This window comes from Geomonas diazotrophica (assembly GCF_018919385.1).
Lineage (GTDB): Bacteria > Desulfobacterota > Desulfuromonadia > Geobacterales > Geobacteraceae > Geomonas > Geomonas diazotrophica.
Map to the genome: position 1 here is coordinate 57,672 of NZ_JAHLMF010000007.1, position 55,833 is coordinate 113,504.

52 protein-coding genes (1 of these 52 cut by a window edge) are annotated in these 55,833 nt (G+C 62.8%); 17 read left to right on the forward strand and 35 right to left on the reverse strand.

What is annotated here, in order from left to right:
* A protein-coding gene (locus KOM00_RS09115; RefSeq protein ID WP_216498613.1) for a lysophospholipid acyltransferase family protein crosses the window boundary here: on the reverse strand, positions 1 to 773 show its 5' portion. Its footprint begins 142 nt before the window's first position; the window shows 773 of its 915 coding nt (coding positions 1-773); it begins with the start codon at positions 771 to 773; its stop codon lies off the left edge, out of view.
* A 47-nt stretch (positions 774 to 820) separates the two neighbouring features.
* Positions 821 to 973, reverse strand: a complete 153-nt coding sequence (locus KOM00_RS09120; protein WP_216498614.1) for a hypothetical protein — start codon at positions 971 to 973, stop codon at positions 821 to 823.
* A 356-nt stretch (positions 974 to 1,329) separates the two neighbouring features.
* Here KOM00_RS09120 and KOM00_RS09125 point away from each other — a divergent pair, with 356 nt between their 5' ends.
* The gene (locus KOM00_RS09125) at positions 1,330 to 1,530 is read left to right on the forward strand and encodes a cold-shock protein (RefSeq protein WP_199397015.1); all 201 of its coding nucleotides are present in this window, start codon (positions 1,330 to 1,332) and stop codon (positions 1,528 to 1,530) included.
* 310 nt (positions 1,531 to 1,840) lie between these two features.
* Positions 1,841 to 2,158, forward strand: a complete 318-nt coding sequence (locus KOM00_RS09130; RefSeq protein WP_216498615.1) for a DUF3553 domain-containing protein — start codon at positions 1,841 to 1,843, stop codon at positions 2,156 to 2,158.
* Positions 2,159 to 2,275: 117 nt separating this feature from the next.
* Here the strand turns inward: KOM00_RS09130 and metE are convergent, their stop codons facing one another.
* Positions 2,276 to 4,582, reverse strand: a complete 2,307-nt coding sequence (metE, locus tag KOM00_RS09135; protein ID WP_216498616.1) for a 5-methyltetrahydropteroyltriglutamate--homocysteine S-methyltransferase — start codon at positions 4,580 to 4,582, stop codon at positions 2,276 to 2,278.
* 290 nt (positions 4,583 to 4,872) lie between these two features.
* Here metE and KOM00_RS09140 point away from each other — a divergent pair, with 290 nt between their 5' ends.
* Positions 4,873 to 6,267, forward strand: coding sequence for a tetrathionate reductase family octaheme c-type cytochrome (locus tag KOM00_RS09140; RefSeq protein ID WP_216498617.1), 1,395 nt, complete (start codon positions 4,873 to 4,875; stop codon positions 6,265 to 6,267).
* 87 nt (positions 6,268 to 6,354) lie between these two features.
* On the opposite strand, the gene KOM00_RS09145 is transcribed toward KOM00_RS09140, so the two are convergent.
* The gene (locus KOM00_RS09145; protein WP_216498618.1) at positions 6,355 to 7,035 is read right to left on the reverse strand and encodes a YkgJ family cysteine cluster protein; all 681 of its coding nucleotides are present in this window, start codon (positions 7,033 to 7,035) and stop codon (positions 6,355 to 6,357) included.
* 240 nt (positions 7,036 to 7,275) lie between these two features.
* Here KOM00_RS09145 and KOM00_RS09150 point away from each other — a divergent pair, with 240 nt between their 5' ends.
* Entirely contained in the window at positions 7,276 to 8,700 is a 1,425-nt protein-coding gene (locus KOM00_RS09150) for an SPOR domain-containing protein (RefSeq protein WP_216498619.1), read from the forward strand.
* Between the two features lie 137 nt (positions 8,701 to 8,837).
* Here KOM00_RS09150 and KOM00_RS09155 read toward each other — a convergent pair whose 3' ends face one another.
* Entirely contained in the window at positions 8,838 to 9,248 is a 411-nt protein-coding gene (locus tag KOM00_RS09155) for an SseB family protein (protein WP_216498620.1), read from the reverse strand.
* Positions 9,249 to 9,351: 103 nt separating this feature from the next.
* Positions 9,352 to 9,720 carry a DnaJ family domain-containing protein gene (locus KOM00_RS09160; protein ID WP_216498621.1) on the reverse strand — a complete coding sequence of 123 codons (369 nt, stop codon included), beginning with the start codon at positions 9,718 to 9,720 and terminating at the stop codon, positions 9,352 to 9,354.
* A 247-nt stretch (positions 9,721 to 9,967) separates the two neighbouring features.
* Here KOM00_RS09160 and KOM00_RS09165 point away from each other — a divergent pair, with 247 nt between their 5' ends.
* The gene (locus KOM00_RS09165) at positions 9,968 to 10,411 is read left to right on the forward strand and encodes a YbaN family protein (RefSeq protein ID WP_216498622.1); all 444 of its coding nucleotides are present in this window, start codon (positions 9,968 to 9,970) and stop codon (positions 10,409 to 10,411) included.
* Between the two features lie 21 nt (positions 10,412 to 10,432).
* Here KOM00_RS09165 and KOM00_RS09170 read toward each other — a convergent pair whose 3' ends face one another.
* The 5 genes from KOM00_RS09170 to KOM00_RS09190 all read right to left on the reverse strand — a co-directional run bounded on the left by KOM00_RS09170 (position 10,433) and on the right by KOM00_RS09190 (position 17,385).
* On the reverse strand, positions 10,433 to 12,067 hold the full coding sequence (locus tag KOM00_RS09170; protein ID WP_236026851.1) for a methyl-accepting chemotaxis protein: 1,635 nt from the start codon (positions 12,065 to 12,067) through the stop codon (positions 10,433 to 10,435).
* A 159-nt stretch (positions 12,068 to 12,226) separates the two neighbouring features.
* The gene (locus tag KOM00_RS09175; protein WP_216498623.1) at positions 12,227 to 12,703 is read right to left on the reverse strand and encodes an SH3 domain-containing protein; all 477 of its coding nucleotides are present in this window, start codon (positions 12,701 to 12,703) and stop codon (positions 12,227 to 12,229) included.
* Positions 12,704 to 12,849: 146 nt separating this feature from the next.
* Positions 12,850 to 13,167, reverse strand: coding sequence for a hypothetical protein (locus KOM00_RS09180; protein WP_216498624.1), 318 nt, complete (start codon positions 13,165 to 13,167; stop codon positions 12,850 to 12,852).
* A 188-nt stretch (positions 13,168 to 13,355) separates the two neighbouring features.
* Complete coding sequence (locus tag KOM00_RS09185; protein ID WP_216498625.1) at positions 13,356 to 16,649, reverse strand: cache domain-containing protein; 3,294 nt, start codon at positions 16,647 to 16,649, stop codon at positions 13,356 to 13,358.
* A gap of 253 nt (positions 16,650 to 16,902) precedes the next feature.
* Complete coding sequence (locus KOM00_RS09190) at positions 16,903 to 17,385, reverse strand: PaaI family thioesterase (protein ID WP_216498626.1); 483 nt, start codon at positions 17,383 to 17,385, stop codon at positions 16,903 to 16,905.
* 242 nt (positions 17,386 to 17,627) lie between these two features.
* Between KOM00_RS09190 and KOM00_RS09195 the strand changes: the two genes are divergently transcribed.
* The 6 genes from KOM00_RS09195 (at position 17,628) to rtcA (ending at position 25,223) form a co-directional block, all read left to right on the forward strand.
* Positions 17,628 to 19,214: a PAS domain S-box protein gene (locus tag KOM00_RS09195; RefSeq protein ID WP_216498627.1), complete on the forward strand. Its 1,587-nt coding sequence runs from the start codon at positions 17,628 to 17,630 to the stop codon at positions 19,212 to 19,214.
* Between the two features lie 25 nt (positions 19,215 to 19,239).
* Positions 19,240 to 20,409 (forward strand): M24 family metallopeptidase, encoded by a 1,170-nt coding sequence (locus KOM00_RS09200; RefSeq protein ID WP_216498628.1) that lies wholly within the window; start codon positions 19,240 to 19,242, stop codon positions 20,407 to 20,409.
* Positions 20,410 to 20,516: 107 nt separating this feature from the next.
* Positions 20,517 to 21,287: a DUF2889 domain-containing protein gene (locus tag KOM00_RS20650; protein WP_236026852.1), complete on the forward strand. Its 771-nt coding sequence runs from the start codon at positions 20,517 to 20,519 to the stop codon at positions 21,285 to 21,287.
* A 48-nt stretch (positions 21,288 to 21,335) separates the two neighbouring features.
* Positions 21,336 to 22,913: a putative bifunctional diguanylate cyclase/phosphodiesterase gene (locus tag KOM00_RS09215; RefSeq protein WP_216498629.1), complete on the forward strand. Its 1,578-nt coding sequence runs from the start codon at positions 21,336 to 21,338 to the stop codon at positions 22,911 to 22,913.
* 83 nt (positions 22,914 to 22,996) lie between these two features.
* The gene (locus KOM00_RS09220) at positions 22,997 to 24,169 is read left to right on the forward strand and encodes a 6-phosphofructokinase (RefSeq protein ID WP_216498630.1); all 1,173 of its coding nucleotides are present in this window, start codon (positions 22,997 to 22,999) and stop codon (positions 24,167 to 24,169) included.
* Positions 24,170 to 24,182: 13 nt separating this feature from the next.
* A complete protein-coding gene (gene rtcA / locus KOM00_RS09225; RefSeq protein ID WP_216498631.1) occupies positions 24,183 to 25,223 on the forward strand; it encodes an RNA 3'-terminal phosphate cyclase in 1,041 nt (346 codons plus the stop codon).
* A 55-nt stretch (positions 25,224 to 25,278) separates the two neighbouring features.
* Here the strand turns inward: rtcA and KOM00_RS09230 are convergent, their stop codons facing one another.
* From KOM00_RS09230 to KOM00_RS09270, 9 genes are all read right to left on the reverse strand, one after another.
* Positions 25,279 to 27,456: a methyl-accepting chemotaxis protein gene (locus KOM00_RS09230; protein WP_216498632.1), complete on the reverse strand. Its 2,178-nt coding sequence runs from the start codon at positions 27,454 to 27,456 to the stop codon at positions 25,279 to 25,281.
* 303 nt (positions 27,457 to 27,759) lie between these two features.
* Positions 27,760 to 28,227 (reverse strand): NUDIX domain-containing protein, encoded by a 468-nt coding sequence (locus KOM00_RS09235; protein ID WP_216498633.1) that lies wholly within the window; start codon positions 28,225 to 28,227, stop codon positions 27,760 to 27,762.
* A 4-nt stretch (positions 28,228 to 28,231) separates the two neighbouring features.
* On the reverse strand, positions 28,232 to 28,849 hold the full coding sequence (locus KOM00_RS09240; RefSeq protein WP_216498634.1) for a trimeric intracellular cation channel family protein: 618 nt from the start codon (positions 28,847 to 28,849) through the stop codon (positions 28,232 to 28,234).
* 42 nt (positions 28,850 to 28,891) lie between these two features.
* The gene (gene hflX / locus KOM00_RS09245) at positions 28,892 to 30,565 is read right to left on the reverse strand and encodes a GTPase HflX (RefSeq protein WP_216498764.1); all 1,674 of its coding nucleotides are present in this window, start codon (positions 30,563 to 30,565) and stop codon (positions 28,892 to 28,894) included.
* Between the two features lie 42 nt (positions 30,566 to 30,607).
* Positions 30,608 to 31,378: an enoyl-ACP reductase FabI gene (locus tag KOM00_RS09250; RefSeq protein WP_216498635.1), complete on the reverse strand. Its 771-nt coding sequence runs from the start codon at positions 31,376 to 31,378 to the stop codon at positions 30,608 to 30,610.
* 196 nt (positions 31,379 to 31,574) lie between these two features.
* Positions 31,575 to 31,796 (reverse strand): hypothetical protein, encoded by a 222-nt coding sequence (locus KOM00_RS09255; protein ID WP_216498636.1) that lies wholly within the window; start codon positions 31,794 to 31,796, stop codon positions 31,575 to 31,577.
* Between the two features lie 11 nt (positions 31,797 to 31,807).
* Positions 31,808 to 32,065, reverse strand: coding sequence for a TIGR03905 family TSCPD domain-containing protein (locus KOM00_RS09260; protein WP_216498637.1), 258 nt, complete (start codon positions 32,063 to 32,065; stop codon positions 31,808 to 31,810).
* A gap of 133 nt (positions 32,066 to 32,198) precedes the next feature.
* Entirely contained in the window at positions 32,199 to 32,708 is a 510-nt protein-coding gene (locus KOM00_RS09265; RefSeq protein ID WP_216498638.1) for a YkgJ family cysteine cluster protein, read from the reverse strand.
* Positions 32,705 to 33,121: a response regulator gene (locus KOM00_RS09270; RefSeq protein WP_216498639.1), complete on the reverse strand. Its 417-nt coding sequence runs from the start codon at positions 33,119 to 33,121 to the stop codon at positions 32,705 to 32,707. The genes KOM00_RS09265 and KOM00_RS09270 overlap by 4 nt, the downstream gene beginning before the upstream one ends.
* A gap of 127 nt (positions 33,122 to 33,248) precedes the next feature.
* Between KOM00_RS09270 and ybaK the strand changes: the two genes are divergently transcribed.
* The 6 genes from ybaK to KOM00_RS09300 all read left to right on the forward strand — a co-directional run bounded on the left by ybaK (position 33,249) and on the right by KOM00_RS09300 (position 39,156).
* Positions 33,249 to 33,731, forward strand: a complete 483-nt coding sequence (ybaK, locus tag KOM00_RS09275) for a Cys-tRNA(Pro) deacylase (protein WP_216498640.1) — start codon at positions 33,249 to 33,251, stop codon at positions 33,729 to 33,731.
* Between the two features lie 2 nt (positions 33,732 to 33,733).
* The gene (locus KOM00_RS09280) at positions 33,734 to 34,573 is read left to right on the forward strand and encodes an SIR2 family NAD-dependent protein deacylase (protein WP_239027620.1); all 840 of its coding nucleotides are present in this window, start codon (positions 33,734 to 33,736) and stop codon (positions 34,571 to 34,573) included.
* Between the two features lie 240 nt (positions 34,574 to 34,813).
* Positions 34,814 to 35,779, forward strand: a complete 966-nt coding sequence (gene dusB / locus KOM00_RS09285; protein ID WP_216498641.1) for a tRNA dihydrouridine synthase DusB — start codon at positions 34,814 to 34,816, stop codon at positions 35,777 to 35,779.
* Complete coding sequence (locus KOM00_RS09290; protein ID WP_216498642.1) at positions 35,772 to 36,857, forward strand: two-component system sensor histidine kinase NtrB; 1,086 nt, start codon at positions 35,772 to 35,774, stop codon at positions 36,855 to 36,857. Before dusB ends, KOM00_RS09290 begins: the two co-directional genes overlap by 8 nt.
* A 199-nt stretch (positions 36,858 to 37,056) precedes the next feature.
* Positions 37,057 to 38,493 (forward strand): sigma-54-dependent transcriptional regulator, encoded by a 1,437-nt coding sequence (locus tag KOM00_RS09295; protein ID WP_216498643.1) that lies wholly within the window; start codon positions 37,057 to 37,059, stop codon positions 38,491 to 38,493.
* Between the two features lie 96 nt (positions 38,494 to 38,589).
* Positions 38,590 to 39,156 (forward strand): hydrolase, encoded by a 567-nt coding sequence (locus tag KOM00_RS09300; RefSeq protein WP_216498644.1) that lies wholly within the window; start codon positions 38,590 to 38,592, stop codon positions 39,154 to 39,156.
* Here KOM00_RS09300 and KOM00_RS09305 read toward each other — a convergent pair.
* The 15 genes from KOM00_RS09305 to KOM00_RS09375 form a co-directional block, all read right to left on the reverse strand.
* The gene (locus KOM00_RS09305) at positions 39,140 to 39,850 is read right to left on the reverse strand and encodes a response regulator (RefSeq protein ID WP_216498645.1); all 711 of its coding nucleotides are present in this window, start codon (positions 39,848 to 39,850) and stop codon (positions 39,140 to 39,142) included. The genes KOM00_RS09300 and KOM00_RS09305 overlap by 17 nt on opposite strands.
* Positions 39,851 to 40,019: 169 nt before the next feature.
* The gene (locus KOM00_RS09310; protein WP_216498646.1) at positions 40,020 to 41,303 is read right to left on the reverse strand and encodes an enoyl ACP reductase FabMG family protein; all 1,284 of its coding nucleotides are present in this window, start codon (positions 41,301 to 41,303) and stop codon (positions 40,020 to 40,022) included.
* A 114-nt stretch (positions 41,304 to 41,417) separates the two neighbouring features.
* The gene (gene dnaB / locus KOM00_RS09315; RefSeq protein ID WP_216498647.1) at positions 41,418 to 42,767 is read right to left on the reverse strand and encodes a replicative DNA helicase; all 1,350 of its coding nucleotides are present in this window, start codon (positions 42,765 to 42,767) and stop codon (positions 41,418 to 41,420) included.
* A gap of 162 nt (positions 42,768 to 42,929) precedes the next feature.
* Positions 42,930 to 43,568, reverse strand: coding sequence for a DNA repair protein RecO (gene recO, locus KOM00_RS09320; protein WP_216498648.1), 639 nt, complete (start codon positions 43,566 to 43,568; stop codon positions 42,930 to 42,932).
* A gap of 191 nt (positions 43,569 to 43,759) precedes the next feature.
* The gene (locus KOM00_RS09325; RefSeq protein WP_216498649.1) at positions 43,760 to 44,683 is read right to left on the reverse strand and encodes a dihydrofolate reductase; all 924 of its coding nucleotides are present in this window, start codon (positions 44,681 to 44,683) and stop codon (positions 43,760 to 43,762) included.
* A gap of 33 nt (positions 44,684 to 44,716) precedes the next feature.
* On the reverse strand, positions 44,717 to 47,062 hold the full coding sequence (locus KOM00_RS09330) for an endonuclease MutS2 (RefSeq protein WP_216498650.1): 2,346 nt from the start codon (positions 47,060 to 47,062) through the stop codon (positions 44,717 to 44,719).
* Between the two features lie 99 nt (positions 47,063 to 47,161).
* The gene (locus KOM00_RS09335) at positions 47,162 to 48,349 is read right to left on the reverse strand and encodes a phospholipase D-like domain-containing protein (RefSeq protein ID WP_216498651.1); all 1,188 of its coding nucleotides are present in this window, start codon (positions 48,347 to 48,349) and stop codon (positions 47,162 to 47,164) included.
* Positions 48,350 to 48,435: 86 nt separating this feature from the next.
* A complete protein-coding gene (locus KOM00_RS09340) occupies positions 48,436 to 48,657 on the reverse strand; it encodes a NifU family protein (RefSeq protein WP_216498652.1) in 222 nt (73 codons plus the stop codon).
* A gap of 105 nt (positions 48,658 to 48,762) precedes the next feature.
* A complete protein-coding gene (locus KOM00_RS09345; RefSeq protein ID WP_216498653.1) occupies positions 48,763 to 50,163 on the reverse strand; it encodes an aspartate ammonia-lyase in 1,401 nt (466 codons plus the stop codon).
* A gap of 60 nt (positions 50,164 to 50,223) precedes the next feature.
* On the reverse strand, positions 50,224 to 50,856 hold the full coding sequence (locus KOM00_RS09350) for an HAD family hydrolase (RefSeq protein ID WP_239027621.1): 633 nt from the start codon (positions 50,854 to 50,856) through the stop codon (positions 50,224 to 50,226).
* The gene (locus KOM00_RS09355; protein WP_216498655.1) at positions 50,853 to 52,013 is read right to left on the reverse strand and encodes a class I SAM-dependent methyltransferase; all 1,161 of its coding nucleotides are present in this window, start codon (positions 52,011 to 52,013) and stop codon (positions 50,853 to 50,855) included. Before KOM00_RS09355 ends, KOM00_RS09350 begins: the two co-directional genes overlap by 4 nt.
* A 179-nt stretch (positions 52,014 to 52,192) precedes the next feature.
* Complete coding sequence (locus KOM00_RS09360; RefSeq protein ID WP_216498656.1) at positions 52,193 to 52,486, reverse strand: addiction module antidote protein; 294 nt, start codon at positions 52,484 to 52,486, stop codon at positions 52,193 to 52,195.
* A 9-nt stretch (positions 52,487 to 52,495) separates the two neighbouring features.
* Positions 52,496 to 52,786 (reverse strand): type II toxin-antitoxin system RelE/ParE family toxin, encoded by a 291-nt coding sequence (locus KOM00_RS09365; protein WP_216498657.1) that lies wholly within the window; start codon positions 52,784 to 52,786, stop codon positions 52,496 to 52,498.
* 103 nt (positions 52,787 to 52,889) lie between these two features.
* On the reverse strand, positions 52,890 to 53,894 hold the full coding sequence (locus tag KOM00_RS09370; protein ID WP_216498658.1) for a helix-turn-helix transcriptional regulator: 1,005 nt from the start codon (positions 53,892 to 53,894) through the stop codon (positions 52,890 to 52,892).
* Positions 53,891 to 55,321, reverse strand: coding sequence for a DEAD/DEAH box helicase (locus KOM00_RS09375; protein ID WP_216498659.1), 1,431 nt, complete (start codon positions 55,319 to 55,321; stop codon positions 53,891 to 53,893). Before KOM00_RS09375 ends, KOM00_RS09370 begins: the two co-directional genes overlap by 4 nt.
* Between the last annotated feature and the right edge of the window lie 512 nt (positions 55,322 to 55,833).

The following is a 55,833-nucleotide window of genomic DNA, read 5'->3' on the forward strand; positions in this document are numbered from 1 at the left end:
AAATGGTGCTCGGGGTAAAAGGTGATGACGTGGCGTTCTCCCTCGCGGTGGATGAACACGGGGAGAAGCGGCGCACCGCTTTTACGGGCGATGAGAACAGGCGCCTTGGTCGCCCAGGCTTTGCGCCCCATCATGGTCACCAGTACTCCATCTTCCGGCCCGGCGGCCTGGTCTGCCAGGATGCCGACCAGTTCGCCCGATCTCAGCGCCGAGAGTATCCCTCTGAATGCCCCCTTCTTGTAGATCACGCGGCTTCGATAGCTCATGCGCATCCGCTCCACCATCTGGTTGAAGAACGGGTTGTTCTGGCGCCTGGCCACCACGACTCCGTCACCGAACAGACGGCTGAAGGCGAGCGCCATGAGCTCCCAGTTGCCGCAGTGCCCGCTGAAACAGATGATCCCCTTCCCCTTCGCGCGGGCCGTCTCGTAGTGCTCCAGGCCGCGCAGCTCGATCCCGGCGATGAGGTGGTCGCCGCGGCCGTGGTAAAGCTGGCAGATTTCGATGAGGGACTTGCCGAGGTTGGCGTAGTTCTCGGAAGCGATCGACGTCGCTTGGCTGCCGGGGGGGCACCAGAGCGGGTGTTCGTTCAGGTAGGGGAGGGCGTGCTTCAGGTTGTCCATGACGATGGCGCGGCGCCGCGGGAGAAGGCTCCAAAGGACGTATCCCACCATGCCCCCCAGGCGTTGCAATGCTGCGGCGGGGATAAGGGCCCCTGCCAGGGTGAGGCTGTAGAAAAGCGCAGCCTGCAACCTCCAGAATGTTTGTTGCATTAAATACCTATGTACTTTCTCGCTGTGACCCTGCTCTCCCGATCCCGCTACAGAGCGGCATCGGCAATCTCTTCCGGCAGGACGCCGGCCTCGTCTTCGGGGTCACTTTTCTCTTGTTTGCGCAGCGCTTTCTCCTGCTGCTTCTTTTTCCGGTCCAGTTCTTTCTGCCGCTTTTGAAATTTGAAATTGGTATTTGCCATTGGGCCTCCCTATAAAAACGTCTGCGCAACGACATGAAGCGTGTCTTTTTTCGCCTTTTGGTTGCTTAAAAAGACGAAACCATACTGGATTACCACCATTTAAATAGCAACAATATTATGTATTTTGTGGGATTTATAATATTTGTAGGGGGTAAACCACCGAATACGCTCGCTATATTTATATTTAGTTGCACTGCTCACGTCTGATTCAAGGCTCCCGAAAATAGCAAAATTCCCGTCTTGTAAGCAAAGATCACGTATTTAAATAGCTTGCTTTGTGAATACAAACCTGTTACGGTGCCAGAGGATTCGGAATCATCCGGACATATTCGCAACACACTTGGAGAAAGAATCACATGGCAAACGGTACTGTAAAATGGTTTAACGACAGCAAGGGGTTTGGTTTTCTGGAGCAGGAGAACGGTGAGGATGTATTCTGCCACTTCTCCGCTATCAGCGGCGACGGGTTCAAATCCCTGGCTGAAGGCGATAGCGTGACCTTCGACGTGGTCAAGGGCCCCAAAGGGCTCCAGGCTGCCAACGTCAAAAGGGTTTAGTAAACACACCCCCGGCGGGGCGACTGGTTCTGCCTGATCCGCCCCGTACGGCTCCTTTCACGGACGTGGCCCCTTGGTTCAATCTTGGGGCCACATCCTTGTTTGCCCTTCCTGCCGATCTCGGCCACCCGCGCCACCGCCATAGCCACGTACAGCGCAATCCGGCCGCTTCTTCTGCCTCGGCGTCACACCTTCTTCGGCCCACCTGCCCGTACACGGCTATCCAGACACTGTCCCGCAGCCAACCTCGTATCCGGGTGTCAACCCGGAGTGCTATCTTTTTTATGCCGTCAACAGTAAGGGGAGAGGTATGTCCATCAAACGTGGGGACGTAGTAAGCCACTGTGGAGCGAGCCAGTGGGGGGTCGGCAAGGTCGTCGAGGTCTTCCCGACACGGGTGACCATCCACTTCAACGATGGGGTGGTCAGAAAGATCGTCAGCTCGCACCTTGGAAACCTGCAACCGGCAGAGCCGGGTTCGTTCCAGCCGGTACGCGCTGAGGAGCAGAAGGCACCGCAAAAGGCTGCTTTGCCCAGGGTCAAGAAGAGCACGGCTTTGCCCAAGGAGAAGAAGATCGCCTCATTGCCTAAAGAGAAAAAGAGCACGCGCAAAGGCGCGTTAAGCTGAATTTCGATTGCGGTCCCGCTGTGGCGGGTGCCGCGGGTGCGGAAAGGAACGAGGGATGAGCCGATGCGGCTGATCCCTCGTTTGCGTTGGTACTCTGCTGTTTGGTGACGCTTCCCGTTAGCCGGGGGTGAGCCGCAGGCGGATCTGCCGCGCCGCCTGCACCATGTTGGCGAGCGACGCCTCGATCTCGGGCCATCCGCGGGTCTTAAGGCCGCAGTCGGGATTAACCCAGAGCCGCTCCGCCGGCAGGACTTCCGCCGCCAGACCCAGAAGCGTCGTCATCTCCTCGACGGTGGGAACGCGCGGCGAGTGGATGTCGTAGATGCCCGGGCCGACGTCGTTGGGATAGCCGTACTGCCGGAAGTGGGACAGCAGCTCCATCCGGGAGCGCGAGGACTCGATGGAAAGGACGTCGGCGTCCATGGCGACGATGGAGGGGAGTATGTCGCCGAATTCCGAGTAGCACATATGGGTGTGGATCTGGGTCTCGTCGCTCACCCCGGCGGTGGAGAGACTGAAGGCCGCCACCGCCCATTCCAGGTACTCGGGCCAGTCGCGCCGGCGCAGCGGCAGCCCCTCCCGTATGGCGGGCTCGTCCATCTGGATCATGGAGATCCCCGCCTGCTCCAGGTCGGCCACCTCGTCCCGCAAGGCAAGCGCGATCTCCCTGCAGGTCTCGGAGCGGGGCTGGTCGTTGCGGACAAATGACCACTGCAGGATGGTGACCGGTCCGGTGAGCATCCCCTTCACCGGGCGCTTGCTGAGCGACTGCGCGAAACTGCTCCATTCCACCGTCATGGGACGGGGGCGGGCCACGTTGCCGTAGAGGACCGGCGGCTTGACGCAGCGCGACCCGTAGCTCTGCACCCAGCCGTTCTGGGTGAAGGCGAAGCCATCCAGTTGCTCCCCGAAGTACTCAACCATGTCGGTGCGCTCGAATTCGCCGTGCACCAGCACGTCCAGCCCGAGCTTCTCCTGTTTCTCGATGCAGCGCCTGATCTCTGCGCGCAGGAAATCCTGATACCCTTCGCTGTCGAGCGCTCCGCTGCGCCACTTGGAGCGCGCCTCGCGCACCTCCCTCGACTGGGGGAAGGAGCCGATGGTGGTGGTCGGAAGCAGTGGCAGGTCGAAGCGACGCTTCTGCCTGGCGCTCCTCTCCGCGAAGGGGGTGCCGCGCCTGGTCATGGCTTCAGTCACCTGTTCCGCCCGATGCCGGACCGCCGGGTTGTCGGCGGCTGCGGCAGCCCGACGGCGGGCAAGCGCGGCGCCGGCCTGTACGAAGGCTGCATCCTGCGGCTCTTCCTGTTGGGCGGCATCGGCCAGCAGGCGCACCTCGGCTACCTTCTGCGCCGCAAACGCCATCCAGCTCTTCAGCTCCGCGTCGAGCCTGGTCTCCGCGTCGAGGTCGACGGGCACGTGCAGCAGCGAGCAGGAGCTGGCGACCATGACCCTTTCGCTCCCAAGGGCGTCGACGGCCCGTCGGACGGTGCGGTGGGCCTGCTCCAGGTCCGCGCGCCAGACGTTGCGTCCGTCGACGACCCCGAGTGACAGCTTCATCCCGGCCGGCAGCGCCGCAAGCACGCCGTCGAGCTCTTCCGGGGCGCGCACCAGGTCGAGATGCAGCGCCTCGCATCCCGAATCGGTGACCAGCCCAAGGTTTTCGCCGATGGAGCCGAAATAGGTGGCCACCAGCAGACCGGGACGTTTGGCTCCCCCGGCCAGTCGCGTCAGGGCGGTACGGTACGCCTGCTGGCTGGCAGGGTCCAGCTCGAAGCAGAGGCAGGGCTCGTCGAGTTGGACCCAGGTAACGCCGTGGCCGGCGAGAAGCGCCAGCAGCTCCTCGTAGGCCGGGAGCAGGCGCGGCAACAGCTCCAGGGTGTCCAGGCCGGCTGCGACGTCGTCGGCGTACTTGGACAGCTTCAGGAAGGTTACCGGGCCCGGGAGCACCGGACGAGGCGTTATGCCGAGGGCCTGTGCCTCGGCGAGTTCCGCAGAGATCTTGGTGGGGTTCAGGACGAAGCTCTGGTCCGCGTCCAGTTCTGGGACGATGTAGTGGTAATTGGTGTCGAACCACTTGGTCATTTCCAGCGGGGAGAGGTCTATCCCGGCACCGCGGTCCTGGACGCCACGGGCCAGCGCGAAGTAGCGGTTCAAGGGATCTGCTATCTTTTGAAACCGGTCCGGTATGGCTCCGACGGTAACGGCCATGTCCAGCATGTGGTCATAGAGGGAGAAGTCGTTGCAGGGAACCTGGTCCAGCCCCGCCTCCTTCATGATGGACCAGTGCCGGGTACGGATCTCCTGCGCGGTCGCCAGAAGCGACTCCGCCGGAGTCGCGCCGCTCCAGTAAGCCTCGAGTGCCTTCTTCAACTCTCTCGCGATACCGATTCGTGGGTGGCCTAATACAGTGGCAAGAACTGGCATAGTACCTCTCCTCCGCATGCTGTGGACCGAATGGACGACAAGTTGACAATTGTAGCAGCTTCGTTGCGATGTGCAGCTCACCTGTACCGCTTGGCAGCGGCTCTCCGGGGGCAGGAGCCGGCCCAGTCCGGGTGCCGTAACTGCTGAAAGCAATTTGTCATTGACTAGACCAACCATCAAATATAATGTGTTCGCCCGTAAAAAAGGGGTAGAGCCATCACGGCTGATCCTGCCGACCCTGCTCTTGCCCGGAACATCTGCCCAAACATCCAGATCGCGAGGTCTCTTACATGAGGAAATACCTGCTGTTATTTCTCGCTTTGGCCTGTGCTTCCACCTCGGATGCCGCCCTGCAGGGCACCCACCGTTTTTTCACCGGACCGTTGCAGAACGGGCCGGAGGTGACCAAGGCGTGTACCGGGTGCCATGAGAAGCTGACCAACCAGATCACCCATACCGTGCACTGGAACTGGAGTAAAAATCAGACCCTGAACGGCAAGACCGTTGACTACGGCAAGAAAAACGCGCTGGGTAACTCCTTCTGCCTCGCCGTCCCCTCCAATCTCCCCGGCTGCACCAGTTGTCATGCCGGCTACGGCTGGCAGGACGGTACCTTCGACTTCACCAAGACTGAGAACATCGATTGCCTGGTATGCCACGACACGAGCGGCACCTATAAGAAGTTCGCCCTCGGGGCCGGGCATCCGGTGTACCCCGGCGAGCACAAGGAATATCCTGCCGGCAAGGTATGGGAACCGGTGGATCTGGTCCTCTCGGCGCGGTCCATCTCGCGGCCGAGCCGCGCCGCCTGCGGCAATTGCCATTTCTATAGCGGCGGCGGGGAAAACTACAAGCACGGCGACCTCGATGCCAACCTGGATAACCCGACCCCGGAGTTTGACGTGCACATGGGAGCGAAAGGGCTCACCTGCGAATCCTGCCACCAGGCGGCGAACCACGACGTCAAGGGGGAGGCGATCTCCGTCTCCCCCGGTTCCGGCCCGCGCGCCATGGGGTGCGCCGACTGCCACAAGGGCGACCTGCACAAGATCGCCATTCTCAACAAGCACATGAAAAGGGTTGCCTGCCAGACCTGCCACATCCCGACCTACGCCAAAGGCAGCCCCACCGTGCTCTCCTGGGACTGGTCCACGGCGGGCAAGGACCAAAAGGCCGGCGGCGACGCCCTCAACATTTACGACAAGGCGAGGGGAGACCTGGTGCTGGGTAAGGACCTGACCCCGACCTTGATGTGGTACAACGGTACCGTGGAGCGGGTCTTCATGGGGGATAAGATCGATCCCACGAAGGTGGTCCGGCTCTCGACGCCGCGCGGGAACCGCAGCGATCCCGACTCGAGGATATTCCCCTTCAAGGTGATGCGGGCCAAGCAGCCCTATGACCTGGAAAACAATATCGTCGCCGTCCCCAACATCATCGGTTCCGCCGAAAGCGACAGCGCCTATTCGGTAAGGTTCGACTGGAACAAGGCCATCGTCGCAGGCATGACCGCAGCCGGTCTGCCCTACAGCGGTAAGTACGGCTGGATCGAGACCACCACGGTCTGGTCGCTGAACCACATGGTGGTGCCCAAGGACAAGGCTTTAAGGTGCCAGAACTGCCATGGTGAGAATGGGCGTATCGACTGGAAGGGGCTCGGGTACGACAAGGATCCCCGAGGCTAGTCGGACTCAGGCGCAGCAGGTCAAGCAGAAGAAGGGATCAGCCGTTAAGGCTGGTCCCTTCTTGTTTGGGGGCTCTCTCTCGGGGAATTATTGCCAAAGCGCCTGCGGTAGCTTGGCGCCGGCAAGGAACCGTTCCGTTAATTCGGGGTGCTCGAGAAAGGCGAGTACTCCGGTGCCGAGCTCGATGCTGCGGTCATCCAGGCCGACCAGGCGCAGTCCCGAGGCGAGGGCGGTGAAGGCCGTGTCGAAGACCGCCTTCCTGAACAGGTCGGCGGGAACCAGGCGGTCCTCGTCGGTCACCACAGGGAAGAAGGCCTCACTGCAACTCTGGCTGTCCAGCGAGGTTATGGCACGGCAGGCGAGAGGGCGCACGGGGTGGACGCTGCAGCCGCCGTGAGCGTCAAGCAGCGGGCAGGACATCCGCTTCAGGATGCGTTCTTCGTCGTCCATCCAACGTGCCCAGGAGCGGTGTGTGGCAAGGCGCTTCTGCAGCTCGGCCAGTTCCGCGCCCGGAAGCTTTTGGCGCAGCCATAGCGCTATGGTCATCGCCTCCGGGAGTAATACGGCAACGTTGAGGACGCAACAGTGCGGGCAGCCGGCAGCGCAGGCGAATGGGCGATCGACACAGAAACCTTCTGCGGCATCGGCGCAGTCGGCTACCGCTCGCGCTACCGTTGCGGCGTCGGGCCCTTTGCCTAAGGCCTCAACTACCCCGGAAGTCATCTCTGACTGAAATTGCTCTTCATGCCATGACTCGATGCTTTTCATATCGCAAGATTGTACTCAAAGATGTGCAACTGTCACGTTGGGATTTTACCAAAACAGTGGTGGGGCCATACCGACAGTCACGGAGTGGTCCTGATAGCCTTCTTCTGTCAGATGTTCCTTAAATTATTCTTTGACATTGACCTTCATGTACACTAATCTTGCCAGAATTTTAATTTGCCCCTAGCTTCTGTCTAAACCATACCTAGACTGTAGACTCTATTGAAACATGTGAGGCTTTGAATGAGTACCATGCGCATGCTGTTAGTGGCAGTCTTACTGGCCTGTCTGATTGTTCCTTCCGCATCTTTCGCCGACTCCGACGAAGCGTCGATGTTTACCCAGGCCAGGAACCACTACAAGGAGAACAGTTACTATTTTGCCTCCACCTGGCTTGAGAGGATCCTAAAGAAATATCCCAGCACTTCCCAACGGGAGGAAGTGCTTTTGATGCTTGCGAAGTGTTATGCGTCGACCTCGAGGGAAGAGAAGGCGGTACGCACTCTAAAGACGCTGCTGAAGGATTTTCCGAAGGCGTCAGATAAGTTGGAACCCGGCCTGCTCAAGATGGTGCAGGACCAGAGTCAGCCGCCGCCGCAACTGGCAGAGCCTGAACCAGTTCCACCGGCTGCCGAGAAGGCCGCTGCCGAGAAGGTTGCTGCCGAGAAGGTTGCTGCCGAGAAGGTTGCTGCCGAGAAGGTTGCTGCCGAGAAGTCGATGGCTGAAAAATTGTCCGCTGACAGGGTGGCGGCTCAAAGAGTGGCTGCTGAACAGGCCGTTGCTGGGCAAACGGCAGACGGCCAGGTAGGGGGCGCAAAAATCCCAGTTGCCAGACCGACTACCATCGAGGAAGCGGTAGCCGAGAGAACGGCGGCCATAAAGGCTGCAGTTGAAAAAGCCGCGATAGAAAAAGCAGCTACTGAGAAGGCTGCTGCCGAGAAGGCTGCTGCCGAGAACGCTGCTGCTGAGAAAGCTGCTGCCGACAAAGCTGCTGCCGACAAAGCTGCCGTACAGAAAGCTGCCGTCCAGAAAGCTGCATCTAAGAAGGCTCCTGCCAAGAAAACGGCGGCTGCCAAAAGCAAGAAACTGGCTGACAAGAAACCTGCAGTGGACAAAGCTGTGACGCAAGCTCCTGCGCCTCCTTCACCTGCAGTTTCGACGCCGTCCCAGCCGCAGGTGGCATCGGCAGGCGCTGCTTCCGCCACAGGTGCGTACACCCTCGATTTCGGCACTTTTGTACTGAAGTCCGAGATGTTTGGGATCAAGAAAAAGATTAAAAGTGCCGGGATGAAACCGGTAGTGGCGCCCGGTCCCAAGAAGAAAGAGCAGATGAGCCGAATCCATGCCGGCGAGTACACCGAACACCAAGCCGCCGAGAAGATGATGGAAAAACTGCGCAAGGCTAAGGCCGATAATTTCATGCTTCAGGATAAGAGCGGCAAGTTCAACGTTTATGCGGGGTCATACTTCGATAAGGTCGGTGCGGTAGACGAGCAGCTTCGACTGGCCGGCTTTGGCATCACCACCGAACTCAGGCCGACAGCGGTCGAGGTTTCCACCTTCAGCCTGACGGCTGGCTCTTTCAAAAGCGAGAAGGATGCAGCCCGGAAGGGGGCCGAACTGGAGAAGCTGGGCGTGAAACCGACCGTGGTGCAACGTCCGAAATAAGAACGGGGATGGAAAAGAGTAAGAAAGGGAAAGGGGCAACCGCGTGGCTGCCCCTTTCTTATTGGCAAACGGCAACCAGGGTGGCTGCCCTTTGCTGATCTATCTTCAACGGGCGGAGACCCCGCCCGGGAAGCTCATCAAGCCTGTTGGCCGCCCGCCGCCTCGGCGTTACAGCGCTCGACCGACTCCCTGAGCCAGGCGATCTCTTCCGGGTGGAACTGCTTCGAATAGTCGGTGCCGGCGTTGAGCGCCCAGTTGAGCGGCTCCACAGTCCTGAGTGCAAGCAGGTAACCGGGGGCCTCCAAGTAGCGGACCGTGGCGTCCCAGGCATGGAGGCGCTCCAGCGTGCTGAAGAGCATCAGGTAGTCTTTGCCGTCAGCCTCGGTGATCAGCGGCATGACGCCGCCCGATTCTTCCTGTTGCTCACTTTCGCTGAGAATGGGCACGAAAAAGGAGGAGTTGAGAAAGAGGTCGTAGAACTCGCACTGCTTCTTGCCGTCGCTCATGTTCTGGCGCAGGTTTACCAGCGCCTCGTCTAGTTTTTCCATCTAGGGTTTCCTTTGGTGTTGTTATAGTGCGGGAACGGGTGGCCACCACTGGCACCATACCGAACGGGGGGGATCATTTCAAGGATAAAGATAAAGCGATGCGTTACCCCTGCAGCTTGTCGAGGAGTTTGCCCTGGTATTCGGAGAGCAGGTCGAGCGAGAGGGGGCGCTTGCGGGTCATCTCCAGCTTCATCAGCTTGAAATTGAGTTCGCGCACCTTCTTCATCCGCTCCTCGCTCTCCTCCATCTCCAGGATCAGCCGCCGCAGCGAGGCCACCTCGTTGGTCAACTCCACCTCCGGAGGCACGCATCCGGCGTTTTTGAGGACCTTGTAGGCCATGCGCAACTCTTCAGGGACGGCCGAGAGGTCCTCCTGCACCAGCGGCTTTCCGCGCCCGGCGAGGTTGTCGAACTCTCCGCGCTCGATTGCTTCCTGGATCCTTCTCTCTGCTATGATCGCGAAAATTTCCATTCGGCGATTGTGGCAGAACCACCCGCAGATAGTCAACTTTCCTGTCGCCCGGCAAGAGCGTCAGGCGCACGATCACTCGGCCTTGTGCTAAACTCCTTGCCTTGTGTCCACCCCGGGAGCCGGCTTCACAATTCTCATATTAAAACCGGGCCGGCTCGCTTACAATTAAGCAGGTAATTTCACTTCGTTCCCCGGCGTGTTACAACCTGCGGCTCACCGCCGCAGCGCAGTCGTCTTTGAGGATACGATGCAGCATCGGCACCTGAAGGTCAGGCTGGTGAAAAGCGAATGGCTGCGCTACCTGCTGATCGGGACGGGGGTGCTCTCGCTTGCCGCCGGGGGGGTGGGCCTGTTCCTCCCCCTGGTTCCGACGATCCCCTTCCTGCTGGTCGCCGTGATCTGCTTCTCCCGCAGTTCCGAGCGTTTCCATACCTGGCTGGTTGAACACAGGCACTTCGGACCGATGTTGAAGGAGTACCTTGCCCACGGCTCGATCCCGCTCCGCGTCAAGTGCCTGGTGATCGGTGCCATCTGGGTTTCCTTCCCGGTGACCGCTTTCGTCTTTGTGGCAGCGGCGTGGCTGCGGATCCTGCTCCTCTTCATAGCGGCTTGCATCACCGTCTATCTCCTTATGCTGCCGACCGCGCCTCGTCGGGCAAAGGACCCCGAGTCGGGGGAGGGCGAGCCGTGAACTGGGCAGGTTATCGCGTTTTCAGTCGATCCTGAACTGCCGCACCCTTGCCTGGAGCTGTTCCGCGTTCTGGCTCAATAACGCAGCCGCGTCCGCAGAGTCGTGGGCGGCCCGGTTTGTCTGCTGCACCACGAAAGTGATCTGCTGCATGTTCCCGGAGATCTCGTGGGTGGTCGCGGTCTGCTGTTCGGCTGCGGTGGCCACCTGGTTGATCTGCATGGTCACCTCTGCGATGCACTCCATTATCTCGCGTAGCGCCTGCTGCGATTTCCCCGCCTCGACGGTTCCCTTCTCCACCTCGTCCACACCGGCCTCCATGGCATCGACGGCGCTTCGGGTCTCCTGCTGGATCAGCCTGATCATGCCGTCGATCTCCTTGGTCGCCCTCGTGGTACGCTCGGCGAGAGCCCGCACCTCGTCGGCCACCACGGCGAAGCCGCGCCCCTGCTCGCCGGCCCGGGCGGCCTCTATGGCGGCGTTCAGCGCCAGCAGGTTGGTCTGGTCGGCTATGTCCTCGATGGTCCCGAGGATGGCGCCGATCTGTTCGGAGCGTGTCCCCAGCCCACCCACGGTCTGTGCCGACTCCCGGACCCGTGCGGCGATCGAGTGCATGGCGCCGATGGCACCGTCGACGACAGCGGCACCGGCCGACGCGGTGGAGTTGGCATGGCGGGCCAGGTCGGCGGCGCCGGCGCAGTTGAGGGCGATGTCGGACGAGGTGGCAGCCATCTCTTCGCCGGCGGTGGCCACGGATCCCACTTGGCCTGAGACCTGGTCCGCGCCGGCCGCCATCTGCAGTGCCGTTTCGCTGAAACGACCCGACGCCTGGGAGACCTCCTCGGCCGAGTTCCTCACCTGCGCCACCACGTCCTTCAGGTGTTCCGCCATCCTGTTCATGTCCGAAGCCAGCAGCCCCAGTTCGTCGCTCCCCTCGTGTTCGATACGGGTCTTCAGCTCACCCTGAGCGATCAGGTTCACGCCGCGCGCCAGTTGTCCGATGGTCCGCTGTACCGACCTCACCAGTACCAGCATCACCCCTCCTCCCACCACGAAAACGAGCAGTGCAATCAGCAGGCAGTTCACCAGCAGGCCGCGCAGCACACCGTCGATATGACTCATGGAGATGTCGGCGCCGATCACGTAAAGCGTGCCGTCAGCAGAGCGCACCGGCAAAAAGATGGAGCGGAAGGTCCCCCACTTGTCGGAATACTGGTCGTAGTGCAGCTTGTGATCCTGAAATGCGTCCTTGAGCCCCTGGCTGGCGTCCTCGTAAGGATCGAAGAGCTTGCTCTGTTTCCCTGTCTCCTTTTCCTCTTTGGTGTAGCTGGAAGAAGAGAAGACGATCTTTCCGTCCTTTTGCACCATGGTGTAGATGTAGTTGAACCCCGATGCCTTGGCCCAGGCGGTGAGACGGTCGCTAAGGGCATCGAATTCGGCCCGGTTCGGGGGGGCAGTCGCCGCTTTGGCGTGGTAGGGATCAGCGGCAAGACGCACCCCCTCGGCGCAGGTGCGCAGCTCGCGGTCTACGTCGCCCAGGATCTCTTTCTTCTCGCTGTAATAGGTGTGGAGTGTGAAGGCCGCGGTGGTGAAGAGGTTGAGGACCAGCATGGCCCCGAAGAACCTGGTGGACAGTTTTGCCGTTGTGAAGCCTTTCATCGTCTGCTCCTATGTTGCCGGGTATGCTGCGTCTGCACCTTATCGGTGCTGGAACGGCAATCTTTAGAAGCGCGACAGCGGGGAAGGGCAGGAAACGGTGAGACGAGAGGGGGAGCGGGGGGGGGGCGGAATGGGGACCGTTTCCGGTCCCCATCGGACTTATTTCTTGTGCTTCATCGCAACCTTGATCTTCTTGATGTCCTTGCGCATCAAGTCCACGTCGCGCTCGACGTTGAGTACCTTGAGGCGCAGGTCGGTGATCTGCATGGCGAGCTTCTCGTTGCTGGGCACTTCTTTGGCGGCTTCAGCCGCCGGTGCGGGGCTCGCGGGGAGGGGGACCGGCTCGGTCGAGGCAACCATGACCGGTGCGGCCGAGGAGAGCGCCCATCCGCCCACGTAACCTGCGAGCTTGCCGTCATCAGAGGCGACCTTGACCCACCCGCCGGAGCAGCTCTGCGCCGTCACCTTGGCGTCCTTCTTGAGGACTGCTATCACCTTCGCCTTCTTGCTGGCGGTCTTGCGAAGACGGATCTCCGGGGCGGTCACCGTACAGTTGGTGCTCTCGGCTAATGCCGGAACCGCGAATGCTGCTACAGCCGCTGTTGCGAGGATGATGTTGCGGATCATTTTGCTCATGGTGTCTCCTTTTTATGAGTAATGCGACCAAGTGGTCGAGGTTGAGGCGTTAGAGAGAGGCGACGCGAGGCAGTCCCTCATAGTCTTTCAGACTCGGCGTAAAAAATAATACCGGTCAAATTAAAAATAATCAATAATTTTTTGATTCAATTTTTGGCGAGCGTTCTGACTGGCAGGAACCTGTCGTTGTGCGCGGTCATGCCCCGCGCCTCCTTGAGCCTGATCACATGGACTGTTTGCATGACCCTGTTGTACTGAGACAGGGTCACCCGTTCTCCTGACAGTTCGTCGAGCGCCATGTCTGCGATCTCGGGGTACCGTTCCATCGCGGCATGAAGCTGTGAGTACTGGTAGATGGAGATTTCACAACCGCCCTGTTGACTTGCCTTGCGGATACCGGGGTTCAATGCGAAAAGAGCTGTTATGGCGAGAAACAGCAGCACTACGAAGGGTGTCTTTTCCATGAATGACTGACTGCCCGTGGCATCGGGCTTCCTTATAGTTTTCGGTCAACAGTTTTTGTTATCGGCATCGGGTATTTTTACTGAAGAGAAAAATCACCCCAAAAGGAAGAGGCAGCACCTCTCGGTGCTGCCTCTATGCCTTTTCTATGCCGAGGGAAGTCGGCAGCTGCCTGTCATGTCACGTACGATCAGAACCTCTCGAAATCGGAATCGTCCTGATGCATCTCCAATGTCAGTCCGCCCGCAGCGGCCTTCTGCTTCAGGGGCGGCTGAGAGAGGGGAACCGACTGGGTCAGGGTTTTCTTGCGTGCCTGCTTGCCCTTCGGCTGGATGACCTCCTGGACCGGGCGCGCGGGTGGGAGTCGCCTGGCGCCGCGCTCAGTGTCCTCCACCTTGAAATAGGAGATGGAATCCTGCAGCTGCTCTGCCTGGCTGGAGAGCTCCTCGGCGGTGGAGGACATCTCCTCGGCGGCCGAGGCGTTTTGCTGGATGACCTGGTCCAGTTGCTGGATCGCCTTGTTGATCTGCTCGGCGCCGGTGTCCTGCTCGCGGCAGGCCGCCGAGATTTCCATGACCAGTTCCGCCGTCTTCTGGATGTCGGGAACCATCCGGGTCAGCATCTCGCCGGCTCGCTCGGCGATCTCGACGCTGCTGGAGGAGAGCTGCGAGATCTCGGCAGCCGCCTTCTGGCTCCGTTCGGCCAGTTTCCTCACTTCGCTCGCCACCACTGCGAATCCCTTGCCGTGCTCGCCGGCGCGTGCCGCCTCGATGGCGGCATTGAGGGCCAGCAGGTTGGTCTGGCGCGCGATCTCCTCGATGATGGAGATCTTGCCGGCGATTTCCTTCATGGCACCTACGGTGTGCATGACCGCCTCGCCCCCCTCCTTGGCATCCTTGGCGGATTTTGCCGCTATCTTCTCGGTCTGCAGCGCGTTGTCGGCGTTCTGCCTGATGTTGGAGGTCATCTCCTCCATTGAGGAGGAGACCTCTTCCGCGGAGGCGGCCTGTTCGCTCGCACCCTGGGACATCTGTTCCGAGCTCGAGGAGAGTTCCTGGCTCCCCGAGGCCACGTTGTCGGCAGCGCCCTTCACGTCGGTCACCACCTCGTTCAACTTCTCCATCATGGCCCTCAGGGCGATCAATAACTCGTCTTCGGGAGAACGTTCCTGCAGCTTCAGGGTCAGATCCCCTGCTGCGATCTGCTTGGCGACCTCGGCGATGTTGCGGTTGGCCTTGGCCGTGCTGTTGACCGCCTCGGCGATAGTGTCGAAGGTGTGCTTCACCTCGGCAGTGTCGCTGTCGGCCGCCTCCGTCCGCAGCGCAATCGTTACGTCCCCCAGGGCGAGCCTCCCAAGCCCTTCCACCAGTTTCCTGGTCTCGCGGTCCTGGTAGTCCGCGATCTTCTTCGCCTGGCGGGCCGCCGTCTTCACGGAGGTAAGGTCGGTGACCACCTCGAAGGCGCCGATCACCTTGCCATCCTTGTCCTTGATGGGGACGCCGGTGTAGCTGATGTCAAGGTCGAGCCCGGCCGAAGGATGGGCGTCGGTCTCCCGGGTCGCTTCCAGTCCGGTGCCGATGGCCTGGGCGCAGGCGCAGTTGGCGGTCTTGCAGTCGCTGGTCTTGAAGTGGTCGTAACACTTGGATCCGATCACCTGGGCCTGGCTTTTGCCCCCCACCTTCGCCCCCAGCTGGTTCATGTACAGCACGTTGTAATCGTTGTCGATGATCATCGCAGGGGCGGGCATGTTGTCCATGAACCCCACCATGGTGGCCAGGGTGTCGTTGACCCCCTGGACTATGTTGCGGTAGGCACCCTGATGCTTGCGAGTGTCGGCGCGCGCGGTGAGCCTTCCCTCCGTTGCAGCCTGGGCCAGACTGGCGGCGTCGGCATCCAGGGTCTTGATCACCTCGACGCAGCCGTTCACCGCGGCGGCGAGGGAATCGAAGATCTCCTTGGCCGCACCGGTGTCGGCGTCCCCCTCGGCCGTGCTGATGGAGAAGTCCACTTCCCCCTTGGCCAACTTGTCCAGGCCGTGCACCAGCTTCCTGGTTTCCTGCTCCTGATAGTCGCCGATCTTCCTGGCCAGGCGGGCGGCCTGCTTGACCGCGGTCTGGTCGGTCACCACCTCGAAGGCGCCGATGACCTTTCCCGACTCGTCACGTATGGGGAGCCCGGTGTAGGCGATGTCCAGATCAAGTCCAACAGCCGGGTGCGCATCGGTCTCGGAGCTTGCGCTCGCACCGGTTTGCATCGCCCTGCCGCAGGCGCAGTTGGTGCTCCCGCAGTCGCTGGTCTTGAAGTGGTCGAAGCACTTGGTGCCGACCACCTGTGCCTGGGTCTTGCCGCCCACCTTGGCACCGATCTCGTTCATGTACAAGACGCTGAAGTCGCGGTCGATGATCATGGCCGGTGCCGGCATGGTGTCCAAAAGCCCCACCAGGCGTGCCATGGTGGCGTTCACCCCTTCGATGATCCTGCGGTATTCTCCCTGGTGCCGGCTGGCGTCGGCGCGCTCGGTGAGTCTCCCCTCCATGGCGGCCCTTGCCAGCATGTTGGCGTCGGCGGCCATGGCCTGTACCGCGGCGATGGTGACGTTGAGGTTCACGGCCAGTACGTCCTTCTCCGACTTTGGCTGCAACTGGACCGACAGGTCTCCCGTCGCCACTTTCTGGGCAGCCCGGGCGGCTTCGGCGATGTTGTCGACCATCTTGCCGAAGGCTTCAGCCAGGTTGCCGGCCTCGTCCTGCGAGTCGCTCTCGATGACCACATCCACGTTCCCCAGCGCCAACTCGTCGGCCACCTTGATCAGCTTGTTGATGTTCCTGCTGATCCGGGACGCGACCATGTAGCCAAGAAGAAGAACGGCCACCGCAATCGCCAGCGTGAGGGCGGCTATCTTCCAGCGCATCTCTGATATCACCTGGCGCAGGTCGTCCATGTAGAGACCGGTACTGACGACCCACCCCCAAGGCTTGTACAGTTTGACGTAGGAAAGCTTTTCGACGGGGACTGTCGAGCCGGGCTTGGGCCAGCGGTACTGCACGATGCCTCCCCCGTTGTTCCTGGCAACGTTAGCCATCTCGGAAAAGAGCAGCTTCCCGGTCGGGTCCTTGGCGGCACTCTGGTCCTTGCCGTCCAGCTCGGGTTTGATAGGGTGCATGAGCATGACCGCGTTCAGGTCGATGATCCAGAAGTATTCGTTGCCCGCGTAGCGCATTTGCTTGATCCGCTCCCTGGCGCGCTTCTTCGCCTCGTCCAGGGAAAATTCCCCCTTCTGGGCCCTCTGGTCGTATTCCGCGATCAACTCGACCGGCAGGTCGACCACCGCCTTAAGCGTATCCTCTCTTTCCTCGAGGATCTTCGTTTCCAGGGCGGGGAGCAGGTAGAAGAAGTTGACCGCCGCTATGATTACGACGGTGGCCAGTGAGATGCTCAGTACTTTTGCCGAGATGCTCCAGTCTTTGAACCTTTTGATGCTCATTCCATTCTCCCTTTACAGCCTGTTGCCTGTGGTTGGCGCGCTGCAGATTCAGATGAGGCCCACTGGTGAGCCACGAGGTTGTCAGGGAGATTTATCGGTAACCTGTGCGGGAAAATAAATGGGAAATTGGAGCGTGCATTCTGCGAAAAAGAAGGGGCGGCGCTGGCGCAGCAAGATCCCGGTGCGGGAAATGCGACCGGGGGGGAGAGGGGGAGCCGCGGCGGCTATGCCGCCGCGGAGTCCTGAAGCTGGTCTACCTGCCGGGAATGGTTATGCAGAGGCACTGCGCTTCGGCGAAGGTGGTATCGCCGCGGAAGATGCGGCCATGGACCATGATCTTCCTCCCTTCCACGGAGACGACCCGGCTTTCCACGGTCACCACCTTCTTGAGCGGCAGCATGTTGCGGAAACTCACGTTGAGGTTGCCGACCACGATCGGGTAACCGGCCGCCCATGCTGCGAGCCCCAGTGCCTCGTCCATGATGGCCGCCACGGCACCGCCGTGGGCGTGCCCCGGAGGTCCCTCCGCCTCGGGGCCGAGCCAGAAGCGGGCATGCAGATGCTTTTCCGCGTCGCGGTAGTAGCGGGCCCGGAAACGGTCGCCCCTGGAGTCGCCGGAGACGAATCGAAGCGAGTCTCCCACCAGGGCCGGTGCGTCGAACGGCACCCAGTCCGCTGCGCCGCTCAGGTCTATCTCGGTCTGCTCACAAGCTTTCAGTACGGTTGAATTGGGCACTCTGTTTCTCCTTGCTGGGTTTACGTGCACGTAAAGCAGGAGCTACCTTAGCAGACTTTTTTCCGGAAATAAAGAGCGGGGTTGATCCTGTATACAAAAAAACCGACCAGGGACAACACCGTTGTTGAATCGCCAGGTTGCCTTCCCGATACCGGTCATTTTGCAAACTGAAATCAGTTGACAGTTAGCTCCACAAAGCGTAAACAACTCACACCAACGTTACGTCCAGTGCCGGAGTTGCTATGAACGACGAAGTGACAACCGGAGGTCTCCAGGCCGAGGTAGCCAGGCTGCAGGCCGAAAACGCCGCTTTGCGCCGGATACTGAAGGAGCATCAGGAGGCCCTGGAGGAGCAGGACCAAGGCGGGCGCTGCTTCCATTGCCTTTACAACGACACGCCCGTGATGCTGCATTCCATCGACCGCAACGGCCTGCTGCTCGGGGTGAGCAACTACTGGACGGAGGTGCTCGGTTATTCCCGCGAGGAGGTGCTCGGGCGCCGCTCCAGCGACTTCCTGACGCCGGAGTCGCGGCGCTACGCCATGGAGACGGTGTTGCCGGAGTTTTTCCGCACCGGCTTTTGCCGCAACATCGACTACCAGTTGGTCAAGAAAAACGGCGAGGTCATCGACGTCCTGTTGAGCGCCGCCGCCGAACGGGACGCAGAGGGGGACATCGTCCGGTCTTTGGCCGTCATGGTCGATGTCACCGAGTGGAAGGCGGCCGAGAAGGCGCTCAAGGAGAGCGAGGCCCGCTACCGGATGATCGTGGAGACCTCGCAGGAGTCCATCGTCGCCGCCGACCGCACCGGCCGCCTCGTCTACCTGAACCGGCAGTTCGCCGAGATGCTGGGATGCGAGGTGCCCGAGCTGCTGGGGCACCCCTTCCTTGAGTTCGTGGACGACGCGCTGCACGACGAGACCGCCGCCCGGCAGCGCAGCCGCGAGAACGGCGTCTCCGAGCACTACGAAACCATCCTGGTGCGCAAGGACGGCACCAGGGTCTGGGTCAGCGTGTCAGCCAAGCCCATCCGCGACGAAAGCGGCGCCTTCGCGGGCTCCTTCGCCATGATCTCCGACGTCACCCGCAGGAAGCTGGCCGCGGAGGAGATCGAGGTGCTCCATACCCATCTCTCCGCGCGGGCGCTCGAACTGGAGACCGCCAACGAGGAGCTCGAGGCTTTCAACTACACCGTCTCCCACGACTTGCGGCGACCCCTTACCGCCATCTACGGCTTCGCCCAGGTGATCCTCGAGCTTTACGGGCCGAACCTCGTGCCGCCGTGCCGTGATTACGTGCAGGAAATCATCAACGGCAGCATCAAGATGAACCACCTCATCGACACCCTGCTCAACTTCTCGCGCCGCTACAGCGTTCCCCTGAACCGCGAGCAGGTGGACGTGAGCGAACTGGCCGGGGAGATCCTTGCCGAGTTGAGGCTCTCCGACCCTCAGCGCCGCGCGGAGTGCGTGGTCCAGCCGGGGGTGCAGGCCGATGCCGACCCCCAACTGCTGCGGGTGGTGCTGGACAACCTCCTGGGCAACGCCTGGAAGTACTCGGCCAAGAAGGAGGAGACCCGGTTGGAGTTCGGCACGGTGCCGCACCAGGGGAAGGAGGCCTTCTTCGTGCGGGACAACGGCGCCGGGTTCGACATGGGCCGCGCCTCGGTCCTGTTCAAGCCGTTCCAGCGCCTGCACGACTCGGACGATTTCAAGGGGACCGGCATCGGCCTGGCGAGCGTGCAGCGCATCATCCAGCGCCACGGCGGCCATATCTGGGCCGAGGCCGAGCCCGGCAGAGGCGCCACTTTTTTCTTCACACTCGGCTAGCCGCCGGCAAACCCAGGGAGGAAGGATGCTGACCAGGCAGGAATCGCAACAGAGGATCTCGAGGCTGCAAGAGGCGCTGCGGGGAAAAGGTATCGACGGCGCCCTGTTCATCCACCCGATCGACGTCTACTATTTTTCCGGCACCCGGCAGAACTCGACCCTCTGGGTTCCCGCCGAGGGTGAGCCGCGCCTTTGGGTGCGCAAGAGCTTCGCCAGGGGGATACAGGAAAGCTGCATCGAAGACACCCGTCCCTTCCCCTCCAGCAAGGAGTTTCCGGCGCAGTTCGAGGAGGGGGTGCGCAGCGTCGGCTTCACCTTCGACGTGGCGCCGGTGCAGCAGTACAACTATTACCTGAAGCTCCTTCCCGGCCGCGACTTCGTCGACGTCTCCGCCATCAACCGGGAGATCAGGTCGGTGAAGTCGCCGTGGGAACTAGAGCAGATCCGCCACTGCGGCGGGCAGTTGGCCGGCGTGTTCCGCGAGGTGCCCGGGTTTTTGAAGCCCGGGATGCGGGAGGTTGACCTCGCGGCCGAGTTCGAGTACCGGCTGAGAAAGGCCGGGGGAGAGGGGTACGTGCGCATGCGCGCCTTCAACCAGGAGCTCTTCCAGGGGCTGGCAGTCTCCTCGGCCAGCGCCGGCGCCACCGGCTTCTTCGACGGTGCGGTCACCGGGCAGGGGATGTCCAGCGCCTCGCCGCACGGGGCCTCCGCCGCCCTCATCCCGGTCAACGCCCCGATCCTCATCGACTACACCGGCGTCTTCAACGGCTACATCATCGACATGACCAGGTTCTTCGTGATCGGCAAGCTCGCGCCCGAACTCGAGCATGCCTTCCGGACGGCGCTGGCCATCCAGGGGTACCTGGCGGAGCATCTCAAACCGGGGGCGATCTGCGAGGAGCTCTTCCTCAAGGCCGCCGAGATGGCCCAGGCGGCGGGGCTTGCCGAGCATTTCATGGGTGCTCCCGGCGAGAACGCGCGTTTCGTCGGCCACGGCGTGGGACTCGAGCTGGACGAGTTCCCCGTTCTGGCACAGGGGTTCAACGTGGCGCTGCAGGCAGGTCAGACCTTGGCCATCGAGCCCAAGTTCGTCTTCCCGGGCAAGGGAGTCATCGGCATAGAAAACACCTTCGCGGTAACCGACGAGGGGGGTGTCAGGCTGAGCGACCTCCCCGACGACCTCGTCTACCTCTAAGGACGGGGACACCCTTCCTCGCCGGGGGAGTGCCCCCAAATTCTCCACAGTGCCGCAGCGAGCGTTTCGCTTCGGTCCGAACAACCCATCGCGGAAAGGTAGTACCGATGCAACTGAACACCATGGAAGATTTCCAGCGGGACATCTCGTACCGCCTGCTGAAGCAACCCGACGGCACGGCGCTGCTCACCGCAACCATGAAGGACCGTTTCCACGACGTGCTCCTCGAGGTGCGGGTCGAGGTCGCCACCATGAAGATCATCTCGGCTGAGGCCGATTTCCGCATGTCGCCCACCCCCGACTGCCGCAACGTCTCCGCGAAGATGGCGGGGCTGAACGGCTTCGTCATCGGCCGCGGCCTGCAGCGCAAGGTTTCCGAGGTGCTCGGCGGCTCCGCCGGGTGCGGCAACATGCGCAACCTGCTCCTGGGCCTCCTCCCGCTGGCCCTGAACCTGGGCGCCGCCGCCGGGATCACCGACGAGGCGGAGATGCTGGACGCGATCCACGAGAAACTGGTCGGCTCCTGCGCCGGCTATGTAGCGCCGCCGCGCAAAAATTGGCAAGCGATGGGAGAGAGCATGAACATGCAATGGCACCACCTTCTCCTGGGCCCCGGCGATATCTCGGCCGGAAAGGCTACCGCGATCCAGGACGCCTTCACCGCGCTCTTCCGCTCGGCCGGCGGTCCCCGTACCATGGCCCTGTTCCGTAAAGACGCGCAGGACGGCGGGCTCGACCTCTACTTCACCCCCGAATCGACCCTGCACGCCTGGCGCCTCATCGAGGAGTGCAAAGCCACCCCCTGCGCGCCTCCCTCCCTGGCCGGGCTGGAACTCCTGGTCGGGCACAACGAGATCACCTACTACCTCACCACCTGAAAGGCGCTATACTGAGACGGTGATTTCACCGACTTACCAGGAGCGACCATGGACGGCGGCACGCTGGGCAAACTGCGCAACTGGGTCGGGCGCCTCTCGCCGGCGACCGTAGCCTGCATCTACATCCTGGCCAGCATCAGCTGGCTTTTGCTGGCCCACCTCATCTTCGGCCTGCTGCTCGCGGGCCATCCCCTACTCAAATACCTCGCCTCCGGCGGCCTCGAACTGCTGGGGGTCTTCACCATGGCGGCCATCATCTACCTCTTGACCGCGAAGATAGAGGCGCGGCACCGGGCGACCGAGCTCAGCATCAGGGAACAGGCGGTACGCGACGGGCTCACCGGTTTGTACAACCGCCAGGCGTTCGATGACTTCCTGGCGCAGTCCATCGTCTTCGCCAAGAGGCGGAGCGAAAGCGTGGCGCTCCTCTTCCTCGACCTGGACCGCTTCAAGCTGATCAACGACCGGCGCGGCCACTTCGTCGGCGACGCCCTGCTCGCCGAGACCGGGCGCCGCCTGACGCGCTGCGCCATGCGCGGGGAGGACATCGTGGCGCGGGTGGGAGGGGACGAGTTCGCCATGCTGCTGCACCATCCCGAGATGCCCGAGGGACCCGCGGTGATGGCCCGGCGCGTGCTGGACGCGCTCTCGGAGCCGGTGCAGGTGGAGGGGGAGACCCTGAGGACCAGCGCCAGCATCGGCATCGCCCTCTTTCCCTCCGACGCGGACGATCCCATGCAGCTTTTCAAGATGGCGGATTTGGCCCTCGGGCAGGCCAAGCAGCAGGGGCGTTCCACCTTCTGCCTGTACGGCGGCGAGTGGCGCGAGGAGCACGACCACAGGATCCAGCTCGAGCACGGTCTTCTGCGCGCCATCAACCGCGACGAGCTGTTCCTGGTCTACCAGCCCAAGCTCGATACCGCCACCATGCGCGTGGTCGGGGTCGAGGCGCTGGTGCGCTGGCGCCACCCTCACCTGGGGGAGCTGGGGCCGGGGAGTTTCGTGCCGCTGGCCGAGAAGGGGGGGCTCATCTGGCCCCTCACCGAGTGGGTGCTCAGGGAGGCGTGCCGGCAGGCGGCGCTCTGGTACCGCGACGAGGCGCTGGACCTGAACGTGGCGGTAAACATGTCCCCGACGGTCTTCGCGCACGAGGGACTGGAGCAGGCCATCGAGGCGGCGCTGCACGACAGCGGCCTCCCCCCGGACCGGCTCACCCTGGAGATCACCGAGCAGTCGCTGATGATCTACGAAAGCGAGGCGGTAGGGGTCCTGGAGCGGCTGCAGCGCATGGGCGTCAACGTCCAGATCGACGATTTCGGTACCGGCTACTCCTCGCTCTCCTCGCTCAAGCACTACCATTTCCAGGCACTGAAGATCGACAAGTCCTTCGTGAACGACGTGGTCACCTCCTCCGAGGACGCCGCCATCGCCACCACCATCATGTTCATGTCCAAGTGCCTGGACATGGAGGCGATCGCCGAAGGCGTCGAGAACGAGGCGCAGAAGGATTTCCTCACCTCGATCGACTGCCGTCTCATGCAGGGCTTCTACTTCGCCCGTCCCATGCTCCCCTCCGAGATGTCCCGCTTCATCTCCAGGCTCACGCCCGCCAAGCGCGAGCAGTAGAGCGTTTCCGGCCGCCTTGAAATGACCCGCCGCTCCGGTATAATGTGAAAGTTTTTTAACGATGATCATTAAAGGAGATTGCCATGGCAGACAGGCAGAAGACCATAGGCGTCCTGACCGGCGGCGGCGACGTGCCGGGGCTAAACCCCGCCCTGAAGACCCTGGTCGCGCGCGCCTCCGAAAGCGGGTACCGGGTGGTCGGCGTCCGGCGCGGCTGGGGAGGGCTTTTGGGCTACAACCGGGACGATCCGGAGAGCTGGGAGAAGGCCGTGATGCCGCTGGACCGCCACGCGGTACGCACCGTGGACCGCTCCGGGGGGACCTTCCTGCACACCAGCCGCACCAACCCGGGCAAGGTCGCAGCCGGCGACGTCCCCGTCTTCCTGCGCGGCGCCGACTGCGACCCAGCGGTCTCGGGGACTCACGACTTCACCCAGCACATCCTCGCCAACCTGGAGCACCTGGGCATCGACGTGCTGATACCGATCGGGGGAGACGACACCCTGAGCTACGCCGAACGCCTGAACCGCGAGGGGGTCCCCATCGTCGCCATCCCGAAGACCATGGACAACGACGTCTTCGGCACCGACTACTGCATCGGCTTCTCCACTGCGGTCACCAGGAGCGTCAACTTCATCCACAACCTGCGCACCAGCGCCGGGTCTCACGAGCGCATCGCGGTGGTGGAGCTCTTCGGCCGCAACTCCGGGGAGACCTCGCTCATCTCGGCCTACCTGGCCGGGGTGGACCGTGCGCTCATCTCCGAGGTCCCCTTCGACGTCGAGAAGCTCTCCCTGCTGCTGCAAGAAGACAAGAAGGGGAACCGCAGCAACTACGCCATGGTGACCGTATCGGAAGGGGCGTCCATGGTGGGGGGGCAGATCGTGGAGTACGGCCAGGAGGATGCCTACGGCCACAAGAAGCTTGGGGGGATCGGCGTGGTGGTGAGCGAGGCGGTGAAGCGGCTGACCGGCTCCCACATCATCTACCAGCAGCTCTCCTATCTCATGCGCAGCGGCGCACCCGACTCGCTGGACCTCATGGTCGCCTACAACTACGCCAACATGACCATGGACCTGATCAGCGAGGGGATGTCCGGGCGCATGGTGGCCATGCAGGGAGGGACCTACCGGCACATCCCGATCAGCACCATCATGCAGGGGGAGAAAAGGGTGGACGTGGCCGAGCTCTACGATTCCGTCGAATACCGTCCGAGGGTGCGGCACGTGCTGGGCAAGCCGATGTTCCTTTACTGAAGGCGGTGGCGCCATGATCGAGATCGACGGGAGCATGGGGGAGGGGGGAGGGCAGGTGCTGCGCAGCGCCTTGAGCCTCTCCTGCCTCACCGGGCAGGGGTTCCACATCTACAACATCAGGAAGAACCGGTCCAAGTCGGGGCTGATGCGGCAGCACCTGATGGCGGTGCAGGCCGCATCGCGCATCGCGGCGGCCAACGTGGTAGGGGACCGGCTCGGTTCGCCGGAGCTGAGCTTCCTTCCCGACAGCATCACCCCGGGAGAATACAGCTTCGATATCGGCACGGCCGGCTCGGCCACCCTGGTGCTCCAGACCGTGATCCCCCCCCTGCTTGCCGCCCGCAAGGCAAGCCGCGTCACGGTGACCGGCGGCACCCATGTCCCCTTCAGTCCTTCCTGGAACTACTTCGAGGAGATCTTCTGGCCCAGCATCGTCCGCCTGGGGGTGCGCGGCGAAACCGTCGCCCACTCCTTCGGCTTCTATCCCAAGGGGGGAGGGAGGATCGGCTGCCTCGTGGAGCCGGCCGAAGTCCTCGCCCCCTGCCTGGTCCGGGAAAGGGGAAGGCTCACACGGCTGCGCATCGTATCAGCCGTCGGCAACCTCCCCAGGCACATAGCCGAACGGCAGCTCCAGGCGGCCCTCGCCGGTCTCAAGGGGAGGTTGGAGCGCGGCTTGCCGATGGAGATGGAGACGCGGGAGGTGAGTATCCTCGGGCAGGGCACCTTCATATTCATCAAGGGGGAGTACGAGCATGCCGTGGCGGGTTTCACCGGCCTGGGGGAGAGGGGAAAGCCCGCCGAAGCGGTCGGCGCCGAGGCCGCGAGCGAGTTTCTTGAGCACCACGAAAGCGGCGAGCCGATCGACCCGCACCTCGCCGACCAGTTGGTGCTCTACCTCGTGCGCGGCACGGGAAGCTCGTTCTTTCGCACCTCGCGCGTCACCAGGCACCTAGCCACAAACCTGCTGGTGGCGGGGCGCTTCCTGAAGCTCTCCTGCCACCTGGAGGGAAGGGAAGGGGGGCCGGGGGGGGTGACGATCACCCCGCATCGTTGAAATAGAAAAGGCGGCCGCTAAGGCCGCCTTTCTTGTTGTCGGAAATCCCGAGCCGCTAGTACCTTTCGAAACCCGCCTGCAGCAGGCTCTCCTCGCTCCCGTCCAGGTTTATCTGGATGCCGGGGTAGCCCGCGGCCGGGCCACCGGCCCGGGTCAGCTTCTGGTGTCCGATCTTGTTGGCAGTGGGGGCCCCCTTCGCAGGCTGCCTCCGCTCGACGGCAGCCGCACCGACCTTGAAGAAGGCGATGGTCCCCTGCAGCTGCTCGGCCTGGGAGGCGAGCTCTTCGGCCGTGGACGCCATCTCCTCGGAAGCGCCGGCGTTTTGCTGGATCACCTGGTCCAGCTGCTGGATGGCGCGGTTGATCTGCTCCGCGCCGGTGTCCTGCTCCTTGCATGCCGCGGATATCTCCTGCACCAGCTCGGCCGTCCTGTGGATGTCGGGGACCAGCATCTGCAGCAGGTTCCCGGCGTGCTCCGCCACCTCCACGGAGGTCAGGGAAAGATCCCCGATCTCGCCGGCCGCCTTCTGGCTCCTCTCGGCGAGCTTTCTCACCTCCGAGGCGACCACGGCGAACCCTTTGCCGTGTTCCCCCGCCCGCGCCGCCTCGATGGCCGCGTTCAGGGCCAAAAGGTTGGTCTGGCGCGCGATCTCTTCGATGATCGAGGTCTTGGAGGCGATCTCCTTCATGGCCGCCACCGTCCTTGCGACCGCCTCGCCGCTTTCGCTGGCGTCGGTGGCGGATTTCACCGCGATCTTCTCGGTCTGCAGCGAGTTGTCCGCGTTTTGCCGGATGTTCGAGGTCATCTGCTCCATCGAGGAGCTGGCCTCCTCGGCCGAGGCCGCCTGTTCGCTCGCCCCCTGCGACATCTCCTCCGAGGTGGAGCTGAGCGCCTGGCTTCCTGATGTGACGTTGTCGGCTGCGTTCTTCACGTCGGTGACCACGCGGGTCAGGTTCTGCACCATGGTGGCGAGCGCCTGCATCAGTCCGTCGTTTTCCGAGCGCTGCTTCACCTCGAGGAGCAGGTTTCCTTCCGCGATCTCCCTGGCGAGTCTCGTGGCATCGTTGTTGGCATCGATCAGGAGGTTCAGGCTGTTGATGATGTCGTTGAAGTCGCCGTAGTAGGTGTCGGTTATCCTGTCCGGGATGTCACCCTTGGAGATGCGGGAGAGATAGCGCGAGGTGACGTCGATCGGCTGCACGAACGCCTCGATCAGCCGGTTCTGGCCGGTGAGGAGCTCGCCCCAGGCCCCCTGGAAGGCCGCGGCGTCGCCGCGCACGCTGAGCTTGCCCTCCCTGACAGCCTTGATCAGCTCGTTCATATCCGCGCTCAACGTCCCGATGGTGGCGATCATGGTCGAGAGGTTCTTGCCCATCAGGTCGCGCTCCGACTTCGGGGTCACCTGGACCGAGAGGTCGCCGTGGGCGACCCGTTCGGCGGCGAGCGAGGCCTCCTTGATGTTGTCGGCCATGTTCTTGAAGGAGCGGGCCAGCATGGCGATCTCGTCGTTACCCTCGGTGTCGATCTCGACGTCGACGTCTCCGAGCGCGAGCTTGTCCGCGCAGCGGGAGAGGGCCCGTACCGGGCGGCTGATGCTGCGGGTGATGCAAAAGCCGATCAGCGCGCCGATGGCGATGGCCAGAAAAGCCAGGGAAACTGCGATGATGCGGGACCGGGAGGAGACCTGGGCGGCGCTCAGGTAGCGTTCCTCGATCCCCTGTTCCTGGTATTGAACCAGCTCGTTGAAGGCCGGAGCGATCAAGGCAAGCAGGGGCGCCGCCTCCTTCTCGAAGACGGCCGAGGCGTGCGCGCTGTTACCGGCGAGGGCGAGTTCGAGCACCTGGTTGTTGGCCTTGCGGGCGTTGTCCAGGGTCTGCTTCGCTTTGGCGATGAGTTCCTTCCCCTGCCCGGTGGTCTCCAGCTTTTCGAGCTTCTCCATGGACGCCTTGTACTGCTGGCGCGCCTGGTCGATCTTCTTGTTGTCCTCGCGACGTGCCGCCGCGTCGGTTTCCAGGAGCATGCTCTGGACGCTGGAAACGATAGCCGTGACGCTCTTGGCCGCATCGTTGGCCAGCTTGATCTTGGCGTACTCCTTCTTGACGATGGTTTCCAGGCCGGAATCCATTTTCAGCATGCCGACGACGCTTATGGCCCCGATGACAAGGAGCAGTAACAGGATCACACCGAAACCAACGCTTAGCCGTGCACCGATCTTCATGTCCTGAATCTTCATCTTTCCCCCCTGTGTCACTCTTCGTTTTCCGGACGGCGGCAACCGCCCGCAAGTGTTTTGCCTGGTAAAACTAGGCCTGCAGACTCTGGAAAAAGCGGCGTCGTTGTAAGGTACCATCATCCCCTATCGGCAATGCCTTCAACGACTTAAGTGTATACAAGAAAAAAAGTAGGGTATCTTGCGGTGGTGGGGGGCGGCGTTGTTATATTCCGGGAGGAGACTGTTCGGCTGGTAACGGCGGTGTCTCAAAGAAAAAGGGGGCGGCGCGCGGAGGTGAGCTTTTTGGACGGCGGGAGTGGCTGATCAACCGGCCGACCGCAGCAAGGCGGCCACCTGGTCGATCAGGGGGAGCTGGCCGGGGAGGATCTTTTCCCGGGCCTCGTCGATGCCGAACCAGCAGGCGCGATCGACCTCGGGGAACTCGGTCTGCCTGCCGGAGCGCGGCGGCCATTCCATGGTGAAGGTGTTGCTGACGAGGTGCGCGGGGTCGAAGTCGCCGCTAAAGGCCCATGCCCGCACCAGCTTTCCCCCGGGCTGCCTGATCCGGTCCAGCTCGATGAAGCTGCCGCTCGGCTCGTGCCCGGTTTCCTCGCGGAACTCCCGCCGGGCAGCCTGCAAGGGATCCTCCCCCTCCAGGTATTCCCCCTTGGGAATCGACCATGCCCCCAGGTCCTTCCGGGCCCAAAACGGCCCCCCCGGGTGCACCAGGAGGAGCTCCGGCGCGCCGTTTCTCACGCGGTACATGATCAGCCCGGCGCTCCGCCTCGGCATCGGGCTAAAGCGCCTGGCCGCGCGGCAGCTGCCACCCCTTCATGATGGCGGTGCAGCGGATGGTGATGACGGTGAGTGCGGAGACGGTGAGGTTCACCTGGGAGGGGAGCGTGGTCTGGTGCAGGAAATAGAAGAGGGCGCCCCCGACCACGCAGGCCGAGGCGTAGATCTCGCGCTGCAGGATGAGCGGGATCTCGTTGCTCAAAAGGTCGCGCACCAGCCCGCCGCAGGTGGCGGTCATCACCCCCATGATGATGGCGCCCATGAGCCCCAGGTTGAACTGGAGCGCCTTGGAGGTCCCGATCACCAGGAAGGTCCCGAGACCCAGGGCGTCCAGAAGGAGCATGGCGCGGTTCATCCGCTCGAAGCTCCTGGGGGTGAGAAAGACCGCTATCGACGCGGCGACGGCCAGGTAGAGGTAGAGCTCGTTCTTGAAGCAAAAGGGGGGGGTGTCGTTCAAAAGTACGTCGCGGATGACGCCGCCGCCGGTGGCGGTGACGATGCCGAGCACGATGATCCCCAGGAGGTCCATGCCGCGGCGCACGCCCGCGAGCGCCCCCGAGGCGGCGAAAGCGACGGTGCCCAAAAGGTCGAGGGCGTAGATGATGGCTTGCTGGTCCATGAAAAGATCGATTCCTCTGCCGGCGGGATCGGGAGCGCCGGTCTACTCCTCGAATTCCTCGTGGTGCTCCCCCGGAGCCCGGTAATCCTCGACATCGTGCCAGAAACGCTGCTGCAGCTCCTTCAAGAGCGGTTCGAGGCTCTTTCTGTCCGAGGCGCTGATGGTGATGGCGCCGTACTTGCGGGTAAGCTGCCGCACCTTCATGAAGGCGAGGGGGTCCCCCTTCTTCAGGTCGGGGAGCAGGTCCATCTTGTTGAACACGAGGAGGGTCGGCTTCTGGGAGAGCTCCAGTTCCGCCAGGATGGCGTTCACCTGGCTGATCTGTTCCTCGACGCGCGGGTTGCTGCAGTCGACCAGGTGGACCAGGAGGTCGGCATCCTTGAGCTCCTCCAGGGTGGCCTTGAAGGCGCCCATCAGGGACTTCGGGAGGCTGCGGATGAAGCCGACCGTGTCGGTGATGATCACCTCCCGGTCCATCGGGAAGCGCAGCCGCCGGGACGACGTGTCCAGCGTGGCGAAGAGGAGGTCCTCGGTGAACACCTCGCTCTTGGTCATGGTGTTCAGGAGGGTGGACTTGCCGGCGTTGGTGTACCCCACGATGGAGATGATGGGGATCCCCGCCTTCACGCGCTTCTGGCGGCGCTGGTAGCGGCCGTTGGAGAGCTCCTTCAGCTCCCGCTCCAGGTGCGCGATCCGGTCGCGGATGCGGCGGCGGTCGATCTCCAGCTTGGTCTCGCCGGGGCCGCGCCCGCCGATTCCCCCCATGAGCCGCGACATCTGCACGCCGCGCCCGGAGAGCCGGGGCATCAGGTACTTTAACTGGGCCAGCTCCACCTGGACCTTGCCGTCCTGGGTGGTGGCGCGCCGGGCGAAGATGTCCAGGATCAGCTGGCTGCGGTCGATGACCTTCAGCTCGGTCAGCTCGGATATGGAGCGCACCTGGGCCGGGGAGAGCTCCTGGTCGAAGACGAGCATGGTGGCCCCGTACTGCAGCGCCTTGATCACCACCTCCCGGATCTTTCCCTCCCCCAACAGGTAGCGCGGGTTGAACTCCTTGGGGCGCTGGATCACGGTGTCGAGCACGCCGACCCCGGCGGTGCGGGCCAGCTCCTTCAGCTCCTCGATGGAATCGACCGCCTCCTCCATGGGACGCTGGGTCACCGAGATCAGGATGCCGCGCTCCTGGCCGCTGGCGACCACCTTCCCTTCCTTGAGGCCGCGCTCCATGGTCTGTTCCAGGGTTTCCACGAACCCCTTGAAGTCGAGGTCGTATTTCTGGAAGGGGACCGAGGGCTCCACGTGGTAGGGGAGGGGACCGCCGTCGGGCGGGATGAGCGCCGCGGTCTGGATCGAGAAGCGGTCCGGGTTCTGGGTGAGCTGCAGGGCGGCGATGAGGTCCAGGCGCAAAAGCGAGAGGTCGGTCAGGTCGTCGTCCGAGAGGACCTCTCCCTTCAGGTGGGTGTGCACCAGGCGCACGCCGCGCAAAAGCCTCTTCCCGAGCGGGTACTCCTCCAGGGGGGGGATCATGATGCCGCGCTCATCCCCCACCACCACGTAGGCGATCTCGCCGATGCGGCTCACCAGGACGCCGAGCTGGCGCCTGATCTCCAGCGAGATGTCAGCCAGTTCCCGGGCCAGTTCCAGGGAAACCACCTCACCCGGTTTCACCCGGCGGCGGTGCAGCCTCTCAAGCCTCTTTACCTGGCTCGGTTTCAGTCCTGTCAGGTTACCGTGCAGTCCTTTGATGGCGCGCCTCCGCTACAGCCCGATGATGTTGTAGCCGCAGTCTACGAAGTGGATCTCGCCCGTCACGCCGCTTGCGAGCGGGCTGGCGAGGTAGAGGGCGGCGTTGCCGACCTCCTCCTGCGAGATGTTGCGCCGCAGCGGCGCCTTCTCGGCCACGTGCCCGGCGATCTGGCCGAAGCCCCCGATGCCGGCGGAAGCAAGGGTCCTAAGCGGACCCGCCGAGATGGCGTTCACCCTGGTACCTTCCGGTCCCATCGCCTCGGCCAGGTAGCGCACGCTTGCCTCCAGCGCCGCCTTGGCGACGCCCATGACGTTGTAGTTTGGGAACACCTTCTGGGCCCCGTAGTAGGTCATGGCGATCACGCTGCCGTCGCGCCCCTGCATGAGCGGTGCCGCCTCCCGCGCCATGGCGATCAGGGAATAGGCGCTGATGTCGAGCGCCGTGGCGAACCCCTCGCGGGTGGTGTTCAGGAAGGAGCCCTTGAGCTCATCCTTGTTGGCGAAGGCGACCGAGTGCACCAGGATGTCCAGCCCCCCCCACGCCTCGCGCACCTGGTCGAACAGGCGCGCGATCTCCTCGTCGCTTCTCACGTCGCAGGGGAGCACCAGTTTGGAGCCGATGCTCTCCGCAAGCGGCATCACCCTCTTGGCGACCGCCTCGCCCGCGTAGGCGAGGGCCACCTCGGCCCCCTCGCGGTGGAATGCCTCGGCGGTGGCCCAGGCGATACTTTTATCGTTAGCTACACCGAAAATAAGTGCTTTTTTCCCTTCCAGTAAACCCATGAACTCTCCTTGCTGTCGACTGCGGCAGATTAAGCTTCTCTAGTCTGCCGCTTGACACATAGCGGCACATGATAATGAAAAAAGCCGGTGTTGGCAAGGGATATGACAGGTTTTTAAGGAAGTTCGAAGGGGGAGACACCCTCCCCCGGTGAGGGGGAGGATCGGTGAAGAAGGGAGTCGTCGTCCGGGGCGAGAGCTACAGCGGCGGGTCGAGCGGGCGCTGCTCCTCGACGTTGCGATAATCCTGCAGGATTCGCTCGATGTTCTTCAGGCGCTGGTCCATCTCCTCCAGCATCGCAGCGGAGCGGTCCACCCGTCCCTTGATGTTGAAGATCACGAAGGGGAGGATGAACCAGATCACCACCAGGAAGAAGCCGATGATGCTCATCATCATCATGAACCCGCCGAAGATTTCCATAACGCCCCCGTCTAGGAAGGTCTGGTGCTGCATTGCGACTGCTCCAAGGCTCTCGCCAACTGGTCGGGACAGGAGGTGTCACCCTGGCAGGCGATCCCCTTGAGGCGTTTGATGGCCTCGGTCACCTCCATGCCGCGCACCAGGGCGGCGACCGCCTGGGTGTTCCCGGCACAACCGTCCACGAACCTGGTGGCGACGATGACGCCGTCCTCGATCTCTATCTCGATCCGGGAGGCGCAGCTCCCGGATGTGTTGTAGCTCACCTTCATCTTGTTGCCTCTCCTTTTGCAGCTCGTAAAGTATATGCGCCCAGACCCCCCGCGCCAGCGTCCGGTTCACGCATGACGGCGGCGCCGCGAAATCTTTCGCACCGGGCCATATACCCTGAAGTCGAGGGAAAAGTCAATCTGAGAGAAGCGCCTGAGCCATGGTGAGCCGCTCCGGCCCCGGGAAGGACTGCAGGTACAGCGCGTTGACCGTGGCCAGCATCATGTTCAGCCGCTCCAGGTCCATGACGGCGCTGCCGGGGATGCTGGGGAGCCCCTGGAAGTTTTCGGGGCAGAAGTCGACCGACCTTTCCCCCTCGCGCAAGAGCAGAAGCGGAAGGCCGTGGGTGCGGCAGATGATCGGCCGGGCCTGGTAGAGCAGGCAGAGCCCGTCATGGAGCAGCGGGCAGGGGGAGCCTTCCCGTGTCTCCCGGGCCTTGGCGCGGACCAGTTCGGCCTGCTCGGCAGGGAGCTCTCGCAGCGCTTTCCTGAGCGCGGCGGCTTCCACGGCGAAGATGGAGAGATGGCGGCAGCAGGCGTCGCAGCCTGCGCGGCAGGTGATGTATGCGCTGAAGGTTTCCGAGGTGCGCCGGCAGATCTCGTCGACGCGGGAGAGCAGGGCGAGGTAGTTTTCCAATCCGGTCATGCTTGCTCGGGGCCGCGCAGGGTCTTGCTGAACTCTTCCATGAGCTGCTTGTTCAGGTAGAAATATGGTTTCTCGATGGTGCCGCTGAAGCCGAAGCTCTGGTAGTTCATCATGACCGGGTCGTCGGTGCGGCCGCTGGACACGTACCCCCTGGCGCCGGGATCTATCTCGAGCAGACGCTGCATCGCCTCCTGCCCTCCCATCCCCCCGGGGATGTTCAAATCCAGGATCACGGCGGCAAAGGCGTCGCCCGCTTGGTGCCGCTCGCGGTAGATCTCCACGGCCTGGGCGCCGTCGTTGGCGAACTCGACCTCGAAACCGTAGCGCTTCAAGGTTTCCCCCGCTACGAACCGGACCATCTCGTCGTCGTCCATGACCAGTACTTTGGCCGGCCGCTGGTTCTCATTTCCCATAACAAGTTACCCTAGTTACACGGTTGTTAAGCTGCTTTGGACGTGCTATTAATCTATAGCCGGTATGTCCGTGCCTGGCAAGTGACTTTTTTACTAGCGAAATCAAATCTGTTCAAGGAGAACTGCAATGGCCAAGGTGAAGTCGCCGGTCACGGCTGCCGTCCGGGTACTGCGGCAGGCGGGGGTTGCCTTCGGCGAGCACCCCTACCAATACGAGGAGAAGGGGGGGACCGCCGTGTCGGCGCGCGAGCTTGGCGTCGACGAGCACAGCGTGATCAAGACCCTCGTCATGGAGGACGAGACCAAGGCGCCGCTCGTGGTGCTGATGCACGGCGACCTCCAGGTATCCACCAAGGAACTGGCGCGCGCCATCGGCGTCAAGAGCGTCGCCCCCTGCACCCCCGACACCGCCAACCGCCACTCCGGCTACATGGTGGGGGGGACCTCCCCCTTCGGCACCAGGAAGCCGATGCCGGTCTACATCGAAGAGAGCATCCTCGACCTGCCGCTCGTCTACATAAACGGCGGCAGCCGCGGCTTCCTGGTCTCCCTCCCTCCCTCCGAGCTGCAGCGGGTGCTGAAGCCGGTCCCGGTCAAGGTGGGGATCTAGGCGTGGCCGCCGGTCTCGCGGCACTCTTTAGGGAAGCGGCCGAGTCGGTGGCCGGCGCACAGGCGCTCGTTGTTACCGCGGGCGCCGGCATGGGGGTTGATTCCGGCCTCCCCGACTTTCGCGGCGACACCGGTTTTTGGAGCGCCTATCCCCTGTACCGCCGCCTCGGCATCAGCTTCGTCGACGCCGCCAACCCGGAACACTTCGAACGCGACCCCGCCTTCGGCTGGGGCTTTTACGGCCACCGCACCAACCTCTACCGCGCCACGGTCCCCCACGCCGGCTTTGCGCTCCTGCTTGACTGGGCCGCCCGCTTCGGCCTGGAGCTGTTCGTCGCCACCTCCAACGTGGACGGCCAGTTCCAGAAAGCCGGTTTCGCCGGGGACGCCGTCCTGGAGTTCCACGGCTCCATCCATCACCTGCAGTGCACCGGTCCCTGCTGCAACCGGATCTGGGACAACCGCGAACAGTTCCGGATCGACGAGGATACCATGCGCGCCGACCACGTGCCCCTTTGTCCCCGCTGCGGCAGGGCGGCGCGTCCCAACATCCTCATGTTCGGGGACTACGCCTGGATCGAGGAGCGCACCGCGCGGCAGCAGGAGCGCTTCCGGCAGTTCCTTTCCCGCCAATCCGGCAGGCGCGTCGTGGTCGTCGAGCTGGGGGCCGGGACCGCCATCCCCACCGTGCGAGCCGCCAGCGAGCGGATCGGCTCCCTCTCCGGCGCCCGGGTGATCCGCATCAACCCGCGCGAGCCGCAGGTCCGCGCACCGCACCTCTCCCTTCCCTGCGGGGCACTCGAGGGGCTAACCGGGATCGACGCGTTGTTGCGGCGGGATTAGCCGGGGGGGGGCGAATGATTATTCGCCCCTACAGTGGCTGACGATTGCGGGGTTTTGTTGGGGCGAATAACTATTCGCCCCAACAAACGGGGTCGTCCTTCGAATTTTCCCTCTCCCATGTCCGATTTTCCTGATGCATTCCCCTCTTTTCCGTATACGCCCGCCATAAAAAACCCTTGCGTTTTAAATTCTTAGTTGCTAGTATGCACATTTTTTAGGCAGATAAGGAAGTTATCACATATGCAAAACACCGTGGCCATCGGCTCTCTTACCTTGAAGAATCGGGTATTTCTGGCCCCTATGGCCGGCATCACCAACCTCCCCATGCGCATCATCGCTCGCGAGGGGGGAGCCTCCCTCACCTTTACCGAGATGGTCAGCGTCAACGGCCTGACCAGGGAGGGGCGCAAGAGTTTCGATCTGCTGAAGACCACCCCCGAGGATCGCCCGATCGGCATGCAGCTTTTCGGCGACGAGCCGGAGATGCTGGCCGAGGCGGCGCGGCTGGTCGAGGGGTACGGAGAACTGATCGACATCAACATGGGGTGCCCGGTGAAGAAGGTGGTCGGCACCGGCGCCGGCAGCGCCCTCATGAAGGACCCGGTCAAGGTGGGGCGGATCGTCCGTTGCGTGCGCAAGGCGACGGCACTCCCCTTCACGGTGAAGATCAGGACCGGATGGGTCTGCGGCGACGACACCTTCCTCGAGGTGGGGCGGATCGCACAGGAAGAGGGGTGCGACGCCATCACCCTGCATCCCAGGAGCCGGGCCCAGATGTTCGAGGGGAAGGCGAACTGGGCGAAGATAGGGGAATTGAAGAGTGCCCTGAAGATCCCGGTGATCGGCAGCGGCGACCTCTTCAGCGCGGACGACGTGGTCCGCATGATCCAGGAAACCGGTTGCGATGCGGTGATGGTAGCCCGCGGCGCGATGGGGAATCCCTGGCTGTTCCGGGAGGCGCTCGCCCTTATGGCCGGCGAGGTACCGGTGCCGCCGACGGTGGCGGAACGACTTGCGGTTGCCCGCAGGCATTTCGAGCTCTTCACCGAGTTCGAGGGGGGCAGGGTGGCCCTGATGGAGATGCGCAAGCATCTTGCCTGGTATTCCAAGGGGCTTCCGGGAGCCGCGCAGTTCCGTGCCGCGGTGAACCGGATCGAGCATGCTGCCGAGCTTGTCGGGGCGATGGAGGAGTTCTTTGATGGCTGACCGGTTGGAGAACTATTACGCGAATGTGGTCGACAGCGTGGGCGACGGTGTCATCGTCCTTGACAACACCGGCGCCGTGACGCTCGTGAACCCTGCTGCCGAGGAGCTGGCCGGCGTCTCCAGGCGCCAGGCGCTGGGGCATCTCTTCAGCGAGATCTTCAAGGACGACGCCGCCCTCAACGAGCTGGTGGCCAAGACCGTCAGCACCGGGATGTCCGTCTCCGACCACGAGAACATCGTGCTCAAAAGGGGAGGGCGGATCACCCCGGTGGGTACCAGCACCTCGCCGCTTTTGAGCTCCAACGGCGAGCGTATCGGCACCATCGTGCTCCTGCGCGACCTCACCAACGTGCGCGAGCTCGAGAGCGCCGTGCGCCAGGCGGACCGTCTCTCCTCGCTGGGCGCGCTCGCCGCGGGGCTCGCCCACGAGATCAAGAACCCGCTGGGGGGGATCAAGGGGGCGGCCCAGCTCCTGGAGATGGAATTCCCGGACAACGAAGACCTGAGGGAGTACGTGCGGGTCATGCTGAAGGAGGTGCAGCGGGTCAACCTGATCGTCGAGGAGCTGCTCGGCCTCGCCTCCCCCGGGCGTCTTAAGCTCGGCAAGGTGAACCTGCACCGGGTCCTCTCCGACATCGTCCTGTTGCAGAAAAACGCCTGCGAGGGGAAGGAGCTCTACCTGCAGCAGTACTTCGACCCGAGCATCCCCCCGATACTGGCTGACGAGGCCCTCTTGACCCAGCTGTTCCTGAACCTGATCAAGAACGCCATGGAGGCCGTGGGGACCGGCGGCGTGGTCAAGGTGACCAGCCGGGTCCTGGCCGACTACGCCCTGACCCAGAAGGGGGAGCGGCGGGCGCGCATGGTTGCCATCGACATCTCCGACAACGGTCCCGGCATCCCTTCCGACGTCCTGGAGAACATGTTCACCCCGTTTTTCACCACCAAGTCCCAGGGGACGGGGCTCGGTCTGGCCATCTGCCAGAAGATCGTGTCCGAACACCGCGGCATGATCAGGGTCGATTCCGGTCCCTCCCGCGGCACCGTCTTCACCGTCATGCTGCCGCTGGTACAATAACGGCCGTTCCACGTTCTATGTTCCAGGTTCTACGTCAGAAGCAATGAGGCTTCTGCGAGTTCACGGGATCTTGCATACGAGCACAAACGGCAAAGATAAGTCTAACGTCCTATGCTCTACCTAAGTTTGAAGCAGCGCCGCTTCAGGTTTCAACTTAGAACGTAGAACGTAGAACATAGAACGGTTTCTAGGAGTTTATATGTCGATCAACAACATACTGGTCGCGGATGACGAAGAGAGCATGCGCTGGGTCCTTTCCAAGGCCCTCAAGAAGAAAGGGTTCAACGTCGAGCTGGCCAAGGACGGCAACGAGGCGCTCAAGCTGATCAAGGAGAACGTCTACGACCTGGCGCTCCTCGACATCAAGATGCCGGGAGTCACCGGGCTCGAGCTGCTGGACCGGGTCAAGGAGGAGCGCGCCGACCTGATGGTGGTCATCATGACCGCCGAGGCGAGCATGAAGAACGCGGTCGAGGCGATGAAGCGCGGCGCCTACGACTACCTCACCAAGCCCTTCGACCTCGGCGTCATCGACGCGGTGGTGGAGAAGGTGAGCCGGGCGCGCGAGATGACCTCCCAGGTGTCGCTGCTGAAGGAGGAGCTGGCCGACCGCTACCAGCTCGAGAAGACCATCATCGGCAACTCCCCCGCCATGCGCGAGATCTACAAGACCATCGGCAAGGTGGCCCCTTCCGACGTCACCGTCCTGGTGCAGGGGGAGTCGGGTACCGGCAAGGAGCTTATCGCCCGCGCCATCCACTACAACTCGAAAAGGCTCGGCAAGCCCTTCATCCCGCTCAACTGCGCCGCCATCCCCAAGGAACTCCTGGAGAGCGAGCTGTTCGGTTTCGAGAAGGGGGCCTTCACCGGCGCCACCGAGAGGAAGCTTGGGAAGTTCGAGCAGGCCAACGGCGGCACCATCTTCCTCGACGAGATCGGGGACATGCCCATCGACCTGCAGGCCAAGATCCTCAGGGTGCTGCAGGAACGCGAGATCACGAGGACCGGCGGCAACCAGAGCATCCCCGTCGACGTCAGGGTGGTGGCCGCGACCAACCAGGACCTGGAGGAGAGCGTCCGCAACAAGCAGTTCCGAGAGGACCTCTATTACCGCCTGAACGTGATCCCGATCCAGCTGGTGCCGCTGCGCGACCGCAAGGAGGATATCCCGCTGCTGGTGCAGTACTTCCTCGGCAAGATCTGCGCAGAGCTGGAGGTGCCGCTCAAGCGCACTTCCGCCGACGCGGTGAAGCTCCTCAGCAACTACAACTGGCCCGGCAACATCCGCGAGCTGGAGAACACCATCAAGAGGGCGGTCATCCTTTCACCCGACCCGCTCCTGGTCGCCTCCGACTTCCCCGGTCTCAGGAGCCGCCAGGGGGAAGGGAAGGGGGAGGAACTGTCGCTTGAGGGGATCGTCGATCTGAAGCTGCGCGGCTGCTTCTCCAACATGGAGAAGATGGAGAGCGGTGACGTGCATGCCATGGTGCTGGAGCAGGTCGAGCGGCCGCTGATCCGCTTCGTGCTGGAGAAGACCCGCGGCAACCAGGTGCGCGCCGCGGACATCCTTGGCATAAACCGCAACACCCTGAGGAAGAAGATCACCGAGCTGGGGATCGAACTGCGCAAGGAGTAACAGGCAGGCTGAGGCTGAGTCAAAGATACAGAAGAACCGTTCCTATTCTTCCCCTTAGTCTTAATCTTTATCTTAATCTGCTTCTAGGAGGCTCCCATGACGACCCTGATGGACAGGTTTTTTCTGGAAAGAGAGAGTGCGCAACTGGTGGTGGTCGACGTGCAGGACAAGCTCTGCCGCGCCATGGACGAGAAGGTGCTGGGGAAACTGACCGGGAACATCTCGATCCTCCTCGACGCGGCGGCCGAGCTGGGCATCCCCGCCCTCGCCACCGAGCAGTACGTCAAGGGGCTCGGGGAGACTGTCCCCTCCCTGAAGGGGAAGCTCTGCACGCCGAGCCTGGAGAAGATGACCTTCAGCTGCTGCGGCGGCGAGGGCTTTCTGGAGACGCTGGAGAAAAACGGCAGGCGTCAGGTGATCCTGACCGGGATGGAGACCCACGTCTGCGTGCTGCAGACCGCGCTGGAGCTGTTGTCGCGCGGCTACGTGGTGCACCTGGTGGTCGATGCGGTGATGAGCCGGAAGAAGCACAACTGGGAGATCGCGCTGCAGACCATGACCCAGGCCGGTGCGGTGATGACTTCCACCGAGTCGGTCCTGTTCCAGTTGCTGCGCGTCGCCGGTACCGAGGAGTTCAAGAAGCTTTCTAAACTCGTGAGGTAGGGGGCAGGGTACTGACGTAGTGGTCGATCCGCTCGCGGTCGGTCTCGGAGATCCCGATGAACTGGACGCCCAAGCCTTCCGGGAGCGTGCTCTTTCTGCGGGCCTTGCTGGTGTTGAGCCAGGCGATTCGCGCTTTGGTCTGGATGACGGTGCTCACCGGTTCGGGCAGCACGAAGAGCAGTTCCAGCTGGGTGCCTTGTTCGAGGTCGACGTCGGTGGCGAGGTAGAGGCCGTTTTGGCTGAGGTTGATGCAAAAGCCTGAGAGGGTGAGGCCGAAAGCACGGAACTTCACGTTGAAGCGGCAGCTCCCCCTTCTGTCGCGCCGGTCCACGGCGGGCAGGTGCTTGCGGGCTGCCTCCAGGAAAATAAGGCGATCCAATGGTTTGAAGAGGATATCGTCGCAGCCCGCCTCAAGGCAGAGCTGGCGATCGGCCTCCTTCCCTTCAGAAGCGGTGAGTATCACCGCGGTGGAGAGTCGGGGGTCTTTTTTTATGGCGCGGCAGCAGTCGGCGCCGTCCATCACCGGCATGTGCAGGTCCATGATCACCAGGTCCGGGTGCTGTTCCCGGCAGATGCACAGTGCCTCCTCGCCGTTTCTGGCGGTAAAGACGTCGACCGCGGAGAGTGAGAGGAAGTCCTTCTCGAGTTCCAGGAACATGCTCACGTCATCGACCAGCAGGACCTTGTGTGCCACGTGTACTCCTACTTCGGTACCAACAAGCGTTTAGGATGAGGGGGAAAGTGGAACAAATCTGCCACGAAGCGCCGCACGAGCCCTCACGTCTTCCCCTTTGCAAAGGGGAGACAGAGGGGATTTGCCTGTAAAAAAAGGGGGCGAAATACGCCCCCCGATTGCCTGCCGATTACCCTTTCGCCAGCGTCTTCGCGATCACGTCGTGGTTGAGCCAGAAGACCGGCGCCTGCGGCTGCCAGGAACTGTTGAACATGAGGCTCCCTACCCCCTGGAACACGGCGCGGGAGAGCACGGCGCAGACGATCTCCTTCTGATCCGCGTTCATGCTGATCAGCTCGGCGGAGGTGTTCAGCATGTACTCCTGCTGCTCCGGCTTGTTGTGCTGCGGCCAGCTCTCGAAGTCGCGGGTGCTGGTCACAAGCTCCGAGGTGAGGTAGGTGTTGGCGATCTGCAGCAGATCGTCGATGGTCACCCCTTCGCGCAAAAGGGCCTGGCACTCCTTGAGCACCGACTCCACCCCTTCCGCGCGCAGCGCGGCCATCAGGGGGTACAGGGAGTTCTCGACGCCGAGGAAGAGGGCGCTCGAGTTGGTGAGGATCTCGGGGCAGTTGTAGACGGTCGCCTTGATCCCCTTTTCCCACGCCTCGATGGCGATGTCTTCCAGGCGGATCTTGGCCCACCCCTGCAGGTACGGTGTGTAGGACTGCCAGGTGACGACGCCGTCGATGAGCACGGCGGTGCCGTGGTAGCCGTAGGCCGCGTAGCTGGTCTGGTGCTTCTCCCTGAGACCGGCGGTGGCGTCGATGAGGTAACGGAAGGTGTCCGCGGTCACCTCGTTGAAGCTTGCCTCGCACAGTTTCCCCATGTCGGAGTTCCAGAACGCCTCCGAGGAGAGGAAACGGTCCCCCTGTCCCTTGAAGAGCTTGTTCAGGATCGGCATGAAGACGCGGGCGCGCGGGATGCCGCCGGCCATGGTGTGGACCACGAGCAGGTTGCTCCCGGCCGGGATCATCTTTTCCAGTTCTGCCACGACGGCAGTGAGGTTCTTGCAAAAGCGCTCGGTGCCGCGCTTCTTGGAGTACTCGATCTCCGCCGGGTCGAGCTTGATCGAGCCCCAGTCGTCCGGCTTGACCCCCTTGAAACGGTCCACCGGAGAGACGCCGTCCTGGCCGGGCTCCATGTCGAAACCGGCCTCCAGCGGGATGTTGATGATCTTCCCCCCGAGGCCCGCCTCGGCGGTGGCGAGCTCTTCCTCGTTGAGCGGACGGAGCGTGCCGTCCGCATCGCGCCTCCCGACGGTGGCGCCGATGACGGTCATCCCCTTCGCCCTGGCCTCGTCCACGATGCCGTTGGCGTAGCCGCGGCCGAACAGCTCGCCGCAGAGAAACAGCACGTCCCCTTCCTTATATCCGGCGCACGCCGGCACTTCCGTCATTGCATGGTATCTGCTCATCTAGGTTCCTTTCTATGTTGGTGTGCTTCTCCCCCCGCAGGTGGAGAAGGGGAGGGGGATAGGTAGCCGTTCTCCCTCCCTGACCCTCCCCCTTCGGGGAGGGAACGAAACAGCCTAGTATTCTTCCCTGCTGCTCAGGTTCTCGAAGCGGGTGAACTCGCCGCGGAAGGCGAGGTCGACGGTGCCGATGGGGCCGCTTCTGTGCTTGCCGATGATGACCTCGGCCTTCCCCTTGAGGTCCTCGTTCTCCTTGTCGTACACCTCGCCGCGGTAGACGAACATGATGATGTCGGCGTCCTGCTCGATTGCCCCCGATTCCCTCAGGTCGCTCATCATCGGGCGCTTGTCGGTTCTCTGCTCGAGGCTTCGGTTCAGCTGCGACAGGGCGATCACCGGTATGGAGAGTTCCTTGGCCAGCGCCTTCAGCGAGCGCGAGATCTCGGAGATCTCCTGCTGGCGCGATTCGCTGTTGGCGCCGCCGCGCATGAGCTGCAGGTAGTCGATGACGATGATGCCGATGTCGTGTTCGGCCTTGAGCCGCCTCGCCTTGGAGCGGAGCTCCATCACCGTGATCGACGGGGTGTCGTCGATGAAGATCTTGGAGTTGTGCAAAAGCCCGGCGCCCTTGATCAGCTTGGGCCAGTCGTTTTCCTGCAGGTGGCCCGAGCGCAGGCGGGTGAGGTCGACCCGGGAGGCGGAGCACAAAAGCCTCTCCACCAGCTGCTCCTTGGGCATCTCCAGGGAGAAGATGGCGGCCGGGAACTTCTTCTCCGAGTCCACGGACGCGTACTGGGCCACGTTCAGGGCGAAGGTGGTCTTCCCCATCGCCGGACGTCCCGCGATGATGACCAGGTCGCCGGCATGAAAGCCCGCGGTCAGCTTGTCGAGGTCGGTATACCCGGTGGGGACGCCGGTCACCAGCTCCTTCTTCTCGTAGAGGAGCTCGATGTTCTTGATGGTGTCCTTGAGGATGTCGCTGACCTTGTAGTAGGAGGGGCGGAGCTTGTTCTCAGAGATCTCGAAGATCACCTTCTGCGCCGAGTCGAGGAGCTCCTCGACCTCCACCTTGTCCTCGAAACCGTTGCTGACGATGTCGGTGGCGGCGGAGATGAGCTTCCTGGTGATGTACTTCTCCTTCACGATCTTGCAGTAGTAGGAGATGTTCGCCGCCATAGGGACGAAGTCGACCAGGGTGGCCAGGTAGGCGCCGCCTCCCACCTCTTCCAGCTCACCCTTCTTGCGCAGGATGGTGGTCATGGTGATCAGGTCGCAGGGCTCGCCGCGCTCGTTCAGCTCGATCATGGCGCGCATGATCTTGCGGTGGCTCTCCCGGTACATCTCCTCCGGGGTAAGGACCTCGAGCACCCGGTTGATCGCCTCGTTGTCCACCAGGATCCCTCCCAGGATGGACATCTCGGCTTCGATGCTCTGCGGCGGCAGTTTTCTCATCTCCGCTTGGTTCATACAGTTCCTCAAAAACAACTAAGCTGCGCCATGGTGCAGCGGCGCATGCGGGTTTGACTGAAACGCCGAATTCTACCCGTAACCGGCGCTGTGGTCAACAAAATTGACTGGTTGGAATGACGATCGTGGCCCGTGCGCTGCAGTTCCGGCCGGTTGCAGCCGTCACACGCAGCACTCCTTCAGGAAGGCGAGCGACTTCAGTTCCCGGTCCAGGTGGAGGTCGATGGCGGGGTTCAAGAGGAGGTCCGCCTCGTGCAGGAGCGCGTCCGGAAAGAGCACGGCGCCGAAGCGCCCCGTCTGCATGGCGCGCGCCAGCAGGGACGCGGTCTCCTCTGAGACGCCGCGCACCTGCAACTCGGGCTGGTAGCCCAGTATCTTCAGGAGGTTCACCGCGAAGAACCGGCGGTCGGAGGGTGAGGCGGGGGCGTCGTTCAGGCGTTCCAGGTAGCAGTACAAAAGGCGGAACAGGCGCGGGCTCGGTTCTTCCTCGGGGGTGAGCCGCTCCACCAGTTCGCAGGCATAGGCGGCGCAGCCGATCTTGGCGAGGTCGGCGCGGATGCCGGGGAAGATGCCGACGATGTCTGCGCCGGAGATGGTTGGGAGGCCGTGGCCCAGGTGCAACTGGACCTTCAGGTGCGCGAAGGGGTCGAGGGCGCCGGCGAAGCGTTTCTTGCTCCGCTTGGCGCCGCGCGCCACCCCCTGCAGTTTACCCTGTTCCAGCGTGAACAGGGTGACGATGCGGTCCGCCTCCCCGAAGTCGGTGAGGCGCAGCACTATCCCTTCGGCCTCGGCGTTTTTCATGGAGGGAAAGTACCATTGCGGCAGGTGGCGAGTCAACAAAGATGCGGGGGGCGGGATGCACGACCTGTAAGGGCGAATGATCATTCGCCCAGCCCTGGAGCCCCGTGTTGTCATCGGCCCGTGCGAGGGTGGCGAAGGATTATTCGCCCCTACAGTGTAGGCCATGGCGGTTTTGGGCAGCCCACGCCTCACTAGCCCCGCATGTTCAGCCTGTGCATCAAAATCCCCAGATACCGGTTCAGCGGGTGGCTTCGGGGAAGGGACTTGATGGGGGGAGTCCCCCTGGTGCCGCACTTGGCGAGCTCGGTGTAGAACTCCTGTCCCCCGCCCATCTGTACCCCCTTGCGCAGGGTCTCCAGTCCCTTTCCCTTCTCGCCGGTCAGGATCAGTATCCGCCCCAGGTTCAACCGGACGCGCAGGTTGTCCGGGGCGGCCCGCAACGCCTGCTCGGCCAGCTTGAGGGCTTCGTGGCAGTCGCCGCCGCTCTTGGCCTGGCTGAAGGCGAGATCGGAGGCGGTTTCCGGGGCATCTTCCAGGGCCTGGGCCTGTCCGAAGCAGCAGCGGGCCAGGAAGTAGAGCTGGCGGTTCAACGCCTCGACCCCCTTTTGCCGCAGTTCGAACACGTCGCTCCCCGGCTGGATCTGGTCCACCTTCTCCATCACCAGGTAGGTCGTGGGGGGGAAGCCCTCCAGGAACTCCTCCCGGTGCAGCTCGATGAAGGAGCAGGGGGGCTGCGGGAAGTGCACGTCCCCCTCGTAGCGGCCGTGCACCACGGTGAGGTAGATCCTCTGGCACAAGGGGAGCGCCTCGCGGAACACCCCCTCGCCGCCGCAGATGAACAGCTCCTCGTCCCCCTCGGCGGCCGCGATCCCTTCCTGGAGGGTGCGGGCCACGATGACCCCCTCGGTCCTCCCCATGCTCTTGCTGAGCACGATGTTCTTGCGCCCGTCCAGCGGGTGACCTATCGACTCGAAGGTCTTTCTCCCCATCAGCACCGCATGTCCCATGGTGAGGCTTCGGAAACGAGCCAGGTCGGCGGGGATGTCCCAGGGAAGCTTCCCGTGCGCGCCTATCACCCTGTTGTCAGACATGGCAGCAATGATGGAAATGATCATAAGGCCTCCGCGGTCACTTTTGATTGCAAAACACTAGCGCAGCGTCACCACCGTCACGCCGTCGCCCCCTTCGAAGCGCTCCCCGGTCCGGAACTCCGCCACCAGCGGATGGCCGGCCAGGTAGCCCCGCACCCCCTTCATCAGGGCGCCGGTCCCCTTGCCGTGCACGACGCGCACCTCGGAGATCTGCTCCAGCGAGGCGTGGTTCAGGAAGGGCTCCAGCTCGCCGATCGCTTCCTCCACCCGCAGCCCGAGGAGGTTGATGCTGGTTGCGGGCCCCTGCGGGGCGGAGTCGGCCTCCTGCTGCCGGGCGCGCTGCTTACGTACCTTCTTCGGCTCTTTCCCCTTGGGCTTTAACAGGGAGATGAGGGCGACGTCCAGTTCCATGCTCCCGGCGCGCACCCGGGCCCTTCCGGCGCGGTGGTCGACCGAGAGGATGGTGGCGTCGCAGTTGAGCGGCTTGACGAAGAGGATGTCCCCGGCGGCTACCTGTTCCGGAGCGACGTTCTCCTCCGGGTGCAACCCGTCCAGCGCGGCCTCGACCTCGCGTGCCGCCTGGTCCAGCTTCTCCTTGGCTTCGCGTGCCTTCTCGCGCTTGGCCTCGTCGATCAGCGCGGCCACGTCGCGGCGGGCCTTGGAGATGATCTGCTGTGCCTCCAGGAGTCCCTTCTCGCGGGCGTCCTGCACGAGCCTCGCCGCCTCGTCGCGCCGGTCCACCAGGTTCTGCTCGGCCCGGGTCAGCTTCTCCTCGCGCTCGGAGAGCGCCGTAAGGGTGCGGTCCAACTGCTCGCGCTTCTCCTTCAAATCGCGCAACAGGGCATGGAAGTCAGCCTCCATGGTGCCGATCATCCCCCGTGCGAAGCGCACCACCCGCTCCGGGAGCCCGTAACGGCTGGCGATCTCGAGTGCATGCGACTCGCCGGGTTCCCCCACGGCCAGCCGGTACAACGGCGCCAGCTTCTGCCGGTCGAAGGCCATGGCCGCGTTCACCATCCCCGCTTCGCGCTGCACGAAGCCGATGATCTCGGTGAGGTGCGTGGTGGCGACCACCAGCGCCCCCTTGTCCTGTAGCTCCTTCAACACGGCGCAGGCGATGGCCGCCCCCTGTCCCGGCTCGGTGCCGGTGCCGAGCTCATCCAGCAGCACCAGGGCGCCGCGGTCGGCCTGCTCGATGATGCTGGAGATCTTTGAGATGTGGGCCGAGAAGGTCGAGAGGCTCTCCTCGATGGACTGCTCGTCCCCTATGTCGACCAGGATGCTCTTGACCAGCGGCAGGATGGTGCCGGGGAGGGCGGGGACCGGCATGCCGCAAAGGGCCATGACGCTCAGGAGTCCCGCGTTCTTGATGGCGATGGTCTTCCCCCCCGTGTTGGGGCCGGTGACAACCATGACCCGGTTCTCCGAGGCCAGTTCCAGGTCCAGGGGGACCACATCCTTCCCCATCAGGGTGAGGATCGGGTGGCGCGCCGACTTGAGCAGTATGGTGGGGGTGTCGGCGATGACCGGGGTCTCGCTTTTTAGGCGGTCGCTCAAGATGGCGATGCAGTTCAGGATGTCGAGCTCGACCAGCGCCTCGAACTGCCGCAGGAGCTCCTCGGCGTCCTCCCTGATCCAGTCGCAGATCTGCCGGACGATGCGGATCTCCTCGGCCCGCTCGTCGGCCACCAGGTTCTCCAGTTCGTTGGCGAGGCCGATGATCTCGAGGGGCTCCATGAAGGCGGTCTCGCCGGAGTTGGAGACGTCGTGCACCACCCCCGGGACCATCCCTTTGGAGTCCATGCGCACCGGGATGACCCAGCGCCCCGACCTCTGGGTGATGAAGTCGTCCTGCAGGAAGATCGCGGTGTGCCGCTCGCGCACGATCTCCTCGAGCCGCTTCTTGATGCGGGAGGTGAGCCCCTTCTTCCGGCCGCGGATGTCCGCCAGAAGCCGGGAGGCCGTGTCCAGGATCTCCCCTTCCTCGTTCACCGTGTGTTCCAGCGGGTTCAAAAGGTCGGGGAAGCCGCTGATGCAGCCGGCCTCCGAGAGCAGCAGCGGGACGTCGGTGCGGTAGGCGAGCTGGGAGGCCACCGCGGCCATCACCCGCAGGGTGGGGATGAAGCGTTGCAGTGCGATCGGTGCGATGACCGCGCCGGCGGGACGGACCGCCTTCACCTGCGGGGTGATGTCCTCGAAGGGGGCGAGCTTCAGCGCTATGCCGAGCCTGGTCAGCTTCCGTATCTCGTCGACGAGTCCCAGGCGCAGTTCCATCTCCTGGCGGCTGTGAAGCGGGGCTATGGCGAGGGTACCGTAGTGGGATGCCTCGCAGTGGGCGAAGGTTGCGGCGGTTTCCAGGATCTTGTCGAATTCCAGCCGCTTCAGGGTGTCCTTGTCGATCATGTAGATAACTCCGGGTGAATAAACAGGTAAAGGCCAAGAGGGGAGGCTTTCAGCGAAACCCTCGACTCCTTGGCCCCGTTCCGATCAGGTTCGATTGTGCTACAAAAACCAGGCGACCGGGCTGAAGAGGCGCTCAAGGACGCGCACCGGCCATCCCCTTCTCTCGTGCTCGTGCAGCACGATGCACCGGGCCCCGGCAAAGTCGCTCTCCAGCATGTCGGCGACCTGGGCGCCGAAGTCGCGGCTGTCCACCACCACGTTCAGTTCGTAGTTCCTGTGGAAGCTCCTCAGGTCCATGTTGGCTGAGCCGACCATGGTCCAGTTGCCGTCGATGAGGAGCACCTTGGCGTGGAGCACCGCGCGGTCCATCTCGTGGATCTCGACGCCGTTTTTCAAAAGCTGGCCGTAGTAGGTCCGGCTCACCAGACGCACCAGGGGGACGTCGCTCTTGTAGGGAAGCAGCAAGCGCACCCGCACCCCGCGCCCTGCCGCCCTGAGGAGCGACCTCACCACCCGCGGTCCCGGTATGAAGTAGGGGCTCGCTATGGTGACGCTTTCGGAGGCGCCTGCGATGGCCACCCTGAAGGCGCTCCTGATGAAGCTCCGTTTCAGGTGCGGTCCGCCGTTCACTACCATGACTTTCGCATCGCCGTCAAGTTCGGGAAGGGGGGCGGGGTCGGTACCTGCCGGCGGGACGCCGACCTCCCCGGTCCAGGTCTCCCGGAAAAGGCGCAGCAACTCGACTCCCGCCTCTCCCTCGATCTTCAGTCCCACGTCGCGCCACTTGGTCTTTTTCTTCCCGAAGCCGGAGTAGACGTCGGCGATGTTCATGCCGCCGGTGAAGGTGCACCAGCCGTCGATGATGACGATTTTGCGGTGGTCGCGCTTGTCGAACCAGGCGATCCCCCGGCTGAAGGGGGGCGGGTTGAAGGGGGCGCAGTTGACGCCTCCCTTGGCGAGCCTCTTGAAGTAGGCGGCAGGGGTCTCGAAACAGCCGATGTAATCGTACAGCACGTAGACCCGGACCCCGCGCGAGGCCGCGGCGATCAGTGCGTCGGCCACCATGCGCCCGGTCTCGTCGTCGGCGATGGTGTAGAACTCCAGGCAGATGCTTTCCCGGGCCAGTGGGAGGGCCTCCAGGAGCGCGGTGAAGAATTCGGAGCCGTAGCGGTACAGCGTGGCGCGGTTGCCGAAAAACGAAACCGCCTCGGTGTTTCTCCGGAAGAAATCGAAGAACTTCGCGGTTTGAAACAGCAATTGCTTTCTTTTTCGCCGCACGCTGGACATAGGCCTGATCCAAAAGCGAAAAGCGCGGAAATAACGTCAACCGGTTACTTCCGCGCTTCGGGTGTTACGACTAAGGGGGGTACCCGTTAGACAGAGACAACTTCCTTGACGCCGGGGATCTTGTCCTTGATGGTCCGTTCGATCCCCATCTTGAGGGTCATGGTGGACATCGGGCAGTGGCCACAGGCCCCAACCAGTCGCACCTTGACAATGCCGTCGTCGGTTACTTCTACGAGTTCAACATCACCGCCGTCGGCCTGAAGCGCCGGCCTGATGCTTTCCAGAATTGCTTTTACTTCTTCGGTCATGTACTCCTCCAGTGAACTTTGGTTTGGAATGGTATGAGTCTATAGGATTTTTACAATAATTGCAAAGCCCGCCGACACCCCGCCGCGCGGGGTGCGGGTTCGCCTTTAATCCTTGCCGTGCACGCCGGGCGTGGTGAGAGGGTAGGGTGCCAGCACCTCTACGAGTTCCTCCTCGGTCAGTATGCCCCTCTCCAGGATCACGTCCCGGATGCTCCTGCCGCTCCTGGCCGATTCCTTGGCGACCTCGGCCGCCGCGGCATAGCCGATGCTCGGCGCGAGCACCGTGGCGAGCCCTACGGACTGCTCCAGGAAGGTGCGGCAGCGCTCCTCGTTGGCGGTGATGCCGGTGACGCAGAGGGTGGTCAGCTGGTGCAGGCAGTTCTTCAGGATCTCCATGGAAAAGAGCAGGTTGAACGCGATCACCGGCATCATCACGTTCAGTTCCAGCTGCCCGGCCTGGGCTGCCAGCGCCACGGTCAGGTCGCACCCCATGACCTGGAAGCAGACCATGTTGGTCACCTCCGGGAGCACCGGGTTCACCTTGCCCGGCATGATCGACGAGCCGGGCTGCATGGCGGGGAGGTTGATTTCAGCGAGGCCGGTGCGCGGTCCCGAGGAGAGCAGGCGGAGGTCGTTGGCGATCTTGATCAGGTTCACCGCGGTTCCCTTGACGCTCGAAGAGAGGGCGACGAAGGGATCCATGTTCTGCATCCGCTCCACGAGACTCTCGCCGCGGGTCAGCTCCTGGCCGGTCTCTCTCGCAAGAGCCTCGACGATCAGGTCGATGAAGGCCTGCTCGGCGTTGAGCCCGGTCCCGACCGCGGTCCCCCCGATCCCCAGTTCCCTGAGTCCGGCGAAGGTGCGCTCGAGGCCTGAGCGGTTGTTGGCGATGGCGATGGACCAGGCGCTGAATTCCTGCCCCAGCCGGATCGGCACCGCGTCCTGCAGGTGGGTGCGCCCCGATTTGAGGATGTGGTCGAACTCGATCCCCTTGCGGGCGAAGGCGTCGGAGAGATCCCGCAGCTCGTTGTCGAGCTCCTGTGCCAGTTCCAGCGCCGCCAGCCGCATGGCGGTGGGGAAGACGTCGTTGGTGGACTGCGCCATGTTGACGTGATCGTTGGCGTTCACGCGGGCGTATTCGCCGAGTTTCCCCCCGAGGATCTCGTTGGCGCGGTTGGCCAGTACCTCGTTCACGTTCATGTTGTGGGAGGTGCCCGCGCCGGCCTGGAACGGGTCGACCACGAACTGGTCGGCAAACTGTCCAGCCAGCGCCTCGTCGGCGGCCTTTACGATGGCTTCGCCCAGATCCATTTGCAGCCTGTGCGTGGTCATGTTGGCGATGGCCGCGCATTTCTTGATCCTGACCGTGGCACGCACCAGGGCCAGGTGCGGCCTGAGCCCGGAGATGGGGAAGTTGTTCACTGCGCGCTGCGTCTGGGCGCCGTAGTAGGCGCCGTCAGGGACCTCGACGGGCCCCATGGTGTCTTTTTCCAAGCGGTGTGTCATGACTAGCTCCTCGTTCTCTTATGTTAAACCGGTCCGAGTCTCTGTCTCATTATTCCGCTATCAGTGTACCAGATCCGCCAGTGTCAGCAGCTCTTCCGTACTCTTCATCTCGAAGACGTGGCACCCAAGGGATTCGGGAACCGCCAGGTCGATGCGGTAGCGGTCACCGACGAAGAGTGTCTCCTGCGGACGGCAAGAGATCTTCGAGAGTATGTCCTCGACGATCCTGCGGTCGGGCTTCGGGATCCAGTAGTCCTCGATGGTGAACACCCGGTCCAGCAGGCCGTTCACGTCGATCTGCGTCATGATCCGTGCGGAAAGGTCGCGGTTGTTGTTGGTGTAGAGGTGGAGCCGGAAGCGGGTCGACAGAAGCTGCAGCAGTTCGCGGACACGGCGGTCCGGCTTTAGAAGCCTTTCGGGATGGCAGTCGGCGGCGAACCTTCTATGCAGCTCCTGCAGGGTCCCCCCGAGGGTCATGACGGCGTGGCTCAGCGTCCCCGCGGCGCCGTCCGCAGCGCGTGTTGCCTCAAGGAGGGCTTGCGCCTGCGCGGCAGAGACCCCCTTAAGGTCCGCCACGTAGAGGACGGCGCTTTGGTTGACCTCCTCTCCCAGCCGCTCCTCCTGGTACAGGGTCCCATCGAGGTCGAAAACGATCGCCTTTACCTGTTCGCGAAGGCCGGGGTGGCGGGTCACAGCCCCATCCCCCATTTCCTCATGCAGAGGAGCTGCGGGTTCTCTACCCCTTTGGCCTGGATCAGCACCTTGAAGGTGTCGCCCATCCCCCCCTCCGGGAGCATCAGCTTCTTGATGGCGAGCCGGTGTTTCAGGCTCTCCTGTTCGTCCTTCGCCTGCGCCACGAGCTTCATCAGCTCCTCGATCAGCCCCACGCCCATGAGGAAGCGGTACTGTTCGCCGTACCAGACCGCTGCCAGTCCACCATCGTTGCCCGCCTCGATCAGCGAGCTGAAGTTGATGTGCGTGGTGATGTCCTGCTCGCCGACCAGCTGGTACGGGTCCTCGTTGGTGCTGTGCTTGTGGTAGCAAAGCAGTGTGCCGTTGCGTCTTTGCGGGGTGTAGAGCTCTTCGGAGAGGTAGCCGTAATCGATGGTAAGGACGAATCCCCGCTCCAGTGTTGCGGCGGCGGAGGCGATCCAGGCGGGTGCGGCCAGGTTGATCTCCGCACGTTGGCCGGGCATGAGCCGCACGTCGAACTTGCGCAGGTAGGCTTCCAGTTCCGGGGTGGACGGGGCTAGGAGCCGCTCGCGGAAACCGTTGGCGTCCGCCGATACGAAGACCTCCCTGAGCCCTTCATCCGTCATCTCGACGAGGTGTACCGGCATGGCGTCGAAGAGTTCGTTGGAGATGACGCAGCCGGTGAACTTGAGGGCGCCGCCGGCCAGTTCCTGCGGAGAGCTCCAGGCCAGGTGCCCGGCGTGCCGCTCGAGGCGCGCGGCCTGGGCCTGCTGGAGGGAGGGCTCCTTCTCTATCAGGCGGTAGGTGAGATGGGCGTAGCAGGCGGGATTCTCCTCGGCGATGGCGTCCAGGATGTCCTGGGCCAGTTGGCCGCCACCCGCGCCGGCTTCGGCGACGGTGAAGGAGTCCGGCGAGCCGAGGAGCTCCCAGAACCGGCCGATCTCGCGGGAGATCAGGCGGCCGAAGGCGCTGTGCACGTTCATGCTGGTGTAGAAATCCCCCTCGGCGCCCACCTTGCGCCCCGGGGAGGTGTAGTAGCCCAGGTCGGGTTCGTAGAGAGCGCTCTCCATGAAGGAGGCGAAGGTGATGTCACCGCGGGAGCGGATTCGTTTGAGTATGATTTCTGCCAGTTTCGTCGTTGCTGCTGCCTCTGCCATTAAAAGCCCTCCTGAATCTGAAGGTCTTTTTATATACGGAACGAAAATGGTTGTCAACGCGGCAGGGGGAGGGACGGTCAACGATCCGGCCAAGACCCGGGAGAGGCAAGCGGGGAGGGATGGTCGCACCTGTTCGGGCGTGCATGATCTATAAAGGAAACGTCGTCGAGATAACTGCCTTAACGCGCTTCTGCGTGCAGCTTGAGGCCCAAGGCTGCAATGATTTTCAGGATCGTGTCGAAGCTGGGGACACGTTCTCCAGAGAGCGCCTTGTAAAGGCTTTCGCGTGAAAGACCGGCTTCACGTGCCACCTGCGACATACCCTTGGCACGCGCAATATCACCAAGAGCCTTTGCTATGAACGCAGCATCACCATTGGCTTCTTCCAGGCAGGCTTCCAGGTATGCCGCCATTTCCTCGGGAGTTCTAAGGTGTTCTGCAACGTCATAGCGACTTGTGGTTGTTTTCGTCATTTTCAGCTCCTAAAGATTCAGCGCTAGGTGCAGCGCTCTTTTGATATCGCGGGACTGGCTGCTTTTATCACCGCCGGCAAGAAGAATGATGACCTGGTTGCCGCGTTTTGTGAAGTAAACCCGGTAGCCGGGGCCATAGTCTATCCGTAATTCAGATACACCATCACTGACTGTCTTGATGTCTCCTGCGTTACCGCAGGCCAGCCGCTCGATTCTGACGAGGACGCGCGCCTTGGCGTCGAGGTCGCGCAGGTTGTCGAGCCACTTCTTGAAGGTGTCCGTCTTCCGGATCTCTGGCATACCTTGACTGTATCCTTCGGGATACATATTGTCAATCCGTGGTCCCTCAAGACAGGCATTGCTCTCGTCTGGAGGAAAGAAACAGTTGCTGGGGGGCGGGAGGCTACTGACCGTTGTGGTAGAGGGACGCCGTCGCCTGGACCATTTCTGCCAGCTCGAAGCGCAGCGCTGCAGGTTTCAGGAGTTCGGCGTGGGCGCCGTAGGAGAGAAGCCAGGCGAGGATCTCCATCTTGCCGCCGGCGTGGAAGCTCAAAACAAGCGAGCCGTCCGGCTGCGCCTCGATCTTTTGGGAGGAGTGCCAGACGCGGTCCCTGATGGCATGCGCGATGGACGCGGAGAAACGGATCACCACGTCCATGGGGGGCTCCGCCACGATGCCGAAGGCCTCTCCCAGCGCCTGGCCGGGATGGAACCCTTCCGGTATCTCGAAGCGCTCCTTCAAGGGCTCCACGCCGCAGATGCGCTCGACGGCGAAGGTCCGCAGCGCCTCACGCTCTTGCGCGTAGCCCAGGAGATAGATGCCCCCCTTCTGGAAGAGCAGGGTGTAGGGATCGACCCGGTAGTCGACGGCTTCGGGGCGCCCGGGAGAGCGGTAGGAGATGACGACGGTGTGCTGGTAGAGAAGGGCGTTGCGGATCTGTTGCAGGTAGTCGGCGCAGCGCGAGTAGTCGCGTTTGCCCTGCAAAAGCGGCAGTGAGACCTCGGCAATGCGCTCCATGTGCGCGGCAAGGCGCGGCGGCAGCACCGAGTTCACCTTGCGAAAGACACTCTGCATCTCCTCCATGAAGGGGGTCCCCTTGAGGAGGTCGAGCTGGGAGCGCAGAAGGGAAAGGGTCATCAGCTCCTGCAGCGTGAAGCTGATGGGAGGGACGTCCTTGAAGCGGGTCAGGAAGCGGTACACCTTTTCGCCGTCCTGCCAGTCCGAGATGAGCGGGTAACCCGCCTCCTGGATGGCGACCAGGTCGCGGTGGATGGTGCGCTTGTTGACACCGGTCTCCTCGGCGAGTTCGGCCACTGAGATGCCGTGACGCGCCTCGATGAGGCGAATCACGTCGTGGACCCTGCCCGCCTGGGAGTATTTGCGCGGGGGACGTCCCTTTCCGGTCACGGCTGCTCGGGCTGCTGCTCGCCGGTCGTGGCCTTGGGCTTGCGGCGACGGCGTTTGCGCTTGGCCGCGGCATCACCTGTGGCGGACTCACCTGCGGGCGCGCTTTCCACCGGAGCCGGTTTGGCTTCCTTCTGCTCGGCCTTCTCCTTGCCGGGGCCGGACTTGACGCCTCTGCCGCGAACTTCTCCGCGTCCTGGTTTCCCCCCGCGATCGCCGGGCTTGCCGCCCCTGCCGCCGGGCTTGTCGTCGGTGCGGCGGGGAGGCCTGGCCGTTCTCTTGTAGTCGTGGACGAACATGTCGTCCTCGGCCCATTCGGTCGGGATCTTCTGCTTGATGAAATCCTGGATCGCCTCGATGTAGAAGGCGCCGTCCTCGTCGGCCAGCGAGATCGCCATCCCCTCTGCGCCGGCGCGGGCGGTGCGGCCGATGCGGTGCACGTAGTCCTCGCAGTCCTGGGGCAGGTCGTAGTTGATGACGTGCGATACACCTTCGATGTGGATGCCGCGCGAGGCGACGTCGGTGGCGATCATGATGGGGAGCGCGCCCGCCTTGAAGTCGGAAAGGATCTTCATCCGCTTTCTCTGCTCCACGTCGCCCGAGATCACCTTGCAGGGGAAGTCGTTGGCGTTCAGGCGGTCCTGCAGGTATTCCGCCTCCCGCTTGGTGTTGACGAAGATCATGGTGCGTTCCATGCCCATCTTGCGCAGCAGGCCGAGCAGCAGGGGGAACTTCTCTTTTCTGGAGGCGTGGTAGAGTACCTGCTCGACGCGCTCCGCGGTCATCTGCTCGGGCGTCACCGAGACCTTTTCCGGCATGTTCATGAACTCGTAGGCGAGCTCCATGACGCGCGTGTTCAGGGTGGCCGAGAAGAGGAGGTTCTGGCGTTTCTCGTAGGTCGGCAGGCGCCGGAGGATAAAGCGGAGGTCGGCTATGAAGCCCATGTCGAACATGCGGTCGGCTTCGTCTATGACCAGGGCCTCGACGTCCTTCAGCGAGTAGACCTTCTGCTTCAGGTAGTCGATCAGGCGTCCCGGCGTGCCGATCACGATGTCTGCGCCGGCTTTGAGCGCGTCGCGCTGTTTCATGTAGTCCACGCCGCCGTAGATGGCCTGGATGTTGAAGCCGGTGTACTTGCCGAGTGACTGGGCGTCCTTCTCGATCTGGACGACCAGTTCCCGGGTCGGTGCCAGGATCAGTGCGCGGGGATGGTGCTCGGCGCCGGTTTTCTGTTGGCTCAAAAGCCTCGTGAAGATGGAGATAAGAAAAGTGGCGGTCTTGCCGGTTCCGGTCTGGGCCTGGCCCGCGACGTCCTTGCCGGTGAGGGCAAGCGGCAGCGCCTTTTCCTGTATCGGTGTGCAGTCGGTGAAGCCGGTTTCGTCGATGCCTTTCTGGACCAGTTCCGGCAGCTGCAGCTCTGAAAATTTCATGTTTGTGTTTTCCTTTTTTGCCTTATTTCAACCGGATACAATTAGCATGTTGTGACTAAAATGGCAATGACAGAAAGGAGAGCAGGGGTAGTATGAAATAAATAGCATTTAACGCAAAGACGCCAAGCCGCTGTGGCGCAAAGACAAAAGCGTGGCTGTTCCCCCGTCTTCCCCCTGATCTCCTTCCGTAGGGTCTTCTCTCCTGGTGTGGGTTAAATACAGATTATTTAACGCAAAGCCGCAAAGTCGCGAAGAAACATATGAGCTGTGTCTGTCCTTTCCCTGCATCGCCTTTCTTGGCGTCTTGGTGCCTTGGCGTCTTTGCGTTAGGGGTTGTGTTGGGCGTGTGTTGTTGCCTTCTTAGCGCCTTTGCGCTTTGCGTTACCCAACGGGTTTTTCTTTCGTCTTCCTTCTTTAGCCCCTTCGCGTCTTTGCGTGTGCCTGATGCCTTTGCGGCTTTGCGGCTTTGCGTGCCGCGGTTTTTTGTGTTATGTTCCCCGCGACAAAAAACG

What these genes read in the sequence shown, in the direction of transcription:
- KOM00_RS09295 (WP_216498643.1), top strand. Translation starts at nt 37,057, where the DNA reads ATGTCGATCAACAACATACTGGTCGCGGATGACGAAGAGAGCATGCGC.
- KOM00_RS09360 (WP_216498656.1), bottom strand. Translation starts at nt 52,486, where the DNA reads ATGACGAAAACAACCACAAGTCGCTATGACGTTGCAGAACACCTTAGA.
- metE (WP_216498616.1), bottom strand. Translation starts at nt 4,582, where the DNA reads ATGCCAGTTCTTGCCACTGTATTAGGCCACCCACGAATCGGTATCGCG.
- KOM00_RS09150 (WP_216498619.1), top strand. Translation starts at nt 7,276, where the DNA reads ATGAGTACCATGCGCATGCTGTTAGTGGCAGTCTTACTGGCCTGTCTG.
- KOM00_RS09300 (WP_216498644.1), top strand. Translation starts at nt 38,590, where the DNA reads ATGACGACCCTGATGGACAGGTTTTTTCTGGAAAGAGAGAGTGCGCAA.
- KOM00_RS09215 (WP_216498629.1), top strand. Translation starts at nt 21,336, where the DNA reads ATGGACGGCGGCACGCTGGGCAAACTGCGCAACTGGGTCGGGCGCCTC.
- KOM00_RS09145 (WP_216498618.1), bottom strand. Translation starts at nt 7,035, where the DNA reads ATGAAAAGCATCGAGTCATGGCATGAAGAGCAATTTCAGTCAGAGATG.
- recO (WP_216498648.1), bottom strand. Translation starts at nt 43,568, where the DNA reads ATGAAAAACGCCGAGGCCGAAGGGATAGTGCTGCGCCTCACCGACTTC.
- KOM00_RS09340 (WP_216498652.1), bottom strand. Translation starts at nt 48,657, where the DNA reads ATGACCGAAGAAGTAAAAGCAATTCTGGAAAGCATCAGGCCGGCGCTT.
- KOM00_RS09255 (WP_216498636.1), bottom strand. Translation starts at nt 31,796, where the DNA reads ATGGAAATCTTCGGCGGGTTCATGATGATGATGAGCATCATCGGCTTC.
- KOM00_RS09170 (WP_236026851.1), bottom strand. Translation starts at nt 12,067, where the DNA reads ATGAAAGGCTTCACAACGGCAAAACTGTCCACCAGGTTCTTCGGGGCC.
- dusB (WP_216498641.1), top strand. Translation starts at nt 34,814, where the DNA reads ATGCAAAACACCGTGGCCATCGGCTCTCTTACCTTGAAGAATCGGGTA.
- KOM00_RS09220 (WP_216498630.1), top strand. Translation starts at nt 22,997, where the DNA reads ATGGCAGACAGGCAGAAGACCATAGGCGTCCTGACCGGCGGCGGCGAC.
- KOM00_RS09250 (WP_216498635.1), bottom strand. Translation starts at nt 31,378, where the DNA reads ATGGGTTTACTGGAAGGGAAAAAAGCACTTATTTTCGGTGTAGCTAAC.
- KOM00_RS09240 (WP_216498634.1), bottom strand. Translation starts at nt 28,849, where the DNA reads ATGGACCAGCAAGCCATCATCTACGCCCTCGACCTTTTGGGCACCGTC.
- KOM00_RS09290 (WP_216498642.1), top strand. Translation starts at nt 35,772, where the DNA reads ATGGCTGACCGGTTGGAGAACTATTACGCGAATGTGGTCGACAGCGTG.
- KOM00_RS09175 (WP_216498623.1), bottom strand. Translation starts at nt 12,703, where the DNA reads ATGAGCAAAATGATCCGCAACATCATCCTCGCAACAGCGGCTGTAGCA.
- rtcA (WP_216498631.1), top strand. Translation starts at nt 24,183, where the DNA reads ATGATCGAGATCGACGGGAGCATGGGGGAGGGGGGAGGGCAGGTGCTG.
- KOM00_RS09180 (WP_216498624.1), bottom strand. Translation starts at nt 13,167, where the DNA reads ATGGAAAAGACACCCTTCGTAGTGCTGCTGTTTCTCGCCATAACAGCT.
- KOM00_RS09230 (WP_216498632.1), bottom strand. Translation starts at nt 27,456, where the DNA reads ATGAAGATTCAGGACATGAAGATCGGTGCACGGCTAAGCGTTGGTTTC.
- KOM00_RS09355 (WP_216498655.1), bottom strand. Translation starts at nt 52,013, where the DNA reads ATGGCAGAGGCAGCAGCAACGACGAAACTGGCAGAAATCATACTCAAA.
- KOM00_RS09235 (WP_216498633.1), bottom strand. Translation starts at nt 28,227, where the DNA reads ATGCCGAGGCGGAGCGCCGGGCTGATCATGTACCGCGTGAGAAACGGC.
- KOM00_RS09330 (WP_216498650.1), bottom strand. Translation starts at nt 47,062, where the DNA reads ATGATCGACAAGGACACCCTGAAGCGGCTGGAATTCGACAAGATCCTG.
- KOM00_RS09365 (WP_216498657.1), bottom strand. Translation starts at nt 52,786, where the DNA reads ATGCCAGAGATCCGGAAGACGGACACCTTCAAGAAGTGGCTCGACAAC.
- KOM00_RS09260 (WP_216498637.1), bottom strand. Translation starts at nt 32,065, where the DNA reads ATGAAGGTGAGCTACAACACATCCGGGAGCTGCGCCTCCCGGATCGAG.
- KOM00_RS09160 (WP_216498621.1), bottom strand. Translation starts at nt 9,720, where the DNA reads ATGGAAATTTTCGCGATCATAGCAGAGAGAAGGATCCAGGAAGCAATC.
- KOM00_RS09195 (WP_216498627.1), top strand. Translation starts at nt 17,628, where the DNA reads ATGAACGACGAAGTGACAACCGGAGGTCTCCAGGCCGAGGTAGCCAGG.
- KOM00_RS09185 (WP_216498625.1), bottom strand. Translation starts at nt 16,649, where the DNA reads ATGAGCATCAAAAGGTTCAAAGACTGGAGCATCTCGGCAAAAGTACTG.
- KOM00_RS09265 (WP_216498638.1), bottom strand. Translation starts at nt 32,708, where the DNA reads ATGACCGGATTGGAAAACTACCTCGCCCTGCTCTCCCGCGTCGACGAG.
- KOM00_RS09165 (WP_216498622.1), top strand. Translation starts at nt 9,968, where the DNA reads ATGCAGCATCGGCACCTGAAGGTCAGGCTGGTGAAAAGCGAATGGCTG.
- KOM00_RS09120 (WP_216498614.1), bottom strand. Translation starts at nt 973, where the DNA reads ATGGCAAATACCAATTTCAAATTTCAAAAGCGGCAGAAAGAACTGGAC.
- KOM00_RS09155 (WP_216498620.1), bottom strand. Translation starts at nt 9,248, where the DNA reads ATGGAAAAACTAGACGAGGCGCTGGTAAACCTGCGCCAGAACATGAGC.
- KOM00_RS09130 (WP_216498615.1), top strand. Translation starts at nt 1,841, where the DNA reads ATGTCCATCAAACGTGGGGACGTAGTAAGCCACTGTGGAGCGAGCCAG.
- KOM00_RS09345 (WP_216498653.1), bottom strand. Translation starts at nt 50,163, where the DNA reads ATGACACACCGCTTGGAAAAAGACACCATGGGGCCCGTCGAGGTCCCT.
- dnaB (WP_216498647.1), bottom strand. Translation starts at nt 42,767, where the DNA reads ATGAACCAAGCGGAGATGAGAAAACTGCCGCCGCAGAGCATCGAAGCC.
- KOM00_RS09200 (WP_216498628.1), top strand. Translation starts at nt 19,240, where the DNA reads ATGCTGACCAGGCAGGAATCGCAACAGAGGATCTCGAGGCTGCAAGAG.
- KOM00_RS20650 (WP_236026852.1), top strand. Translation starts at nt 20,517, where the DNA reads ATGCAACTGAACACCATGGAAGATTTCCAGCGGGACATCTCGTACCGC.
- KOM00_RS09125 (WP_199397015.1), top strand. Translation starts at nt 1,330, where the DNA reads ATGGCAAACGGTACTGTAAAATGGTTTAACGACAGCAAGGGGTTTGGT.
- KOM00_RS09325 (WP_216498649.1), bottom strand. Translation starts at nt 44,683, where the DNA reads ATGATCATTTCCATCATTGCTGCCATGTCTGACAACAGGGTGATAGGC.
- KOM00_RS09335 (WP_216498651.1), bottom strand. Translation starts at nt 48,349, where the DNA reads ATGTCCAGCGTGCGGCGAAAAAGAAAGCAATTGCTGTTTCAAACCGCG.
- KOM00_RS09140 (WP_216498617.1), top strand. Translation starts at nt 4,873, where the DNA reads ATGAGGAAATACCTGCTGTTATTTCTCGCTTTGGCCTGTGCTTCCACC.
- ybaK (WP_216498640.1), top strand. Translation starts at nt 33,249, where the DNA reads ATGGCCAAGGTGAAGTCGCCGGTCACGGCTGCCGTCCGGGTACTGCGG.
- KOM00_RS09310 (WP_216498646.1), bottom strand. Translation starts at nt 41,303, where the DNA reads ATGAGCAGATACCATGCAATGACGGAAGTGCCGGCGTGCGCCGGATAT.
- KOM00_RS09270 (WP_216498639.1), bottom strand. Translation starts at nt 33,121, where the DNA reads ATGGGAAATGAGAACCAGCGGCCGGCCAAAGTACTGGTCATGGACGAC.
- KOM00_RS09375 (WP_216498659.1), bottom strand. Translation starts at nt 55,321, where the DNA reads ATGAAATTTTCAGAGCTGCAGCTGCCGGAACTGGTCCAGAAAGGCATC.